38 protein-coding genes are annotated in these 43,123 nt (G+C 51.4%); 26 read left to right on the top strand and 12 right to left on the bottom strand.

Features of this window, described 5'->3' with window-relative positions; translation table 11 throughout:
- The first annotated feature begins 833 nt into the window (after window positions 1-833).
- Complete coding sequence (budA, locus tag JW984_01705) at window positions 834-1,631, top strand: acetolactate decarboxylase (GenBank protein MBN1571891.1); 798 nt, start codon at window positions 834-836, stop codon at window positions 1,629-1,631.
- A gap of 115 nt (window positions 1,632-1,746) precedes the next feature.
- On the opposite strand, the gene JW984_01700 is transcribed toward budA, so the two are convergent.
- Entirely contained in the window at window positions 1,747-2,646 is a 900-nt protein-coding gene (locus JW984_01700; protein MBN1571890.1) for an MBL fold metallo-hydrolase, read from the bottom strand.
- Between the two features lie 192 nt (window positions 2,647-2,838).
- Here JW984_01700 and JW984_01695 point away from each other — a divergent pair, with 192 nt between their 5' ends.
- Entirely contained in the window at window positions 2,839-3,240 is a 402-nt protein-coding gene (locus tag JW984_01695) for a hypothetical protein (protein ID MBN1571889.1), read from the top strand.
- Between the two features lie 85 nt (window positions 3,241-3,325).
- Here JW984_01695 and JW984_01690 read toward each other — a convergent pair whose 3' ends face one another.
- Together JW984_01690 and JW984_01685 are read right to left on the bottom strand one after the other, a co-directional pair.
- Window positions 3,326-3,823: a uracil-DNA glycosylase gene (locus JW984_01690; protein ID MBN1571888.1), complete on the bottom strand. Its 498-nt coding sequence runs from the start codon at window positions 3,821-3,823 to the stop codon at window positions 3,326-3,328.
- A 101-nt stretch (window positions 3,824-3,924) separates the two neighbouring features.
- Complete coding sequence (locus JW984_01685; protein MBN1571887.1) at window positions 3,925-4,749, bottom strand: SDR family oxidoreductase; 825 nt, start codon at window positions 4,747-4,749, stop codon at window positions 3,925-3,927.
- Between the two features lie 210 nt (window positions 4,750-4,959).
- Between JW984_01685 and JW984_01680 the strand changes: the two genes are divergently transcribed.
- The 7 genes from JW984_01680 (at window position 4,960) to JW984_01650 (ending at window position 13,784) form a co-directional block, all read left to right on the top strand.
- Window positions 4,960-5,424 carry a selenoprotein B glycine/betaine/sarcosine/D-proline reductase gene (locus tag JW984_01680; protein ID MBN1571886.1) on the top strand — a complete coding sequence of 155 codons (465 nt, stop codon included), beginning with the start codon at window positions 4,960-4,962 and terminating at the stop codon, window positions 5,422-5,424.
- A gap of 18 nt (window positions 5,425-5,442) precedes the next feature.
- The gene (locus JW984_01675; protein MBN1571885.1) at window positions 5,443-6,192 is read left to right on the top strand and encodes a hypothetical protein; all 750 of its coding nucleotides are present in this window, start codon (window positions 5,443-5,445) and stop codon (window positions 6,190-6,192) included.
- A 700-nt stretch (window positions 6,193-6,892) separates the two neighbouring features.
- Window positions 6,893-7,189 (top strand): antibiotic biosynthesis monooxygenase, encoded by a 297-nt coding sequence (locus JW984_01670; GenBank protein MBN1571884.1) that lies wholly within the window; start codon window positions 6,893-6,895, stop codon window positions 7,187-7,189.
- Between the two features lie 392 nt (window positions 7,190-7,581).
- Window positions 7,582-9,477 carry a thiamine pyrophosphate-binding protein gene (locus JW984_01665; protein ID MBN1571883.1) on the top strand — a complete coding sequence of 632 codons (1,896 nt, stop codon included), beginning with the start codon at window positions 7,582-7,584 and terminating at the stop codon, window positions 9,475-9,477.
- Between the two features lie 25 nt (window positions 9,478-9,502).
- Window positions 9,503-10,939 carry an NAD-dependent succinate-semialdehyde dehydrogenase gene (locus JW984_01660; GenBank protein ID MBN1571882.1) on the top strand — a complete coding sequence of 479 codons (1,437 nt, stop codon included), beginning with the start codon at window positions 9,503-9,505 and terminating at the stop codon, window positions 10,937-10,939.
- A 176-nt stretch (window positions 10,940-11,115) separates the two neighbouring features.
- The gene (locus tag JW984_01655) at window positions 11,116-12,819 is read left to right on the top strand and encodes a dihydroxy-acid dehydratase (GenBank protein ID MBN1571881.1); all 1,704 of its coding nucleotides are present in this window, start codon (window positions 11,116-11,118) and stop codon (window positions 12,817-12,819) included.
- 92 nt (window positions 12,820-12,911) lie between these two features.
- Window positions 12,912-13,784, top strand: a complete 873-nt coding sequence (locus JW984_01650) for an SGNH/GDSL hydrolase family protein (protein MBN1571880.1) — start codon at window positions 12,912-12,914, stop codon at window positions 13,782-13,784.
- 337 nt (window positions 13,785-14,121) lie between these two features.
- Here JW984_01650 and JW984_01645 read toward each other — a convergent pair whose 3' ends face one another.
- Window positions 14,122-15,300, bottom strand: a complete 1,179-nt coding sequence (locus JW984_01645) for a thiolase family protein (protein MBN1571879.1) — start codon at window positions 15,298-15,300, stop codon at window positions 14,122-14,124.
- A gap of 255 nt (window positions 15,301-15,555) precedes the next feature.
- Here JW984_01645 and JW984_01640 point away from each other — a divergent pair, with 255 nt between their 5' ends.
- The 11 genes from JW984_01640 to JW984_01590 all read left to right on the top strand — a co-directional run bounded on the left by JW984_01640 (window position 15,556) and on the right by JW984_01590 (window position 28,015).
- Window positions 15,556-16,923 (top strand): NAD(P)H-dependent oxidoreductase, encoded by a 1,368-nt coding sequence (locus tag JW984_01640; GenBank protein MBN1571878.1) that lies wholly within the window; start codon window positions 15,556-15,558, stop codon window positions 16,921-16,923.
- 517 nt (window positions 16,924-17,440) lie between these two features.
- Complete coding sequence (locus JW984_01635) at window positions 17,441-18,412, top strand: 3-keto-5-aminohexanoate cleavage protein (GenBank protein ID MBN1571877.1); 972 nt, start codon at window positions 17,441-17,443, stop codon at window positions 18,410-18,412.
- A gap of 77 nt (window positions 18,413-18,489) precedes the next feature.
- Window positions 18,490-18,948 (top strand): Zn-ribbon domain-containing OB-fold protein, encoded by a 459-nt coding sequence (locus tag JW984_01630; GenBank protein MBN1571876.1) that lies wholly within the window; start codon window positions 18,490-18,492, stop codon window positions 18,946-18,948.
- A gap of 42 nt (window positions 18,949-18,990) precedes the next feature.
- Window positions 18,991-20,127 (top strand): thiolase family protein, encoded by a 1,137-nt coding sequence (locus tag JW984_01625; protein MBN1571875.1) that lies wholly within the window; start codon window positions 18,991-18,993, stop codon window positions 20,125-20,127.
- A gap of 11 nt (window positions 20,128-20,138) precedes the next feature.
- On the top strand, window positions 20,139-21,335 hold the full coding sequence (locus JW984_01620; protein ID MBN1571874.1) for a thiolase family protein: 1,197 nt from the start codon (window positions 20,139-20,141) through the stop codon (window positions 21,333-21,335).
- A gap of 52 nt (window positions 21,336-21,387) precedes the next feature.
- Window positions 21,388-21,864 (top strand): Zn-ribbon domain-containing OB-fold protein, encoded by a 477-nt coding sequence (locus JW984_01615; GenBank protein MBN1571873.1) that lies wholly within the window; start codon window positions 21,388-21,390, stop codon window positions 21,862-21,864.
- 306 nt (window positions 21,865-22,170) lie between these two features.
- Window positions 22,171-23,859, top strand: a complete 1,689-nt coding sequence (locus JW984_01610; GenBank protein MBN1571872.1) for an AMP-binding protein — start codon at window positions 22,171-22,173, stop codon at window positions 23,857-23,859.
- Between the two features lie 469 nt (window positions 23,860-24,328).
- Window positions 24,329-24,781: a MaoC family dehydratase N-terminal domain-containing protein gene (locus tag JW984_01605; GenBank protein MBN1571871.1), complete on the top strand. Its 453-nt coding sequence runs from the start codon at window positions 24,329-24,331 to the stop codon at window positions 24,779-24,781.
- A gap of 37 nt (window positions 24,782-24,818) precedes the next feature.
- Window positions 24,819-25,973, top strand: a complete 1,155-nt coding sequence (locus JW984_01600) for an acyl-CoA dehydrogenase family protein (protein MBN1571870.1) — start codon at window positions 24,819-24,821, stop codon at window positions 25,971-25,973.
- 226 nt (window positions 25,974-26,199) lie between these two features.
- Window positions 26,200-27,129: an SIR2 family protein gene (locus JW984_01595; GenBank protein ID MBN1571869.1), complete on the top strand. Its 930-nt coding sequence runs from the start codon at window positions 26,200-26,202 to the stop codon at window positions 27,127-27,129.
- Between the two features lie 25 nt (window positions 27,130-27,154).
- Window positions 27,155-28,015, top strand: a complete 861-nt coding sequence (locus tag JW984_01590) for an amidohydrolase family protein (protein MBN1571868.1) — start codon at window positions 27,155-27,157, stop codon at window positions 28,013-28,015.
- Between the two features lie 20 nt (window positions 28,016-28,035).
- Here the strand turns inward: JW984_01590 and JW984_01585 are convergent, their stop codons facing one another.
- The 3 genes from JW984_01585 to JW984_01575 form a co-directional block, all read right to left on the bottom strand.
- Window positions 28,036-28,812 (bottom strand): UDP-2,3-diacylglucosamine diphosphatase, encoded by a 777-nt coding sequence (locus tag JW984_01585; protein ID MBN1571867.1) that lies wholly within the window; start codon window positions 28,810-28,812, stop codon window positions 28,036-28,038.
- A 40-nt stretch (window positions 28,813-28,852) separates the two neighbouring features.
- Complete coding sequence (gene tatC / locus JW984_01580) at window positions 28,853-29,611, bottom strand: twin-arginine translocase subunit TatC (protein ID MBN1571866.1); 759 nt, start codon at window positions 29,609-29,611, stop codon at window positions 28,853-28,855.
- 559 nt (window positions 29,612-30,170) lie between these two features.
- Entirely contained in the window at window positions 30,171-30,479 is a 309-nt protein-coding gene (locus JW984_01575) for a twin-arginine translocase TatA/TatE family subunit (protein ID MBN1571865.1), read from the bottom strand.
- Window positions 30,480-30,598: 119 nt separating this feature from the next.
- Here JW984_01575 and JW984_01570 point away from each other — a divergent pair, with 119 nt between their 5' ends.
- From JW984_01570 to JW984_01555, 4 genes are all read left to right on the top strand, one after another.
- Window positions 30,599-33,274 carry an insulinase family protein gene (locus JW984_01570; protein ID MBN1571864.1) on the top strand — a complete coding sequence of 892 codons (2,676 nt, stop codon included), beginning with the start codon at window positions 30,599-30,601 and terminating at the stop codon, window positions 33,272-33,274.
- A 105-nt stretch (window positions 33,275-33,379) separates the two neighbouring features.
- On the top strand, window positions 33,380-33,889 hold the full coding sequence (locus tag JW984_01565; protein ID MBN1571863.1) for a nitroreductase family protein: 510 nt from the start codon (window positions 33,380-33,382) through the stop codon (window positions 33,887-33,889).
- Between the two features lie 105 nt (window positions 33,890-33,994).
- A complete protein-coding gene (locus JW984_01560) occupies window positions 33,995-34,357 on the top strand; it encodes a zinc-ribbon domain-containing protein (protein ID MBN1571862.1) in 363 nt (120 codons plus the stop codon).
- 263 nt (window positions 34,358-34,620) lie between these two features.
- Window positions 34,621-34,851: a hypothetical protein gene (locus JW984_01555; protein ID MBN1571861.1), complete on the top strand. Its 231-nt coding sequence runs from the start codon at window positions 34,621-34,623 to the stop codon at window positions 34,849-34,851.
- 40 nt (window positions 34,852-34,891) lie between these two features.
- Here JW984_01555 and JW984_01550 read toward each other — a convergent pair whose 3' ends face one another.
- The 5 genes from JW984_01550 to JW984_01530 form a co-directional block, all read right to left on the bottom strand.
- Window positions 34,892-35,866: an MBL fold metallo-hydrolase gene (locus tag JW984_01550; GenBank protein ID MBN1571860.1), complete on the bottom strand. Its 975-nt coding sequence runs from the start codon at window positions 35,864-35,866 to the stop codon at window positions 34,892-34,894.
- Between the two features lie 282 nt (window positions 35,867-36,148).
- On the bottom strand, window positions 36,149-37,237 hold the full coding sequence (gene lptG, locus JW984_01545) for an LPS export ABC transporter permease LptG (protein ID MBN1571859.1): 1,089 nt from the start codon (window positions 37,235-37,237) through the stop codon (window positions 36,149-36,151).
- Window positions 37,234-38,481: an LptF/LptG family permease gene (locus JW984_01540; protein MBN1571858.1), complete on the bottom strand. Its 1,248-nt coding sequence runs from the start codon at window positions 38,479-38,481 to the stop codon at window positions 37,234-37,236. The genes lptG and JW984_01540 overlap by 4 nt, the downstream gene beginning before the upstream one ends.
- 543 nt (window positions 38,482-39,024) lie before the next feature.
- Complete coding sequence (locus tag JW984_01535) at window positions 39,025-40,386, bottom strand: tetratricopeptide repeat protein (protein MBN1571857.1); 1,362 nt, start codon at window positions 40,384-40,386, stop codon at window positions 39,025-39,027.
- 36 nt (window positions 40,387-40,422) lie between these two features.
- Complete coding sequence (locus tag JW984_01530; protein ID MBN1571856.1) at window positions 40,423-41,028, bottom strand: lytic transglycosylase domain-containing protein; 606 nt, start codon at window positions 41,026-41,028, stop codon at window positions 40,423-40,425.
- A gap of 322 nt (window positions 41,029-41,350) precedes the next feature.
- On the opposite strand from JW984_01530, the gene nadB reads away from it, so the two are divergent.
- Together nadB and JW984_01520 are read left to right on the top strand one after the other, a co-directional pair.
- Window positions 41,351-42,970, top strand: coding sequence for an L-aspartate oxidase (nadB, locus tag JW984_01525; GenBank protein ID MBN1571855.1), 1,620 nt, complete (start codon window positions 41,351-41,353; stop codon window positions 42,968-42,970).
- On the top strand, window positions 42,928-43,123 hold a 196-nt coding region (locus JW984_01520; protein MBN1571854.1), incomplete at its 3' end, for a PQQ-binding-like beta-propeller repeat protein. The genes nadB and JW984_01520, both read left to right, overlap by 43 nt.

The raw sequence follows: 43,123 nt of genomic DNA, 5'->3' as shown, positions 1-43,123 counted from the left end.
ATTAAAGTTCGGGGATGGCTCTTCTATGATAAAATATCTTCTCTTTAAACGACTAAACTGTAAGGTAAGATCGTAACTTTTTCACTTTAATCATATTGAAAACATTTTACGGAAATAGAAATTGTGTGTCAATAGTTATTGTTCTATTAATACCGTCATTGCGAGGGACTTAAGCGACGAAGCAATCGTGTCAATGCAGGAAACACGCGATCGTTTCGTTACCCAATATCAATCTGGATTCCCAATCAAGTTGGGAATGACAGAATATGGATTTTTTATGGTGTCGTGAATGACGTGGTGGTGGAGTGGGAGTGCTCTGTGCGTTGGGTGGCACTGACAAGCTCCGGCTTGTCAGTGGGAGATTCAATTATCCTTGATGTTAGGGGAACACCATGGGCTGGGAATGACAGAATAGTAAATGTCATTCCCGCGAAAGCGGGAATCTAGAGGGGTGGTCTGTGTGCCGGGCTTCGCTGATAAGTTTCCGCTTATGGATGAGTGATTGCACTATTCCCGCAATTTCCTCCTGCCGCCCATTTCTTAAAAAAAGTATATGTTATTCCCACGGAAGCGGGAATCCGTATTGATATTTTTCTGGATTCCCAATCAAGCTGGGAATGACAGAATAATAAATGTCATTCCCGCGAAAGCGGGAATCCAGAGGGGTGGTCTGTGTGCCGGGTTCCACTGACAAGCCCCCGCTTGTGGGTGGGACGTGAATATGACCTCTTTAAGGCATAAACTTTCAAAATATCCCGTTTTATATTTCAACAGCCTGCAAACTGGTTTATAATACTGATACTGTAAGACTTTTAGAATTGATTGGAGGGAAAATGAGAAAAGCCTTATCACAATTTGCGCTGCCCATATTTTGCGCCGTCATGCTGTCTGCACTTTTGCCTTCGGGGTGCCGTCTGGATTCGGAGGAGAGGGAGGTCATATATCAAATATCGACCATCGACGCCCTTATGGAGGGGGTCTACGACGGCGAGGTCACCTTCGACGAGCTTAAAAAGCACGGCGACTTCGCCATCGGGACGTTCAACGCCCTTGACGGCGAGATGATCGGGCTCTACGGGAAATTTTATCAGATCAAGGTGGACGGAAAGGCCTATCCCGCGGCCGGCACCATGAAGACCCCCTTTGCCGTGGTCACGTTCTTCGACGCCGACAAGACGGTAAAGACAGCCACTGGGGACGATTTCGAGCGGCTGAAGACGGCCGTCGATGACGCCATGCCAACAAAGAACATCTTCTACGCCGTGAAGGTCGAGGGGACGTTCAAATACATGAAGGTAAGGAGCGTGCCAAGGCAGGAGAGGCCCTACAGGAAGCTGGTCGAGGTGGTGAAGGATCAGGCGATCTACGAGTACGACGACATTGAGGGGACGGTCGTCGGGTTCTGGTGCCCTGACTACGCAAAGGGGGTTAACGTCCCCGGTTATCACTTTCATTTCATCTCGAAGGACGGGACGGTCGGCGGGCACGTCCTCGACTGCACGCTGGGAGAGACGATCGCCGGGATAGACTGCACGAGCGGGTTTTTCATGGCGCTTCCGGATGGGGGGGATTTTTTTGAGACGGATCTGAGTGGGGGGAAGAAGACCGATCTGGAAAAGGTTGAAAAGTAGGAAGACTATCTCGTCTTTCGCACGGGTCGTTTGACCCTGCACCGGGCCGTGATTAATAGGCTTATGTCGTGAAATTTTATGGAGGACGGGACGGCAGGAGGCAATATTACTCCCGCTACGACGCCGAGTAGAGGCCGTCGTTTCTTTTTGTGACACGGCCTCCCTCGATCAGCTGGTCGAGGTGCATCCCTATCATGTTTCCCTCCCAGTATCTGAGGAGCGGCTCGGCGTAGGGGAAAGAGCCGTATATGGGCGCCAGCTCGACCAGCTCCTCGACAGTCTTTGGCCCCTCGGCAAGGAGCGCCAGGATATTCTTTTCGTTGAGGTCGAATTTCTTAAGGAACTCTTCGAGGCGCCCTTTAATGTTGTCTCTAATAATTCCCTTGTGGCCAGAGACAAACACCTCGATATCGAGCTCCATGATTCTCTTGATCGAGTCCTTGAACTCAACGATGTCCGACTCTCTGTGGCCGTACCAGGGGCCGAAGCGGGTCAGGTCGTAGTCGAAGGCAAAGAGGATTTTGTTTTTCGGCTCGTAGAGGCAGTAGTGGTCTATTGTGTGTCCGGGGGTGTAGATCGGCTTTAGGACAATATTGCCGATCTCGATGGTCGATTCGGCGTTAAACCAACCGTCCGGACGCCTGTCCTTGAAGTTCATGGCGGCACTCACCCACTCCCGCCAGTACTTCGCCAGCTCCCCCGGCTCGGCCAGCCGCTCCGAGAGCTTAACGATATTCCCCGCCGTCTCAAATCCCTCTTTAGGCACGGTAATGGAGACACCGTCGCCGTCGAAGAGCCAGTTTCCCGCCGAGTGATCGGGGTGCGTGTGGGAGTTGATGACGCCGACTATCTTGAATTTCTTTTTCAGTTCCCGGAGTATTTCAATCCCGCTGCCGGTGTCTATCAGGGTAGCGTCCCCGACCCCCGGCGTAATCAGGATTGAGTTGGAGAAGGGGAAAAAGCCCTTGTTCTTCCCCTTTACCAAGTGGATATTTTCTGTGATTTTTTCGAGCATGGGCTTCTGCTTTCACGGTAATTCTTTTAAGATTTCAGTTCAAACTGAGTTCAAATAGAAACCCAAAGGACCCTGTTAATTTCACCCTTTGTGTGGCTCAATGTGTCCCCTTTTTAATGTATCAGGAAACCTGTTACAGACAAAGCATTTTCTGGTATAATATATCAAATTTCATGAAAAAGCCCTTATAAGATGACCGTGCTCGATTCTATTTATAATCCATTTGTTGATGCCATTGTCGGCGGAATTTTGGCACTAATTATTGGCGGCTTAATCTTACTGATCAACGGTAAATTCAATTTTTCAAATTGTCGTGAGCTGCTTGAAACCTTTGCAAAGCTATTGCTATTCGGTTTTATATGTTCAGGACTCGGCGGGTTAATATTTGGAGTTTTCAAGCCGGGCTTTTTTTCATTTAACATACAGGCCTTTGAAACATATATCCCAGGGTTAGACGAATTCATCCACCTACGTCTACTCGTTTTTTATGCCGTCGATATATTTGTCCGCACATGCCTGTTTTCTTTTTGTGCCGGCGGGATTTTCTTGGAAATGTTTTTCAATATCGGTTTTTATGATTTGATCAAGAGATAGAACCTTATATCTGTCTCCGGCATAAGTCTGACCCGACAACAACCATCTAGGTGTCTCATCTATTAAATCGTGATATTTAATTGATTCACTTCACAAGCTCCATCGCCGCGGCGATGTCCTCCGCGATCATCCTCCTCTTGCTCTTCTCTATGAAGAAGCTGGGCCCCGCCTGCAGGTATGACGGGAAGGCCCTGATACCCCTGAAGTAATATTCCCCGCCCCTGATCTTGTACGTGGAGCCGGCCGGAATCACCCTCTTCTCGCCCCGCCTCTTCGCGATGCAGTTTACCGCATTTATGGCGACATCCCCCATCAGCATCAAGACCTTTAAGTTCGGGAAGGTATCAAGCTCCCTCTCTAAAAGATGGGAGCACTCCTTGATAGTAGCCGCCTTTATCCCGTAGTCAGTCTTTGCGCATTTCACGGCGGTAGTGAGATATACCCCCAGCTTTAGTATATCCGCGATTGACGAGACGTTCACCCCCGCGTCGTTGAAGGCGGAGACCGTGGTTTTTTGAAAGAGGGGATCGCCGTCGGCGTAGTAGTAGTCGCCGCGGTCAGGCGGCGCCGCCTCGGAGATCATGGCGACCGAGACGTCTTCCGGATTAAGGTCAAGTTCGGGAGCGATGCAGCGGTCGTGTCTCATGTCGGCGCAGGGAAAACTCTCGCAGATCAATCCCACCCTCATTTCATCCTCTTCTGCACCTTCTTAATGGTGGAATTCATGACCATCTCCACGACCCCCGGGACGAGCCGCTTTGCCAGGTAGGTGAGGTTGCCGTCGAATCCGGGGATTATCATGAACCTTCCCTTTCTGATCCCCTTGATGAATCCCTTAGCAACGGCGTCCGACGTCATCACCTTGGCGTTTTCGGAGAGGACCTTTGTCTCCACAGGCTTGGTGAGGTTTTCCACGTTGAACCCGGGTGTCTGGGTGTCCGGCGGGCAGAGGATCGACACGGTTATGCCGAAGGGCTTCATCTCGCTCCTCAGCGCCTCGGAAAGCCCGGTAACCGCGAACTTGGACGCCGCGTAGTCGGTGTAGCCGAAGACGCCCAGAAAGCCCGCCATCGATGAGACGTTGGCGATGTATCCGCCCCCCCTCACCTTCATGTGGGGGACGAGGGCCGATATTGTGTTCCAGACGCCGTAGGCGTTCATCTTCATCGTCTCGTCGAACATATCAAAGGTGATATCGCCGAAGTAGTGGGGACGCGCCCGGCCGGCGGAGTTGATTAAAAGGTCGGGGGGACCGAACTCCTCAACGCACCCGTTCATGATGGTGTTGACCGCCTTGTTGTCGGAGACGTCCATGGAGAAGGAGGCGACCTTTTGCGTTTTGGAAAGCGTGCTTCCCTTGATCTCCGCCACGGCGTCGTCCAGCCTCTTCTTTCCCCTTGCGAAGATGATTACATGCGCCCCCAGGCTTGCCAGAAGCTTCGCCGTGGAGAGCCCGATCCCGCTCGAGCCGCCGACCACGTAGGCGGTTTTGCCGTTAAAGTCTTTCATCGCAATACCTCCCTTTCTGTTTCGGTTCTTGCCCCTTTTTTGTCAACTATTTTTGTCGACCATTCTCATACATATCGAATTATTAATCAATACTTTTTACAAAATATTTATGATTTGCATTATTTCTTGAATTATTGGCCAAGTTGCGTTATTGTGTGACATTGAAAATAAAAAATCTGACATTTTTCGGGTAGGTTCAAGGAGAAAAAAATGGCGAGGCTGGACAGGATGAACGAAAAGGAGCGGGAGTATATGTTGAGCGTCCCGTGCCCGACCTACGACACAAATCCTTGGGTAGAGGGGCCGCCCCTCTCGGAGAGGCGCGTGGCGATAATCACCACCGGGGGCATTCACAAGAGGGACGACCGCCCCTTCACCTTCGATCCGGGGGACATCTACAGGATAATCCCCGGCGATGTCGAGGCGAGAGACCTCGTCACGACCCACGCCTCCACCAACTTCGACCACTCGGGTTTTCAACAGGACGTAAACGTCATGTTTCCCATAGAGCGGCTCAAGGAGCTGGCGGCCGAGGGGCGGATAGGCTCCGTCGCCGATTACCACTACTCGTTCATGGGGGCGATGGACCCGTCCCAGATGGAGCCTTCCGCAAGGGAGCTCGCGGCGGTTTTAAAAAAGGATAACGTTGATGCGATATTCCTGCTTCCGGTCTGACCGCTCTGCACGCGCGCCGTGGGCGGGCTTGCACACTTTTTCGAGGAGGAGGGTATCCCCACGACCATGATAAGTCTTGTCAGGGAGCACACCGAGAAGATGAAGCCGCCCCGGGCGCTCTGGGTGCCGTTCGAGCTGGGCCGTCCCATCGGCGCCCCCAACAACAGGGAGTTTCAGATGAAGGTTTTAACCTCGGTCCTCAAGCTCCTCGAAGCGAAGGAGGGGCCGATCCTCGTGGACTTTGACGAGGAGGATCCCACGTCGGAGGAGACGATAACGAACCTCGTCTGCCCGGTGAACTTCGCCAAAGAGGAGGGGGAGCTTACCGATACAGAGAAGATGCTCAATTCCGTCAAAGCTGAGATGAATTCCCTGCGCCCCTGGTACGATATGGCCCTCGATAAAAGGGGGCGGACGACCGTCGGGATAAGCGGGATCGACCTCGACAGGATCGTCGACTTTATAGGCGCATTCTTCGACGGAGGGGCGCCCCAAAATCCGAGGGGCGATATGCCGCTCTCCCTTATCCTGAACTTTGCGACCGACGACCTCAAGGCGTTCTACTACGAGTCGATCACCGCCCAGCCCGGGCAGGAGTCGCCCTCGGGGAAGGTCCTCGAAGACTGGTTCTGGGGGGAGACGAAGGCGGGTAAAATGCTCCTTATGCTCAAGGAGTCGTGCAAGAAGAGCGACGACCCGATGATGCAGGCGGTGGCCAGGATAATGATCGTTCCTTCGTCCCAGGCCTACAGGAGAAAGGAGCTTTAGGGGGTCGGGGGATGTCGAAGCGGTTGGTGGTTGTCATTGATCGATGTTGGCGGTTATTTAGGGGGGTTGGGTAGTGGGGAGTGGGTAGGTATTGCGTGGCAACGGCAGGTGGCCCCCACAAATACCTGCTTTTGGGCTGGAGATTACGTTTAAGATGGGGTTGGTCTGTGTGTTGGGTGTCTGGGTATCTGGGTATTTCGTGTCACCTAAAAGTTTCTGATTGTGAGTGGGGCATTCAGGAATCCGGCAAGACTATTGAATGTCATTTAATTGAGAAGATGGATTCGGAGGGATAGGCAAAACATGTCATTCCCGCGAAAGCGGGAATCCAGAGGGATGGACACAATCTGTCATTCCTGCGGAAACTGTGGGCGGTCATGACAAAACCCTGCTTTTGGATTGGAGGTTGAGTTCAAGATAGGGTTGGTCTGTGTGTTGGGTGGTCCTGATAAGCTCCTGTTTGTGGGTGGAGCGTTCGCAAATCCAGAGGGTTAGCAATAATTGTCATTCCCGCGAAAGCGGGAATCCAGTAAAAAATATCTTTCTGGATTCCCAATCAAGTTGGGAATGACAAGGTTATGTTGGGAATGACAGAATAAAAGGTACAGGGAATAACATATATAGAAGGAAGGTAATGGGAAACATATAACTATTTTAAGAAAAGTGGAGTTCTCCCAAAAAGACCTAAAGGAGTAATAAGATGATCGTTGTGGCAAAGATGAGGGCGAAGGAGGGGAGCGAAGAGAAGTTGAAGGATGCGCTGGTCGATATGGTCTCAAAGGTGAATGAAGAGGAGGGGACTCTCCTTTACACCATAAGTCGATCACAAAGCGATCCAAAGGAGTTTCTGATCAGCGAGAAGTACGTGGACATGGACGCCTTCGTGCACCACACATCGACACCCCACTTCAAGGAGCTCTCCGCTTCTCTGGCATCGATCCTCGACGGCGCCCCGGAGGTCGGGATGTACGACGAGCTGGCGGCCCTTGATAAATAGGAGGGAGCTTTAGACTGCCGGGGAAGGTGATTTAAGTCCATGATTTTAAGGAGCGATGCTATGGAGAGGCCTTGGTGCTCGGCTTCGAAGACGTCGGTTTGGCCGCGTTCGCAGGTGTTGTCATTCCCTTTTAGCCGGATGAGCGCCCCCTCGAGATGAGCTGACGCTTTGTTTTAAGCGGACTTCCTTCAGGGGGCATAAGATGAGTTATAGCGGATCCTGTTCCCGAAATTCAATTGTTTTTGGAAAGCGCAATATTAGACATTTAAACAATTTTTTTAATCCTATTGTTCAGTAATATTGCCTTTGTATGGCAATGTTGATATTATATGGACGATATGATAATAGTTGAAAAGATATAAAGATCGATAACAGTATTGTGAAAGAAAGGTGTGAGAGTGAAACAAATTAAATTGACGGCAGAAAGGACCGGGAGGGCAAAGGCGATAGCCAAGGCGGGAGGTTTCGACGAGGCGTTGGGGTCGGGGACTCTACCCCAATACGCCGATGTAACCCTGTCGGAGGCGATTATATTGGGCCTCATCCGGCAGGGAGTGACGAAGTTCCTAGCTATTTTCGGCCACGGTTCCACGGAGATAGGGGAGGTCTTGAGGGTATACGAAGGGAAGGGGATCGTTAAGACCTACGCCGTCCGCCACGAGACGGAGGCCGCTCACGCCGCCTCCGCCCTAAGGTGGGTGACGGGGGAGAAGGCCGCCGTGATAACCTCCATCGGCCCGGGGGCGATGCACGCCCTCTCCGGCTCGCTGGTGCCCCTGAGCGACGGCCTGGGGGTCTGGTTTCTCCTGGGGGATATAACGACGGAGGATGAGGGTCCCAACATGCAGGAGATACCCGGGTACGACCAGGACAAGTTTTTGCGTCTCTTCTCGTCGATGGGAGATTCTTACATGCTCCACACTCCGGGGGCGGTTGCTTCGGCCTTAAGAAGGGGGCTCAACGCGGTGGAGCACCCCTATCGGGCGGGGCCGTTTTTTCTCCTCCTTCCAATGAACACACAGCCCTGTCTCCTTGAAGGTTACAACCTCGATGCGCTGCCGGTAAATGCGCCGCCGAGGCTGGGGCCGGCCGCCGACGACGGCAGCTACAAGACGGCGATGGAACTGATCGAAAGATCGGAGAGGATCGTGGTAAAGGTTGGGGGAGGCGCGAGAATGGCGGGTAAGGAGCTTATAGAATTTCTCGACCTTACCGACTCGGTCGCCGTAACCAGCCCTCTCGTTTCCGGCGTGATCCCCTTTGACCACGAGAGGAACATGACGGTGGGGGGATCGAAGGGGTCTATCTCCGGCAACTACGCCATGGAGGAGGCAGACCTGCTCCTGGCGCTGGGGACGAGGTTCGTCTGCCAGTCCGACTGCTCGAGGACCGGCTACCAGAACGTAAAAGGGGTCATCAACATCAACGGCGACGTTCAGGCCGCCATGCACCTCAGAAAGACCGTGGGGCTTATCGGGGATACCGCGGACACCTTGAGGAGGCTCAACGAAGAGCTTAAGAAATCTAAATCTTTAAAAAAGAACAGGAACTCGAGGTGGCTCGAGGAGTGCTCGATAAAGAGAAAGGAGTGGGACGACTTCAGGAATGAGCGCTATAAAACCCCCGTCCTCTACGATGAGACGTGGAAGGGGGAGGTCTTGACCCAGCCGGCGTCGATAAAGGCCGCCACCGACTGGGCGAGGGAAAACGATATCATAACCTTCTTTGACGCCGGGGATGTTCAGGCCAACGGCTTTCAAGTCGTCGAGGACGACAGGCTGGGAAGGACGTTTACGGAGACGGGAGCGAGCTACATGGGCTTTGCGGCCTCCGCACTTCTGTCAACCGCGCTGACATCAAAGCCGTTCTACGGCCTCGCCCTCTCAGGTGACGGCTCTTTCACCATGAACTCTCAGATATTGATCGACGGCGTGCATCACGGGGCGAAGGGGTGCATCCTCGTACTCGACAACAGGAGGATGTCGGCGATCACCGGTCTCCAGTACGACCAGTACGGCGTCGAATACGCCACCAGCGATCCGGTGGAGGTGGATTACGTAGCCTGGGCTAATGCGATAAAAGGGGTCAAGGGGATAGACGGCGGGAGGAGTGTCGAGTCGCTGATTAAGGCATTAAAGGAGGCGAGGTCATATGACGGGCTGTCGCTGATTCACCTCCCGGTCTACAGCGGAAGGGATCCCCTGGGGGGAATGGGTGTCTTCGGGCGTTGGAACGTGGGGAACTGGTGCGTGGACACCCAGGCGTTGAGACACAAGATTGGCCTGTAAATCTTAAGAAAGAGGATATTTATCGATGACCGTTCCAAACCTGATGTACATAGACGGCCAGTGGGTTCCGGCCTCCGACGGGGCGAAGATAGATATTATAAATCCTGCGGACGAGGAGAAGGTCGACACCGTTCCCGTTGCCACAAGGGACGACCTCGACCGCGCCCTTGAATCGACCGAGAGGGCTTGGCGGTCGTGGAGGGAGGTTGACGTCTGGACGAGGAGCGCCAAGATCAGAGCGGTCTCCGATATTATAAAAAGGAGGGTCGACGAGATAGCAGCAACCCTGACAGAGGAGCAGGGAAAGCCGACCGCCGAGGCTAAGGCCGAGATAGGGGCCGCCGCGGAGCAGTTCGACTGGTACGCCGACGAGGCGAGGCGGATCTACGGCCGAGTCATCGACGGCCATTCCAGGGAGCACAGGATCATTGTCATAAGAGAGCCGATCGGTCCCGTCGCGGCATTTTCGCCCTGGAATTTCCCGGCGTTGCTTTCGGCGAGGAAAATCGCCCCGGCGATAGCCTGCGGCTGCTCGATCATCGTAAAGCCCGCCGTCGAGGCGCCGAGGACGACCCTCTGTATAGCGGAGGCGGTTCACGAGGCGGGGATCCCGGCGGGCGTATTGAACATGGTCACCGGAAAGTCCTCTATGATAAGCGAGCACCTGATAAAGTCGGACGTGATCAGAAAGGTAACCCTCACAGGCTCCGTGCCAATCGGCCAGGAGATACTGAGGCTCAGCGCCGACGGGATCAAGGTGGTAACGATGGAGCTGGGGGGGCACTCCCCGGTACTCGTCTTCGAGGACGCCGATATAGACCAGGCGGCGGAGCTCTGCGCCAGGACGAAATACAGGAACAACGGCCAGGTCTGCATCGCCGCAAGCCGCTTTTTCGTCCAGGAGTCGGTCGCGGATAAATTTATAGATAAATTCGTCGAGGTGACGAAATCCCTCACGGTCGGGGACGGGCGCGACCCGAAAACCGAGGTGGGGCCGCTGGCCAACAAGAGGCGCCTTGATGCGACCGAAGGTATTGTCGCGGACGCAGTGGATAAGGGGGCGACGGTCAGATGCGGAGGTAAGAGGCCGGAGGGTTTTGTCAGGGGCTTCTACTACGAGCCGACGGTTATCACAGGCGTAGACGACTCGATGGCTATCATGACCGAGGAGCCGTTTTGCCCGGCGGCTCCGATCTCCACGTTCTCGGATATCGGGGATGCTCTGACAAAGGCGAACGCGACCGAGTTCGGCCTGGCGGCTTATATTTTCACGAAAAATACGAAGACGATGTTTCTCGCAGCAGAAGGAATCGAGTCCGGGATGGTGGGCGTAAACACGCTCCTTCTATCCGCTCCTGAGATACCCTTCGGCGGGATAAAGAAATCCGGGTTCGGAAGGGAGGGGGGATCGGAGGGAGTGGAGGCCTACACCGTGACGAAATATCTCAATATTAAGCTGTAAAAATCAAACTGCAAGAGGTCAAGCTGTAAAATATCAAACTGTAAGAGACCAAACTGTAAAGGCCGCAAAAAACCTTTTTTAGGATTGCCGCAACTTGGTGTGCCGATACGGGGTTTCAGATAAAAACAAACCCCGTTTTTTTGATTGAACCTTAAAAAATCTTACAAGCTCAAAAAATGTCAAAAGAGAAAAAAACAAAGGGGATAAATAGAAACCTCACCAGCTACGCCGACGAGGAGTTCAGCAAATATATGCGAAGGGCCTTTCTCTCCTCCGCCGGATACGACAAGGAGGATCTCTCCCGTCCGGTCGTCGGGATTGTCGACACCACCTCCGACTACAACACGTGCCACAGGCAGATGCCGGAGATGGTGAGCGCCGTGAAGCGGGGCGTTCTCGAAACGGGAGGCATCCCGTTTGCCTTTCCGACCATATCGCTGAACGAGATACTGACCCACCCCACCACGATGCTGTACAGGAATCTCCTGGCGATGGAGACCGAGGAGATGATCACGGCCCAGCCGATGGACGCCGTGGTCCTCATCGGAGGGTGCGACAAGACCGTCCCAGCCCAGATGATGGCCGCGATATCGGCGAATATGCCGGCGGTCGTGGTCGTTGCCGGGTCGATGATGACCGGCTACTGGAGGGGCGAGCGTCTCGGGGCCTGCACCGACTGCAGGAGGATGTGGGCGAGGTATCGCGCTGGGGAACTAGACAAAAAAGAGATCGAGGAGGTGGAGGGCTCCCTTGTCTTCACCGGCGGGACATGCATGGTGATGGGGACGGCTTCCACAATGGCCTGCATGGCGGAGACGCTGGGGCTGATGCTCCCCGGGGGTGCGGCTCCCCCCCACGCCTCTGGAGAGAGGCTGAAAAACTGCGTCGCCTCGGGACGCGCCGCGGTCGAGATGATCGGGAAAAAGGTAAGGCCCAAGGACATTTTGACCAAGGGGTCTTTTTTGAATTCGGTTACCGTGCTGATGGCCCTCTCCGGCTCGACCAACGCGGTCATCCACCTGACGGCCGTTGCGCGCAGGGCCGGGATAGACCTGGCGCTCTCGGACTTCGACGAAATATCAAGAAGGGTCCCCGTCCTCGTGGACTGCAAGCCGGCGGGTAAGGGCTACATGGAGGACTTCTACCACGCCGGGGGACTGCCTGCGCTCCTCAAGGCCCTTGAGCCTCACCTCGACCTTAATGCGAAGACGATAACGGGGAGGAGTCTCGGCGATATCTTGAAAAAGGTCGAGGGGCCGGGCCCCTGGCAGGATACGATCAGAAGGCTCGACAACCCGCTCTATATGAACAAGGATTTCGGGGCAATAAGCGTCCTTACCGGCTCCCTCGCCCCTGACGGCGCGGTGATAAAGGCGGCCGCGGCGGACCCGAAGCTATTACGGCACAGGGGGCCGGCCGTAGTCTTCGACTCGCCGGAGGACGCCCAGAAAAGGATCGACGACCCTGATCTCAAGATCACCCCGGATCACGTCATGGTCTTAAAAAACGCCGGCCCGGTAGGTTCGTTTGGGATGCCGGAGGCGGGCTCGCTCCCGATCCCGAAATACCTTTCCAAGAAGGGTGTAAAGGATATGGTCAGGGTTTCCGACGGGAGGATGAGCGGGACATCCTACGGGGCGGTTGTCCTCCACGTGTCGCCGGAGACTGCGGTCGGCGGGCCGATAGCCCTGGTCGAAGACGGAGACATGATCGAGCTTGACGTGGGGAAGAGGATAATAAACCTCGAGGTGAGCGAAGACGAGCTGAAGAGGAGGAGGGAGAGATTTACCCCCCCCAAGCCGCCGGAGAGGGGTTGGAAGAAGCTCTTCGTGGATCACGTCCAGCAGGCGCACCTCGGGTGCGACCTCGACTTCCTGTAGGATTGTCAAGGAGGTCACAAACACGACTTACCAGTTCCGTTTGTGACGACTTGTTGTGGTATATTTTCATAAAGAATGAAAGGTAAAGTGAGATGATCAAGAAGATACTCTTGGGCGTAGGCGCCCTGATCGTTGCGCTGGTATTGCTCTATACGGCCTTGTATCTGATAATCGAGCCGAAGGCGAACATGGAGCCGGACAACTCCCCGGCCCATTACCTTGCAGAGATCAAGGCAAATTCCGAGAACAAGGTCCTTGTCTGTGTTGGAGACAGCATCACCCACGGGAGGATTAGCCACAACTACGTGGACGATCTGGCATCCGGTCTCTCCGACAAGGGCTTTGACGTGGTTAACGCCGGGATAAACGGAGATCTCGCCTACAACGTCCTCGTGAGGAAAGACGAGATAGTCGCCTGCGATCCCGACTATATATCAATATTTGTAGGGACAAACGACGTTCTCGGCTCCCTGGGCGAAAAGCAGGCGGAGGATTGTATAAAAGAAAAGAATCTCCCCCAGAAGCCGACGGAGGAGTTTTTTCGGGAGAGCCTGACGGAGCTTGTGAAACGGCTTAAAGAAAATACCGACGCCAAGATAGCCATCCTCTCGATTCCCCCGGTCGGCGAAGACCTCGAAGCCGTCCCCTGTTTGAGGAGCGTGGAGTACAGCGGGATAATCAAGGAGATTGCCGCGGAGAATGGATTGACCTACCTCCCCTTGAACGAAAAGATGATCGAATATTTAAAGGAGAAAGGGAATGAGCCGGGCGTTTCCTACGAGAGCAAGGGTCAATTCACCTTCGTTATGTATGTGGCCATTTTGAAGAGCTATGTTCTGGGCAGGAGCTACAACGAGATCTCTGCTGCGAACGGCCTCCTCCTCTTAAGCGATCTCGTGCACCTGAACGGCGTGGGCGCCGAAATGGTCTCCGATATGATAGGGGATTTTGTGCTGAATAATTAGGCGGAGGGCATGAAGTGGTAAAACAGGTTGTTAAATGACCGATTTCCATGAAAAGGGACGATATAGCTGCTTGATTTTTTTTGGGACGAATTTTTGAATTTATCTTGGGCAGTTATTTGAAAGAGTCTTAAAAGCCTATTGATCTCCCCAGCGGAAATAAAAAGTGATGGTCGCATATTAAAAAAAGGCCGATCTCTTTATATCCCGTAACCATTAAAAAAGGGGCCGATTCTGATCTAATGCAGAACCGGCCCTGTTTCCTTTTAGCTCGAAGCTCTTCAGTATTTAGTTTCCAACTGACTTCTCACTTCTTGCTTTTTCCTTTCGCGAACCCCATTTAAGCCTTGACGTTCTCCCAGAGGGAGGCGTTTGCGTTTCCGAAGCCGCCGCAGAGGGTGGCCACGCCGTACTTGACGTGCTTCATGTCGGTCTTCATTATGTTGTTAAGGGTAACGATAATTCTTGCCCCTGACTCTCCGAGGGGGTGACCCAGCGCGATTGCGCCTCCCCAGATGTTGACGTTGTCAAAGGGGGCGTTTTCCGCGATCCCCAGATCCCTGAGACACGCCAGCGACTGGCTCGCAAACGCCTCGTTGATCTCCCAGACGCCGATGTCCTTTACAGTCATTCCCACACGGTCGAGGAGCTTTTTCACGGCAAAGATCGGCCCTATTCCCATTACGGTCGGATCGCAGCCCGCCATGGCCCCGGCTACGTACTTTAAGCTGTAGTTGAGTCCCAGCTTGTCCGCCTTTCCCCTCTCCATCAGAAGAAGGGCGCAGGCGCCTGCGGTAAGGGGGGAGGATGTGGCGGCGGTGACCACGCCGTTCTCCTTAAACGGGGACTGCATCGTGGCCATCTTCTCCATAGAGATCGTCTCTCTTATCCACTGATCCCTGTCGACCATGAACTTGGTTCCGTCCTCCTCTTCCCCCTCCATCGGCACGATCTCGTTCTTGAACTTGCCGGCCTCGGTGGCCTCGAAGGCCTTCTTGTGGCTCCAAAAGGCCATCGTCTCCATATCAACGCGATCGACCTTGTATTGTGCTGCCACCTTCTCCGCCGTGGCGCCCATTGGGAGGTCGTTGAAGTCGTACCTCTGGGCAATTCTCGGGGGGATCTCCATAGCGAACATCATCGGCACATGGGCCATGTCCTCGACGCCCGATGCAATGTAGGTGTCTCCCTCGCCCAGCATGATGGCGCGGGCGGCGTGCTCGGTGGCGGCCATGCCGGAAGGGCACTGCTGGCCGATGCCGTTTGTGGCGACCGATTCGGGATAACCCCCGGCAAGCCACGCTGCACGGGCGATGTCGTTTTGTTTGCCCGCCTGGTTGGCGGTGCCGCAAAAGACGGCCTCAATCTCTTCCGGCTTTACCTTCGGATTTCTCTTAAAGAGGGCGTCGTAGATGTTTGTCAACATAACGTCAGGCGTTATCTTTCTAAGCCACCCCTTTTCGAGGTGCGCACGGGCGTTTGGAGATCTAACTCCATCGATAATTACACATTCCTTCATAGAGCAACTCCTTATTCAGGTTGTAACAAGTTAAATACGTTTCCATTTCCTTAAAAAAATACTGAAATTTGTGCATAAAATAGCACATTTCAAAGTGAATGGCAATTCATTTTTTTCACTTTTTTGCAAGATTCTTTTTTTCCATATTGTTTGACAATAATATAAGCGAAATGTAAAATAGTCCCTTGGGAGCGAGCTCAAACCCCAACCAAGCTCGTATGGAATGAGATAATTGTAAATAATGTGAGGAAAATCATGAAGATTACGGTACTGGGTGGAAGCCCGAAGGGCCAAAAGAGCAACACGATGCAGTACATGAACTACATAATGAAGCACTTCCCCGAAAATGAGTACACCGTCTTCAATATCGGCTACGAATCGGATCAGCTGGACACGAAGCCGGAGTTTTTCAAGGAGGTAATCGATAGTATCAAGAAGACGGACGCCATATTCTGGGTTTATCCGATTCACTACTTCCTCGTCCCATCGAGGATGAAGAGGTTTATCGAGCTTTGCTTCGAGAAGAAGGCGACCGCCGCCTTCAAGGGGAAGTACGCCACCGCCATAACCACGTCGATGCACTTCTTTGACCACACCTCCCTAAACTACATCCACGCAATATCGGAAGACCTGGACATGAGCTTCATCACCCCTTTTTCGGTGATGTTCAACCAACTCGTGGAACCGAAGACGAGAAAGAACCTCCTCCTCTTCGCCGAGGATTTCTTCAACCACGTCAAGAATAAGATACCCACACCAAAGGGGTATCCACCCATGAAGCACAACGTCCCGAAATATTCGCCGTCCAAGGTCAAAGAAAGCCCCAAGGGAAAGGATTACAGGATACTGTTGATTACCGACCAAAAAAAAGGGGATGTCAATCTCGGCAGGATGACAGACACATTCATCAAGTCGACGGAAAGCGAGGTTGAGGTGGTAAACCTGAACGAGGTAAAGCTCCTCGGGGGGTGCACCAACTGCCTCAGGTGCACCTACGACGGGATATGCGCATACAACGACGATATGAACCGTATCTACAGAGATAAGATGCTCCCCGCCGACGCTATAATCTATGCCGGGACGATAGTGGACAAGTATCTGTCGAGCCGGTGGAAGCTTTTCTTCGATAGGTTTTTCGTCAACGCCCACAGGCCCACGCTGGTGGGCAAGCAGGGGGGATTTATCATATCCGGGCCGCTTTCACAGATACCGAACCTGAAACAGCTATTTCTATGCTTCGGCGAGACCTTCGGGCTCAATATCAACGCCTTCGTGACGGACGAGGATAAGGATTCTTCAAGGGTGACCGCCCTCCTCGGCGACCTTGCGGACAGGGTGATAACGAACCTCGAGACAGGCTATAGCAGACCGCCGACCTTCCTCGGGGTGGGGGGTCACAAGATATTGAGGGACCTCAACTTCGCCACGCGCTTCATCTTTCTCGAAAACCACAAGTATTACGTCGAACACAACCTCTTCGACTTTCCACACGGCCAGCGGAAGATGCGGATTATGGGAAGGATATTGCCGCCGCTTCTGAAGATCAAGGGATTCAGGAAGAAGTTTCAGGCCGGCATGAACGACAACATGATAGCGCCGCTTATCAAGGCGCTGGACGAGTAGGGGGTCACAATATATAATATGTTTAGGGGAAGATGGGACTGTTGGTGGAATCAAGCCCAGATGGTGTAAGGTGGTTTGTGCGTTGGGAGGTCGGTTGTGTAAACAAAGAGTGAGCGGTTTTTGCCCCTCGAAACGGCGGAAGAGTCTTATTCGTTTCGATCAGCTTGTGGTGATGCAAGGTTGTTTGTGCGTGGGGGGGGAAGGATGGGAGCAGGTCGTTTTTCGGCATTAGGGGGAAGATTTGCCCGTTGGAATAAACGAGATTGTTTTAAAGAAATACTAAAAATATTTTCATTTTATCTCTTTTATTTGATTTTTTGATTGAAATTTATTTTCAGATAAGATATAAAAATACAGCGACTTAAAGTATTAATTTAAGCTTCATGTTGTCAGGTCTGAGGCTGCGGTTTATATCTTCTTGGTTTATCTTTCTTATATATCTAAAATAGAAGAGCAATTCAATTTCTAAAGTAAAGTGAAATATCTATCAAAAGGATCTATTAAAAAGGAGGTCTAAATGAAACCCGAAGATTATATTTGGGACTATCGCAATCCTTACCTCTGGATGGACCGGGTAATTAGGAGCGCTTTTCCCCCGATGATCATTACGTGCGCGGTTACAGGTGGGGTTCAGGGTAAAGAATCTAACATTAACCTACCTGAGAGCGCCGAGGAGCAGGCCGACCAGGTCTACGAGGCCTACAAGGCTGGCGCAGTCTCGGTGCATCTCCATGCGAGGGATCCCGAGAATCTCGCCCTGACCACCAAGAATCCCGAACACTACTCCGTTGTCAATAAGCTTATCCGTGAGCGCTGTCCCGACATCATCATCAACAACACCACCGGCGGCGGTCCGTGGCTTTCGACGGAAGAGAGGATGTGCTGCCTGTTCGCCGATCCGGCCCCCGATATGGCGAGCCTTAACCTCGGGCCGTTCATGCTGAAGGTCCCCATCAAGGAGCGTAAGGCCCCGATTGCACATCCGAGGGGTGCGATGATGTTTGACGCGGTTATACCGGCAAGCTATTCAGACGTCAATCTCTATGCCAAGACCATGAAGGAGAAGGGCATTAGGCCGGAGATAGAACTCTATCATCCAGGGCAGTACTGGGTACTCCAGGACCTCATCCGTGAGGGGAACGTCGATCCTCCGTATATGGTTCAGTACGTCATGGGATTTCAGACTTCGAGCTACCCGACTCCCGCAAACGTGATTTCTTTGGTCAACGAGCTTCCGCCTCAGTCGATGTTCGCACTCATAGGCGTCGGGCCCTTCCAGATTCCGATGAACGTAATGGGCATCATCCTTGGCGGTCACGTCCGCGTGGGGATGGAGGACAACCTCTATTACAGGAAGGGCGAGAAGCTCGAAAACAACGCACAGTTAGTTACGAGAATAAAGAGGATTGCCGAGGAGATGAACAGGGAGGTTGCCACGGTAGCCCAGGCGAGGGAGATGCTGGGGCTTCCCGCAAAACCGAAAAGCTAATTAGATAATCGGATTTCAATAACGGGGATCGGCCTTGAAAAAGGCCGTCCCCGCCAAGAACCGATAGGGAGTCATTTATGGCAGATTGGAAAGAATCAGTTGAAAACATCGTCTATTCGGGACGAATAAAGGTGCCGTACAAGTGGTATGTGGGGGAGGTCGGGAGCAGGTTTCTCACCGGATTGAGGGACAATAAGGAGTTCTGGGGAACGAAATGCCCGAAATGCTCAAAGGTATATGTGCCACCCGTCAAGAACTGCGGTGAGTGTTTTGCCCTGACCAATGAGTGGGTAAAGGTCAAAGACACGGGAACCCTGGAGTCTTTTACGGTGGTTGACTACTCCCACGCGATGCAGCCGGTAAAGGCGCCCATTATCTACGGCCTGGTTAAGCTTGATGGCGCAAGCGGTTCCATATTGCATATGATCGGCAATGTGAAGAGGGAAGACCTTAAGGTCGGGATGAAGGTAAAGGCCGTATTCGCCGACAAGCGGGAGGGAACGATTTTAGACATCAAACACTTTGCTCCGGCATAGGTTGCCGTATGGATTACCTAAAAGGTTAAAAGGAATGTTGATATGGAAAAGATAGCAATCGTCGGGGTGGGCCAGACGACATACGAGAGAAGCAAGATAGAGACGTTTGACGAGTTGGTCTTCGAGGCGGCCACCAAGGCGTTGAAGGACGCCGGCGGAGAGATCGGGGATATTGACAACATCATCACCGTCTCCAACGATTTCTGGGACGGACGCACCATATCCTCCATGGCTATTCAAGACGCCGCTGGGAGCTGGGGAAAGGATATATCGACAGTGGAGGGTGACGGTACCTTCGGAGCCCTTTACGGGATGATGAGAATCCTTTCAGGCTCTTTCAACACGACCCTGGTTGTCTCCCACATGAAGGGCTCGGAGAGCATAATGAACCTCATAACGAACGCGATGTTCGATCCCATTTATCAGAGGTCTCTCGGAATCGACGCCACATCGTCCGCCGCCCTTCAGGCCCGTATGTACATGGAGATGAGCGGGGCGAAGGAAGAGGATTTGGCCCTTGTTTCCGTAAAGAATCATAAGAACGCAAAGAACAATCCCTTCGCACAGCTTCCTATGGACATAACCGTGGACGACGTGATGAAGTCAAAGAGGTTGGCCGATCCCCTTAAGGTCCTCGATTGTTCCCCGATAAGCGACGGCGCCGCCGCCGTAGTACTGGCGAACGAAAAGGGTCTTAAAAGATTCAAGAAAGACCCGGTGTGGATAAATGGGGTGGGACACACCTCAGATTCCTACACGCTGGGATACAGAGATCTGGCAAAACCGAGGGCGCTTAAGGATGCGAGTCAAAAGGCGTTTAAGATGGCGGGGATTAAAGATCCCTTGAAGGAGCTCGATGTTTGTGAGCTCTACGACGCATATTCCTATATGGAACTTATGTGGTATGAAGGGATAGGACTTGCCAAAGAAGGTAAGGGGGCCGAGCTGATAAAATCGGGGGAGACAGGGATTGACGGAAGTCTGCCGGTAAATCCCTCGGGCGGAGTAATCAGCGCACACCCGGTGCTCGTTGCGGGTCTCGCGAGGCTTATCGAGGCAACGCTTCAGGTAAGGGGTGAAGCTGACAAGAGGCAGATCAAGGGGGCAAAGACCGCTTTGGCCCAAGGGATAAACGGTCCCTGCGGACAAGCCCACTGTGTTTTTGTCGTGGGCACGTAAGGGAGGAAAACATGGGAAAACGAGTAGCCATAGTAGGCTTCGGCCAAACATATCAGAGAAGCTCAAGGAAGGACGTCAACGGACCGGAACTCATTAACGAGGCTGTCAGAACGGCCCTGGAAGACGCCGGGCTGACAATCAAGGATATTGACGCGATCGTCATTGGAAACATGGATCACTTCGAGGGGGTGAACTACGTCGACTCTTGGAGCGTCGAGGGATCGGGCGGAGTGATGAAGCCAATCTTCAAGCTGACAACGGGAGGCACCACGGGAAGCACGGTAGCCATGGCGGGGTACTACCACGTGGCATCCGGGATTTTCGACAGGGTCCTAGCTATAGGGTGGGAGAAGAATTCAGAGTCGGATACGACCGGCGCCATAGTCACGGCCTTCAATCCCGTCTGGGAGCGTCCGAGGTTCGGAGGGGCCATAGCTGGGCTCGCCGTCGAGGCCAGCAAGTATATGCATAACTACAACGTCACCGAAAGGGACGGCGCGAGGGTCGCCGTCAGGGAGAGACTTCACGCCCTGAACAATCCGTATTCTCACCTCCATCAGGAGTGGATGAAGAGTATGGAGATAGAGCAGATAGTCGATCTCCTGGTCTCCTCCGAGGAGAACCAGATGCTTGCCTATCCATTGAGGATGAGCGACATGTGCCCCAGGACGGACGGCGCCGCAGCCGTAATTTTCGCATCCGAAGATATAGCGGAAAAGATCGCCCCGAGGCCGGCCTGGGTGGTATCCACCCACAACCGTCATAACTACTCCCTGCTGGGTGACATCGACTGGGACAACAACGACACGCTCGAGGGCGCCTCAAAGGCGGTCTTTAAGGATGCCGGGATAAAAGAGCCCCTAAAGGAGATAGACGTCTGTGAGCTCTATCTTCCTTACTCCTATGCGGGCCTTAAGTGGATGGAGTCGATCGGCTTCTGCGGTCCCGGCGAGGGACCAAAGCTCGTTTGGGACGGCGTAACCGATATGGACGGCGAGCTTCCCGTAAATCCATCGGGAGGGGTTATGAGCTCAAATCCGATTGGAGCAACAGCACTGCTTAGGGTTGGGGAAGGGGCCCTTCAGGTCATGGGCAAGGCGAAAGACAGACAGGTCAAGGGCGGAGACGTGAACTATGCCTTCACCACCGGTTTCGGCGGATGTAACTGGGCGGATGTAATGCTTTTGGGGAAGAAGAAGCCGTCATAATCGGCGGTGAGATTTTCATTGCCTAAACGAGGATAGATTTTAGGGGATCAAAATGACACAGAATAGTGAACAACAGGAGCTTCTCACCGTTAATTCAGGGGAGGCCTTTCAGCCCTTTAACTGGAGCGTGGGAAAGTACGGCTCGAAGTTTCTGGCGGAGATAAGGGATAATCAAAGATTCATTGGAATAAAGTGCTCGAAGTGCGGGCGGGTTTACGTGCCGCCGAGGAAAATCTGCGGAAGATGCTATGTGGAAATGGACGAGTTCGTTCCCGTGTCCACCGAAGGGGAGATCGGTGTCTGCGCGATAATCCAGTTCGGATTTATTGACCCGAGCACCGGTCACCAGGAGCCGGTTCCATACGGATACGCCTTCATCAAGCTCGACGGCGCTGATACTTATTTGCCCTACTATATCGACAGCACCGATCCGGAGAAGGTGAAGGTCGGGGCCAGGGTCAAAGCGGTTTTCGAGGAGAAGCGCTCGGGAACGATGTTGGACATAAAACATTTCGTTCTTATTGACTGATAATGTTTGAACGTCAGGGGCGCGGGTCTCGAACTTTAAAAGGTTATCGCTTTTAAGTTGTAAAGCGGATTTGAAAGGTGTTTGGTGGTAACAGGAGGAGCCCTTTATCCATCAAACACCTTTTTATATTTTAATAGTATTATTCCAAGAAATATATAATATCATTGACAAAAAGGCCAAGTTAAGTAGAATATCAACTGGAAGTCCCGAAAATATTACATCTATACGTAATAGTTTTTTATGTCGGGACGGATGAATCATTGGCTGGCTGTCCATTATTAATTAATTAGAGGAGTTATTTTAGAAATGGCAAAAAAACAGTTTTGGAAAGATTCATGGGACAAGGGAATTAAAGACTTGGATCCGAAGTTATGGGAGAAAAGCTACGTCGATGCAATCAGGCCGACATTTGAAAAGTTCCCTGATAAGGCGGCCTTTGGCTTTATGGGCGTCGAGGTGACGTTTTCGGAGCTTGACCGCTATGCAAATCGCTTTGCGAATATGCTCATTGAAAACGGCCTCAAAAAGGGGGATGTGGTTGGCATAAACCTCCCAAACATCCCCGAGTATCTCATCGCTTGGCTGGGATCACTGAAAGCCGGCTGTACCATAACGGGCGTATCGCCGCTTCTAATGGCGGATGGGATGCAGTATCAGCTCAAGGACTCCAAGGCCAGGTGTCTTGTTACCCTCGACGCAATCTTTCAGCATAGGTTTTTGGAGATAGCCGACAAGCTCCCGGACCTCAAGGTCGTCGTTGCGGCGAGCGTCGGGGGATTTCTTCCCTCGATAAAGAGCTTTCTCGGCAAGCTCCTGAAAAAGATCCCTTCCGGCAAGGTTACTCCCGTTAAGGGCAAAAACGTTATGAAGATCGAGGATGTCGTCAAGACCAGCAAGTACTCGGACGGCGATCCAAAGGTAAAGGTAAAGCCGGACGACATCGCCTATATCCAGTACACAGGGGGGACAACGGGCCCGCCGAAGGGAGCGATGTTGACCCACAGAAATGTCGTTTCAAACCTCCTTGTTGTGCAGGCGTGGCTTGGCTGGGAGCCGGGAAAGGGATTGGCCCTCTCGGGATTCCCCTTCTTTCACATCGCCGGCCTCTTCTTCAACAAAAACTGTATATACCTCGGCTGGACCCAGGTACTTATCCCGAATCCGAGGGATACAGAGCATATTTGTAAAGAGATTGAGAAATACAAGCCGACCGCCCTCGTTAATGTGCCATCGCTCTATCAGCTGCTGATTACGACTCCGAAGTTCAAACAGCTTGACCACTCAAAACTCGAGGTGTGTATATCCGCGGCATCGCCGTTCCCGGAGGAGTCCCAAAAGGAGCTTGAGAAGATCGTTGGAAAGGGCAAACTGCTTGAGGTCTACGGGATGTCGGAGACGTCGCCCTTGACCACGATGAATCCATTTAGGGGAAAGAAGAAGCTGGGCTCTATAGGGCTCCCCCTTCCTAACACGGATATCAAGCTTCTGGACCCTGCAACGGGAAAGGAAGTGAAACTGGGAGAGGCGGGTGAGATATGCGCAAAGGGCCCGCAGGTCATGGTGGGCTATTACAACAAGCCGGAAGAGACTAAAAACTCCGTCGACAAGGACGGGTACATGCACACGGGAGATGTCGCCATCATGGACAATGAAGGCTATATGCGTATCGTCGACAGGACGAAGGATATGTTAATAGTCGGCGGCTACAAGGTATTCTCGGTCAAGGTGGAAGACGTCCTGTGCGAACATCCCGCAATAGACATGGTCGGCATAGTGGGAGTAGAAAACCCGGAGAGGCCCGGTTCCGAGCTCGTAAAGGCATTCGTCCAGCTTACGCCCGGATACAGTGGTGACAAAGAGGCGCTGAAGAAGGATATTCTCGATTTCGCCAAGAAGAAGCTCGCCCCCTACGAGGTCCCGAAGACCGTCGAGTTCATGGACCAGCTTCCCCTGACCCCTGTCGGAAAGCTCGACAAGAAGGTGCTGAGGAAGTAGGGAGAAGATATTAAATATCACCTGTTTTGATAAAGAGGGGAAGGGTATCGGATAATGTTGAAAGATTAGGTAGGCAGCAGGGCTTTGATTACGGGGAAATTGATGAAGATAATAGGTCCTGCCCGATTTCGGCACAGGCTGTCTTCAAAATTCATCCTGGAAGGCCTGTTCCTTCCGCTCGCTCGATTGTCAAGGCAGAAGTAATGTAACCGGTTGTCAAGATAGTTGTTGAAATAGCTTACAAGGCAGTGGCGGATTAAAAATCCGCCACTGCAACTTATCGGTATCGCTCCTCCCCATTTTTATCGGGGCCGAAAGGTGTTTAACTTGAACTTTTCCATTTTGCTTTCGGTTCGGGGTTTTGGTTTGAAAAAGTGGCGGCGGCGGTCCAAGATATTGTTAAAAAAGTTTTTGATTACAGTCGGTTGTTGTTTAAACAAATATTCAATTTCAGATGAAGAGAGGATTAATGGAAAAAGTTTTTTTTGAGGACTATCAGGTGGGAGAGACCTTCGTTACTCCAGGGAGGACCATGACGGAGGCCGATATCGTCAACTTCGCAGGTCTGACGGGGGATTGGCACCCTATTCACACAAACGTCGAGTACGCGGCGAAGACAATCTTCGGAGAGAGGATAGCCCACGGGATGCTCGGCCTCTCTATCGGATCGGCCCTCGTCTTTCGTCTCGGCCCCTACGTATTTACGCCGAAGAAGTTCATCGCATTCTACGGCATGGACAAGATTCGCTTCACCGGCCCAATCAAGATAGGCGACACCATAAGGTGCGAGGCCACCGTGGCGGAGATGAAGGAGAGGGACGAGAACACGGGAACCATCGCCTACGAGGCAAAGATAAAGAATCAGAGGGACGAGGACTGCATAATCTTTTCGCCGAAGATCTTGGTCGGCAGAAAAAAGTAGAGGGCATTAAAAGCTATTTGTTCCAAGGAGTTGTGTAATGGATTTTGAGTTTACATCCGAGCAGAAGATGCTGAAGGATACGGTCGCCAAGTTCGTGGACAAGGAGGTAATCCCCCGGGCGCCGGAGATCGACGAGGACGGGAAATTCCCCGAGGAGAACTTCAAATCAATGGCGGAGCTCGGCCTCTTCGGGATATCGATCCCGGAGGAGCACGGCGGAATCGGGGCAGATCTCATGTCGGCCGTTCTGGTGATGGAGGAGATAAGCAGGGGATGCGCCGCCACGGCGAATACCTTCGGCTCCCACGCCATACTCTGCACCGAAAACCTCTACAGGAACGGAAACGAGGAGCAGAGGAAGAAATACCTCCCCGACCTCATCGGCGGAAAGAAGGTGGGCGCAATCGCCATCACCGAGCCGGAGGCCGGGTCGGACGCCCTGTCGATGCGCACGAGGGCCGTCAAGAAGGGCGACAAATACATCCTCAACGGCACCAAGATGTTTATAACAAACGGACCGCTCTGCGACGTGGCGGTGGTCTACGCCAAGACCGACCCGAACGCCGGCCACAAGGGTATAACGACCTTCATCGTGGAGAAGGACTTCCCCGGCTTTTCCACAGGAAAAACGTTGAAGAAGATGGGGGTCAAGGGCTCGCCGACCGGTGAGCTTATCTTCGAGGATATGGAGGTCCCGGCCGAAAACGTCCTCGGAAACGAGAACGGGGGGATTAAGGTCCTCATGAACGGCCTCGACAGGGAGAGGATCATCTACTCGATTACTCCCATCGGCGTGGCCCAGGGGGCCTTCGACGTGGCGCTGAAGTACGCCTCGGAGCGCGTACAGTTCGGCACCGCGATAATCAACTTCCAGATGATCCAGGAGATGCTGGCCGACATGGCCACCGAGCTCCAGGCGGCGAGGCTGTTGTCATACTGGGCGGCGACGCTGGCCGACCAGGGGAAAAGGGTCCGCCTCGAAGCCTCCTACGCGAAGCTCTTCTGCTCCCAGGTGGGGATGAGGGTGGTCGACAGGGCGACCCAGATCCTGGGCGGCTACGGCTTCATCAGCGAGTTCCCGGTGGAGAGGATGTACCGCGACATGAAGGGGATCGAGTTCGGCGCCGGCACCACCCAGATCCAGAAGCTCATCATCGCAAGGGAGCTGATAAAGGGGATGGGGGGGGCATAAGAAAGGGTTGCTTAAGATTTAAAAAAGTAGTGTCATTTCGATCGTTAGCTTTTCTCAGAACAAAACAAAAAAGCATAGCAATCTGGTGTTGTGATTTAGTTTAATCTGATATCGATAAAACCATAATGGAAAATAGGGCAAAAAAATGTAATAGAAATGGTTTAGAGATAAAACAAATATCAAAAAACTAAAGGATTGTATAATTGCACAAAAACTGAGATAGCGGATGGCAATACTGATACTTGGTGCAGGTTTCTCCAAGTGGGCTGCGAACTTACCATTGGCGAATAGTCTATTTGATTTTGCGATCGAACCGGATGGAGTTCAGGAGGAGAATAGGCTCCACTTTGTGAGAGATATCAAGGCTTCATGGGATTATTTGAATCCTAACAAGCCAGTTGAAGCGTTCATTGACTTTGCAATGCACCAGAGCAAAAAAACTGCAAAATTGGTAGTCTGGTATATTGTCCGACGCTTGTCGGAACCATACATTTGGAAAGAAAGACATGCCGGGAGGTGGCGCCGGCATGTTTTCATGATTGATGAAAATCGCAGATTCGAGAGGCCAGGTGTAAAAAAAGCACAGAATTTGCTTACTAATACTTTCGGCATGTATCTCCAGGGCATCATCACGACTAATTACGATATGCTGGTAGAGTACGCATTGGGATCTCGTGGATTTAACTATGGAGTCCCCGGAGAAATACTTACTGGCCGTGGTGCCTATCCTGTATCTAATTCGGTGACTCTGACTGGTAAATTACCGTTAGCAAAAATCCATGGAAGTATCTCGTGGCAATCGGACATTCATTACACAGACGGTCGTCGTGGTTTAACGGGAAATGCGCTAGTTCTTGCCCCAGTTCAGAACAAGATAATGCCGCAGGAACTTAAGGGGCAATGGCAGTTGAGCGCGAGACTCCTCAATGGTGCATCACGATTAGTCGTCTTTGGATTTGCTTTTAATACATATGATACTGAGTTTTTGGAACACCTTAGAATCCACAGTAAAGCGGTTAAAAATGTATTAATAATAGATATAATGCCGAATATTGATACTGCTAATGAAGTGTTCACAGGTGCTTCTATTGAGACTATGCCACCTCCGCCAGAATCTGAAGTAGATATTCGTAAATGGCTTATACGATCGCCATGAATATATTGTCTAAAAGAGTGCCCCCATGACCCTCCCCGATAAAATCGTCGATTTTCACGTCCACCTCTTTCCCGACAGGATGTTCGACGCCGTCTGGCGCCACTTCTCGGAAGTCTACAAGTGGGACGTCATCTACCAGCTCTATTGTAAAGAATCCGTCTCCCACCTCCGGGAGAGAGGCGTCGGCCCCATCGTCTACTCCAACTACGCCCACAGGGCAGGCGTGGCGAAGGGCCTCAACGACTGGAACAAAAAGATACTGGACGAGATAGACGACCTCTACTGCTTCGGGGCGTTCTCGCCGCTGGACGATGAAGCGATGAAGATCGCAAAAGACGCCCTCAAACACCCAAAGATGCTCGGGTTCAAGCTCCAGCTTCTGGTACAGGAACACTATCCGGCGGACGAGCGGTTCTTCCCCCTCTACGACCTCGTGATGGAGAGAGGCAAGCGGATACTCTTCCACGTGGGGAACGGCCCGGCGGGAAACAGGTTCGTCGGCTACGACAATTTTGAAAAGCTTCTCGACCGCCGCCCCGACCTCCCCTGCAACGTGGCCCACATGGGCGGGATGGAGTACACGGAGTTTTTTGGACTACTGGATAATCACGAGAATATCTATCTGGACACCTCGTTCACGTTCATCCCGAAGATGGCGCCCCTCTTCGGCCTCGAGGATGTGTTCGCCGATCTTAAGGGCTTCTGGGGAGACCGCCTTGAAAAGTACAAGGATCGAATAGTCTACGGTTCGGATTTCCCGAACCTGATCTTTCCGAGGGAGGACGAGATAGAGTGCCTCAGGGGACTCAGCCTGTCGCGGGAGTTCTACGATAAGGTCTTTTACGAAAACGGGGTTAGATTGATAGGGAAGCACGCGGGGGATTGAAGTGGTGGACCTTGTCCTGCTTATTTTTTCCGGACGGGTCTGTAATCGAACTTCATCGGCTTGAACTTACCTCCCTCGAGGATGACGTAGTCGTAATCCCCGTCCATCCAGAGGCCGACGTTGACGTAGAGGCGCTCCCTGCCGCTTAAGTCGGTCCTTTTCAGCTTCCGCTCGTGAAAATGGCCGATGACGACGGCGTCGTACCCCTCCCTGAAGCGGACGTTGGCGAACTCCCATGCGATCTCCTCATGGTCGTCTTCCTTCCTTTCGGTGTAGGCCCGGCTCGCCCGGCTCATCTTCTTTGCGATCATCTCTATGACGAAGTTCGGAGTACACCTCCTGATAATGCGGAAAAGGGGGTTTCTCAAGAAACATCTCAAGAGCCTGTAGCCGTAGTCCTTTCTGTTCACCTGGTCTCCGTGGGCGATGTAGATCCTCAAGCCCTGCGTCTCCATGTCCCACGGCCTGGAGTAAACGGAGGCACCGATACGGTCGGTGAATATCGGTCCCATGAAGAAGTCGTGGTTCCCCTCTGTGTAGCGGATGTCTACGCCGTTTCGGGAGAGATCGAAGAGGCGGTCTATGACCTTCTCGTATCTTTTCGGGACGAGGCTTCTGTATCCGACCCAAAAATCGAACAGATCCCCGAGGATGACAAGGATTAGGGGGCCGGGTGTCGCCTCTCTCTCGGCTTTTAATACGTCGAGAAAGAAGAGGAGGGCGGAGTAATTCTCATCGTCAGGACTTGTGAGATGGCTGTCCGTAATGAAGTACGTTTTTCCGCTTTTCGAGGTCATAGGATTTCTAAATGATATTAAGGTTCTATCGGGCGGGCCTCTATTTCGGCTCTATCGCCTTGTCATCTTTCTCTTCCTCGTCGTCATCCAACACTTTCTTTTTCTTGCCGAAGAAGTAGGCCACCCAGATGCTTATCTCGTATAGGACTATCAGCGGCCCGGCCATCATCAGCTGGGTTATGACGTCGGGGGGAGTCAGTATTGCCCCTACTATGAATGCTCCAAGGATGGCGTATTTTCGATATTTTCTAAGAAACTTGTGGTCGACGATACCGATGCGTGCAAGGACGAAGATAACCAGGGGAAGCTCGAAGATCACCCCGAACGCTATGAGCATCTTCGTGGCGAGGGAGAGGTACTCCTTTATGGAGGGCATCGCCTGTATGACATCCGACGAGAATTTACCGATGAGAAACTGAAACCCGAAGGGAAAGACGACGAAATAACCGAAGAGGGCGCCGCCGACGAAAAAGACGGCGGAGATGATCGATATAGGGATTAGGATTTTTTTCTCTCTCTTGAAGAGGCCGGGCGCCACGAAGGCCCATATCTGGTATATGATGTAGGGGGCGGCGAGGAAGATGCCGGCTATTATCCCGACCTTGAGATAGGTGAAAAAACCCTCGGTCACGCCGGTGAAGATCAGCGTTTTTCCCGGAAGGGCGTCGAGGAGGGGCTTCATAAGGAGGGAAAAGAGCCACTCGGACATCCAGTAGCATACGGCAAATCCAAGGGCCGACGCGATCAGAATCTTTATCAGCCTCGTTCTGAGCTCTTCGAGGTGTTCGATAATGCTCATTGTTGAGCCTTCCATTTCATTCTCGTTCTGTCCTTTTTTTGCCTCTTCGCCGTTGTTTATGTTTTTATCTTTCTCTTCCAAGCCTATTTTCCTTAACAGTAAATATCGCTCTATAGTAAATATCGATATTGCGATATCGGCAAATATCTCAATATCGATACAGTGGTATGGTGTTGAAACCTTTTAGGACTTCCCTAAAAACATTTCTGTATTACTTTTCCTCTCAAGATAAACCGGACTCAAAAATAAGCCTTCTCCCTACCACCGCCGATTTTTTCGCTGCTTGTTATAAGTGTTAAGCTGTTAAAAAAATAGGGATTGAGTTACAGTCCCATCAAATTTGCTAATTTAACTAAATATGAGGCCCGGGGGCTTTACGCCTCTTAAGTTTTTAACAACCATCCCTTGTTGGCATCAAACCGTCCCTCCATTCAACCCCATCGGAATCAACGTGACGCTCTCCCCCCCGACCATCCTCCTCCGGTAATCCCCTCTCTATCTCCCTCTGGTTATCCCGATAGCCTCCCCACTTCATCCCCTCCCTCCACCGATGCCGTACCTATTTCTTGCCCTCGGCACAATCGTCTCCCCCGCTGTCCCCCTCGGAATCGCCGTAAGGATCTCCCTTATGTCCGTTCCCGCCGCCCCCCGGCTGACTCGAATTCGGGGGATTATTGTCATCCTCGCTCATGAAGTCGTGAAAGGCCCTGTTTACGTTTACGCTGTTCCTTATCCCGTCCGTGGCCTTTCTCAACTCTCCGAACCCCTTCCCTATGGCCCTTGCCACCTCGGGGAGTTTCTTCGGCCCAAGGATCAGGAGTGCGACCACGAGTATTAAAATAAGCTCTGGTGTACCAATTCCAAACATACTTTAATCATACGAGTTTTTTCGTTGTGTGTCAAGGTTTTATATAAGGAATATAGGAGGGAATTTTTTAATTGCTCCTTGGCCTAAAAGGGGATATTATGTATATAAGGAGGAAAGGTATGAAAATGAAAAGACACAATCTGGTTTTCGCTAAACGGCTTTTAGCTATTTTATTTATAACGCTGATTTTCATTGCGGTCTTAACTGGAAGCGCATCTTCCAAGGGGCTTGAACGCTACAGGCTTCCGAACGGGATGGTGGTGCTCCTTTATCCCGATGGCTCCACTCCGGCCGTTGCCATGAACGTCTGGATTTCCGTGGGGAGCTTCAACGAGCTGGAGGACGAGGGAGGGATATCCCACTTCCTTGAGCATCTAAGCTTCAAGGGAACCGAAAAGCTTAAACCTGGGGAAGGGGCGGCGATAATCGAGGCGTCCGGGGGATACGCAAATGCGTATACTTCTTTTGACTCCACGGTGTACACGGCCAACGTGGCAAGCCGTTTTGTGGAGGATATGATAAGGGTCGTGGGAGATTCCGTTCTAAATGCGACAATACCCGAGATCGAGGTGGAGAACGAGAGAAAGGTGATCTTGGAGGAGATAAGGATGAACATGGATTCCCCAAGCAGGAGGATAACGAAATTCATGTTTGAAAAGTCTTTTCCGGGGCACCCCTACGGAAAACCGATCATCGGGACCATGGAAAAGGTGAAACAATACACGAGGGATGAGATAAACGAATATTGCAAGACGTTTTACGTCCCCTCGAACATGATCCTCGTCTTGGTGGGTGATTTCGAGCCTGCGCTGGTAAAGCCGATGATCGAAAAGTACTTCGATTCCAAGCGAAAGAGAGAGATTGTCAGGCCCGCGCCGTCCGTGAGATACCCGATAAACAACGGCCTTTCGGTCGACGGGCTTTACGATAACGTCAACATGGGGTACCTCAAGATCAGCTTCAACATTCCCCCGATAGACCACGAAGACCTGTATGCCCTCGATGTATCCGCCCTTATACTGGGTGAGGGGAGGGGCTCTCGTCTTTACCACCGTCTTGTGGACAAGGAGAAGCTCGTCTATTCAATAGACGCCTTTTCCTACACGCCGAAGAGGGCAGGGCTGTATCTGATAAGCGCAAATCTCGACCAAAAAAATATGAGTAATGCCGTGTCGACGATATTAGGGGAGGTCATAGCTCTGAAGACGGGAAAGGTTACGGAGGAAGAGCTGAGAAACGCCAAGACCAGCATCAAGACGGACTTCATTTACGAGAAGGAGACGTTTAAGGGTCTCTGCGGGACACTCGGCTACTTCGAGACGGTTGTGGGAGATGTGAAATTTGAAGAAAGCTATCTCAAAAATATCGAGGGTGTTAATGACGCCGATATAAGGAGGGTTGCAAAAAAGTATTTCAACGAGAAGAATCTCACGGTTACGTATCTTCTCCCGGAGGATGTTGCCGAGAGCGTAACCGAAAAGGGTGTCAAAGAGGCCGTCCATCTGGGCTTTAATGAGGGAGGAAAGGAAGAGGCGGTTTCCTCCGGGGCGGAGTTGATACATGGGGAGGCCGGCTTTAAGGCAAAGCTAAATAACGGAATAACCCTCGTGATAAAAGAGGAGCCGGAGCTTCCTATAATCTCGACCGTTGCGATTTTCCCGGGCGGCGTGAGGTACGAGAGCGAAGAAAACAACGGGATAAATGAAATATTGTCATATATGCTGACCCGCGGCACTGAAGATCTTACGGCCAAAGCCCTGACCGACAAGATTGATTCGATAGCGGGAAGCATCAATGGTTTTTCCGGTAATAACAGCTTCGGAGTCAGGACCCAGTTCTTGAAGGAGCACGAAGATGAGGGATGGGAGATATTTTCGGACGTTATCTTAAATCCGACGTTCGACTCGGACGAGCTCGAGAAGGTAAGGGAGAAGGCATTGGCCGCAAAAGACGCCGAGGCGGACAATCTTGTCCTGACCGTCATAAGGCTCTTCAGGAAGAGACTCTATGGAGATCACCCCTACTCGATGCCGAGTACCGGAACGAAGGAAAATATAGAGAAGTTCACCAGAGACGATCTTGTTACGTATTACAGGGACCACGCCTTAGCGTCTGAGATGGTTATAGCGGTGGTGGGGGATGTGAATGCGGAGGATGTCCTGAAGAGGGTGGAGGGGCTGTTCGAGGATTTCCCCAAGACCGAGGCGACGCCCCTTGAAATCGAGCGTCCAGAAAAGCCAAGTTCACCGAAGAGGGCTGTTACGAGGGTAAGGGGAAAGGAGCAGGCCCATATCGTCATGGGATTTTTGGGAGCCGATCTCAAAAGCGATGACCAGTATACCCTCGAGGTTCTTACGGCGATACTCTCCGGGCACGGGGGGAGGCTATTTATCGAGCTTCGGGAGAAGAGGGGGCTTGCCTACTCTGTCACCGCAGTGAACCTGGGGGGGGTGGATACCGGATTTTTCGGGGTCTATATGGCTACCAAACTGGAAAATCTCAAGGAGGCGATCAAGGGGATCGAGGATGAGCTTATAAAGATAAGGGAGGGGGGAGTTACGGCCAAGGAGCTTGAGAGGGCCAAGAACTACGTTGCGGGTAACTACGAGATCGGCCTACAGGAGAACATGGATATGGCGATGACAATGGCGACCAACGAGCTTTACGGGCTGGGATACGATTTCTTTGCCGAGTATCCGAAGAAGATCCTCGCCGTGACGGAGGAGGACGTAAAGAGGGTTGCCGAAAAATATATCGATTTCAGCGGGAAGATCACGGCCATCGTCAGGCCTTAGAATTGATTAATCGGGTTAATTGATGACAGGTCGGTCATCAGGGGGAGAGGTTTGCGCGGGACGATTGGATAAAAAACATTGGAGGTTGAAATCACGATGGACGCAATGGATGCAATGGATGCGATATTGACAAGGAGGAGCATTCGGAAATATACCGGCAGACCGGTCTCCGAGGAGACTGTGAAGGAGCTACTGACCGCCGCAATGTCGGCCCCGACTGCGGCGGATCAAAGGACGTGGGAATTTGTGGTGATAGACAATCGGAAGATCCTTAACGAGATACCGGGCTTTCACCCTCATTCAAAGATGCTTTTAGGTGCGCCCCTCGCCGTCTGCGTATGCTCCGATCTAAGGAAGGAGACTAGGGCCGGTTACTGGCCCCAGGAGTGCGGCGCGGCGACCCAGAATATCCTCATTGCGGCAAACGCCTTGGGCCTGGGGGCGGTGTGGCTGGGGATCCACCCTGTCGAGGAGAGGGTCGAAGGCCTGAAGAAGCTCCTGGGTTTGCCGGAGGGCGTGATGCCCCTCTCCCTCATCGCACTGGGTTATCCCGCGGAGGAGAAGCCGCCCTTGAATCGCTACGAAGGGGGGAAGGTCCACAGGAACGGGTGGTAAGGATTATTTTTTAGGGGAGGGGAAATATTCTTTACAAGATTAATAATAGAATATAGTATGAGACACATATAAGAAATAGTATTGATTCATTTCGGGGGGTAGAATATGGAAGTTGTATATCCAAACTGCGGATTCAAGGGAAATATTAGAGACGAGCGAATTCCCGATAGCGGCAGGAAGGTGACATGTCTCCGTTGCAAGACGGAGTTTTTCGTAAAGAAGAATCGATCTGCAAAACCGGAGAGCGGGACGGGCGAAAACCTGATCTCAAATCCACCCGGGGGGAGCTACGGGACGAATATATCGAAGCCCAATGAAGGAGGCAGAAAAAGGAGTCCGATTCTGGTATGCTCCGTACTGCTGGTTACGGCGGCATTTTTTTACATCTTGGGATTAATATCCGGCGTTATTGTTTACGAGGCCGACTCCGAGTCCGATATAAAGGTGTCGGAATCTGTCGGTATTTAGGGTGATATTGCGGGTGATAAATCCAAATCGGGCCTTTCGGAGAAGAAGGAAAGCGAAGTTTCCGAAGCCCCATACTCCGATGAGGAAAAGAGAGTTCCGGCTGAAATTCCGTAGTCCACGAAGGGGGGAGTCTATGCAAATAGGCTGATGGAGTCTTTGTTGACCCTTTCCGAAATATAAACCGAAAAAAATATTGAGAATAATTGTAGTATCAAGGTATATGGAGAAGAGGCCGTTAATAATTTAAAAGAGATGGATTGAGTTTGGGGAATATTTTTAAAGACAATTATGGAGGCGATAAATATGGGGCGGAAATTCAACTGGACAAAATTGGGAAAGAGGTGATAATAGGACTGGCGATGGATGATGAAGAGATCATTAAGATCGGCAGGGGAGACAGCGTAGAATTCAGCGGAAAGTTAATAAACTTTAAAAATTTTGGATATGGTGTAGGGAAAATCTATCTTTATAACGGCAGGTTGAAGAAAAAATGATCTGAAGAAGTCGCAATAGAAAACCGTTAAAACCTTTTTATCAATCGGCCCTCTCCCAGGCGGACCTACCCGATTTAATTAATCGATTGACCATGCCTCCTTTTTCCATGTCTAAGAGCACGGTCAGGATCAGCATCAGGGTCATCGCCTCCATCGAAAAGGGCACGTCCGGAAAGATGGCCGCCATGATCTCCTTGAGCCTCAACGGCCCGCCGGCCAATGCATTCTTTATGATCTCCGGGTATTTGAGGCCGCCCGAAAGCGCCCTTTCGAGTACCTCTCTCGCCTTTTTTCTTCCCACCGTCGGCTCGCCGTGTCCGGGGATCAATATCTCCGGCTCAAGCGAAAGGGCACTCTTCAACGATTCCACGGCCGAGGCGTAGCTGGAGCGGGGATTGTTGAGGTCCATCCCCTGGGAGTTCTCGAAGTCAATCAGATCCCCGGCGACGAGGAGGCCGGCATCCGGGATGAAATATCCGGTGTGGCCGTCCGTGTGGCCCGGAAGGGAGACCGCCCTTACCTCCCTGCCGATTGTGTCGGCACAGATACAGTCGCCGCCGGAGACCACGCCGTCAACCTTTATCCTCGGCTGCTTCCCCCATGCGTACCGGGTGAGAATGCGAGCAAGCAAGATCGGATATGGGAAGACCTCTTTGGTCAACGGGCCGAAGTCGGGGAGAAAGCCATCGAAATTGTCTTTGGGATTCTCGATGTATCTCTTGGCGGCGGCGGAGGCGAAGATCTTGGCCCCGCTCTTCGATTTTAAAAGCCCGGCCGAGTTTATGTGATCCCAGTGGGAGTGGGTGTATGTTACTTGCCCCACATCGCTCAATTTCAGGCCGTCCCTCTCGATCGCCGCCTCGAGCTCTTCAAGGGCGCCGCCAGAGACGACACCGCTGTCTATCATGAGGAGGGCGTCACCGGAGACGATCGTCACCGAGGCGGAGCCCGCCCCGGGCCTTATCTTCTCGCCCGGCCTGTCTCTGTAGGTGTAGATACCGTCGGCTATTTCCACTGTTCTCGTCCTTTATATTTGAGCCCATTTAAATATCTAAGTGTGGAGTATAAGTGTAGAGTGCAAAAATTATTGTTTGAAATTAGATCACTCGGAGAGGTCCTAAAAACTTGCTGATTTTTGGAATAGTTTTTCTGTAGATGAGAATCCAATTGTCAGGGGCCGCCTGTCAACGCAAAAATAGAGAGGGGGTTGAATCGATGCAACTGCGGCGTCTTGATCTTCGATTTGTAAATCTTATAAGACCGGTCGTTTATGTGTCCAATCTATCGCTTCCTCCCGTCAAGTTCTCACTGTCAGGAACATGTAGACGCTGGCGAAGAGGAAGAGTATGTTTGCGGTCCAGGCGGCGATGAAGGGCGGAAGGGTTCCCCCATGCCCCAGGGATACGCAGATGCTGTGGACCACCCAGTAAAAGAATGAGAAGGTAAATGCGATTACCGTTGCGGAGGCGATTCCCCCGCGCCTCCCGATCATAAGGGCAAAGGGGGTGGCGATGAGGGCCATGATGAAGTTCACAAGGGGATAGGACACCTTAGAGTGAAGATCAACCCTGTATCGAGTGGTGTCGTATCCGTCGTCGTTAAGACGATCTATGTAGCGGGAAAGCTGGCGGAATGACATCTTTTCGGTCTGTTGTTCAAAGACTATCTTGAAGTCCTCGGGTCGCTCTTCAATTTCGTAATACTTCACATCATATTTCTTGACGTCCAACAATGTCGGGCCGGTGAAGTCCTTTTCGTCGACCGTGTGTAATTCCCAGCCTTTTTTTGTCCACTCTGCGTCTACAGCCATAATCGTCTTGGTCAGTGTGAAATTCTCATCGAAGTGATATATCGTTATACCCTCGATCTTTTTTTCCTTGGGCAGGAATCGGTCGATGTAGTAGATTACGTTCCCCTTTTTGACCCATATCTTGTCGAGCTTGTATTCCGGCTTGATCTCTTGTTCCTTCCTCTTTATCTTGACGATCTCCATATAATCGGTAAGTCGGTTTGCCTTTGGGACGATATACTCGTTTCCGAAAAAGGCTATTATGCTTATTATGAAGGCCACAACAAGAATCGGGGTAATGACGGCTATGTGGCTCACCCCGCATGTCCTCAGGGCGATAAGCTCGAGGTTTTTGCCCATAAGTCCCAGGGATATCAGGGTTGCCAGCATAACCGTTATGGGGAGGCTCATAAAGAGCATAAAGGGTATCTTGCTGGCAAAGTATAGCAGTATGGTTGAAAATGAGGATGGATGATCGAGGAGTAGCCCCGTATTTTCAAAGACATCTACGATAAGAAACAGAACGATTGACGCGGATATCGCGAAAAACATTATTACGAAGAACTGCTTTAAAATATACTTCTGTATAATTCTCATTTGTTGAATCTTTGAAATATCTTGTTTATAAAAGCCAGAATATTGTTGTAGAGCGTGATTATCAATACGGGGGATTCCCGTCCGGTCTTGATAAAAATATACAGCCCCGCCCCTCCCATGATTGCGTTACCTATCCACATCGAATATATGGGGGGGATCAAGCCGTTTTTGCCCAAAAGCTCTCCTATGAGCATAAAAATATAGTAGATAAAGATGACAATTATGGCGAGAAACATTCCCCCCGACTTCCCCCGGGGGTTTGTCTGTATACCCAGAGGGATGCCTATAAGCATAAAGACAATGCAGGCGAAGGGAAAGGCAAAACGCTTTGAAATCTCGACCTGTCTCTTCCTTATCGATGATATCGTGGAATCGTAATTAAACTTCGCTTCCGGATCACCGGGATTTTCAAGATACTCTTTTTCGTGCCCGACAAGGTCATTCCTCAGCCAATCGATGTCGGCGTACAGCTCGCTCAGGGTCATCTCGTAGTCCCTTTTTAGGATCTTCTCATTGTTGTTTTCGTCGCCGAATATGTTGATGTTTAGATCATATCTGCTGAAGACGGATGTCTGATCGGAGTCCATGTTCTTTCTCGAAAGTATGATAGTCCCGTTAATCAAGCTGATGGTGAGAAAGGAATTGGACTCATCGCCCCGAATGTAACCCTCCTGGGCAATAATGGTAACCGCCACATCCACATTGGTCTCGTCGTAAACGAGAATTCCGTATAATCTATCGGAATTGGACGGTATCCTGTCAACGTATATGATTATTCCCCTCATGTCGTTGAAGACCTTTTCATGGAGGGCCACGTTGACCTGGGAGCCTATTATTCTGACGACGAATTTATGGAGGTTGAAGTTGTTTCGCGGGGCCACGTAAATGGTGAGGTAAAATGTTACCGTAAGGGTCAGCATGGTAAAGAGAATCACGGGGCGGATAAGCTGGTAGACGCTGATTCCGGAAGCCTTAAACGCAATAATCTCATAGTCCCTCGAAGCCCTGCCGAAGGTGAGGATAATGGATAAGACCAGGGACATTGGGATTGTGAATACGAGGAAGTTGGGAAGCATAAGGGCGATGAGGATCACGACGTTGAGAAAGCTCATTCCCTGACTTACCATCATCTCGGTCAGCTGGAATATCCTTCCCATGACTATGATGAAGCTGAATATTACAAGGCCAATTGAGAAATTGGCGAGGATTTCAAGCATGAAATGTCTTGAGATAATTTTCTGCATAACGCCCTATTCTATACGATTAGGTTCTTAAAGTAAATAAAAAACTATCTAAAAACTATAGAAAAACTTACTGCATTAGGGAAGCTGTAGGAGCGAGAGGTTTGATGGTGCGGCGAATCGCCCCCATCTTGATTCATCAGTTACGACAAAAATGTGGGAGACAAAAAGGAATAAGGGCCGCACTAAAAAGTCTTTGCCCTAAGGCTCGCGGCGCCGGTCTCCCTCAGGACTATACAGGCGACAATCCACGCCGATACCCGGCCCTGCGGGACCGGCGTAAATAAGTAATGGGGGCCGTTAAGACGGGGAGCCTTTCGGCCGGGTGATCTACAGATTTGCCGAGATTTATAATAAGGTCGTACTTTTATGTGATACAGCCGTCCACGATGTCGATAAGTATTGAGATGAGGAAGAGGAGAGCGGTAAGGAATTTTATAAAGGGGGTCTTTTATGTGAGCATCGCCATAATGGCAGGGATTATCGATGGCCTGAATTTCGTCAGGATGTTTGGTATATTAAAGATTGGATTATTTGTTTAGCGGTCTATTCAATGATTACTTTTCCCTTTCCGGCAAATTCTATAAACGGTATATCGACCGCTTTGCTCTCGTCTTTTTTTTGGGAGATATTGACTACCTTCGGGATGATCTTACCCTGCCAGCCAATAAAGGTCCCTATCTTTACCTTGAAGGGTGACCCTTCCACAATCTCCTTTACGACCGGATTTGTCCTGGATAAAACGGCGAAGTCTCCCTTCCCCTTTATCTGTAAAATATCCAGGACATCGTCCTTTAAGAGCTTTATCGAGCCGTTTTCCCAGGAAATACCGGACTGGAAGGCGAGTATTGAAGATTCATTGACGTAGAAGACCTCTTCGGAGTCGATCGTAAAGATGGTAATTCGCCTGTCGCCCGGTGAGATAAGCACCTTGCCATTCCCTTTTATCTTCATGATCGGGTTTCCCTCTCCCCCCAGGTCATCTTTGGACTGCTTGCCCTTGTGGCTCTTCTTAGTGGTTTCAAAGTCAAGATTGCCCTCGGCCGCCACTATGCCTCCGCTTCTCGCAAAGGTGTGGCCTGAAAAGATAATCTCGAGGTTATTGTTGTCGGTGATTGCGAATTCGCTTCTTCCGGCGGCATCCTCTTTTTCAGCCTTCTTTTCTCTTTGGGTTTCGGTTTTCCCTTCTTTCGCGGGCCTCTTTTCGTCGGACGACTTTGCCTCAACCAGACCGTCTTTGTCCAGGTCAAGACGAATATGCTCCACCTTGCTCTTATCCTTTGACTCCGAGATCTTGTCGCCCTTTTCAAAATCACTGAGCATTTCCTTGAGCTCGGGATCAAGGGTCAGGTCGCCTATTTGAATCTCGTGATTGGATTGATCTTGATTCTCCTTCTCTTTCTGTTGCTTCTTTTTGTAGAAATCCGGCTGTACGACGCCCGCGATGATGCTCTCCATCTTTCTCGCCATGCTTCTCGACCCCGCCCTTAAAAACTCCTCCCGGGCGGTTTTATATTTACCCAGCTCTGCGTATACGAGGCCGAGGTAATTATGGGCCTTGTCGTAGTTGGGCTTGATATTTAACGCCTCGTTCAGCTCACGTATGGCGTTGAAATATTTTTCAGTCTTGAAATATATCAATCCCAGATTGACCCTGAGAGTCAGGTTGTTTGGATTTCTCTTCAGGAGCTTTTTATAGATGGTCTCGGCCTTAGGGAAGTCTCCAATACTGAAGTAGATCATCCCCAGCAGGTTTTCAACCCCTTCGCTGCTTGGTGAAAGCCTGTAGGCGTCTTCAAGGGTCCGCTTCGCTTCTTCGACCTTCCCGTCGTCAAAGAGCTCGCGTCCCTCCTTGAACAACTTCAGAAATTCTTCCTCGGTTGAAATCCTTCTATTGTCTGGAGACAAAAAGACCCTCTCGAAAAAAATGTAATAATGAGTATGCTACAGGTCCAGCGGCCTGTCGCTGTAATAATCCAAGAACTTCAAAACTTTCTTGATGTAATTTTTTGTCTCTTTATAGGGGGGAATCTGATTGTTGTATTTAACCACGGCGTTTTCACCGGCGTTGTAGGCGGCCAGAACCAAAGTCAGGTCTCCCTTGAAAAAATCCATAAGGTAATTAAGGTATTTGGTTCCGCCGTAAATATTCGATCTCGGATCGAAGATGTCGTAAACTCCGAAACGCTTGGCTGTGGAAGGTATCAACTGCATAAGGCCGCACGCTCCTTTCTTGGATACGGCCTTCGGATCGAAGTTGGACTCGGTCTTTATAACCGCCTTGATAAGGGAAGGATCAATCCCGTAGAGCACCGACGCATCCTTTATTATGCCGTCGTAGGTACTGGTGCTGTAGTAATATTCTTCGTAGGTTACATATTCCTCTTCGTACTCGTCGAATATCATTGTGTAGCCGCTGGTGGTGGGGATGTTCGTGAAGACTATTGTCCCATCGGGCTCGACCTTTTTGTAGTAATCGGCGTGGGTTTCCGGAATTGCTAAGATGAAAATAAAAATTAGGAGTGTCAGCAATGAAAGTGGAATTTGCACAGGGATTGAGGCTCCTGATTTACTTGAATCTTCCATTTTCTCGCTTTTATATAAAATTATATATCAAATAAGTAAATACCCTTAAAATTATGCATAGTTTAATATAAGAAGTGGTAAATTACAAGGAAAATTTAGAATTATTTAATCGGAAAAACGACATTTTAACCTTTTATTCAATTTTCTTAGTAAAAGTTTTTGACTCTTAGGTTCAATATATAGTAAAAATGTCTAAATGTCAAATCTACCCTTGACTCCGGAGATAATATGTCTTAAAAAGTTGATATGTAATTAATATGAGATCAATTCAACGGAAAGTGGATTTATGGAAGAAACTTACTTTTACGATTACCTTGTAGTCGGAAGCGGGATAGCGGGCCTCAGCTTTGCGCTTAAGGCCTCGGAGTCGGGGAGAGTTGCAGTCATCACCAAGAAGGAAGACAAGGAGTCAAACACGAACTACGCTCAGGGGGGAATCGCGTCGGTGATGAACAAGCTCGACTCTTTTGAATATCACATAAAAGATACCTTGAAGTGCGGCGCGGGGATATGTCACGCGGATGTTGTGGAGATGGTGGTGAAGGGCGGCCCCGACATGATAAGGGAGCTGGTCGAGCTGGGGGCCAACTTCTCTATGACAGATGGTGACGGCGCTCCCGCATTCGACCTGGGGATGGAGGGGGGGCACTCCCAGCGGAGGATAGTCCACGCGAAAGACCTGACGGGGGCCGAGATAGAGCGGGCCCTGATTGAGAGGGTCAGGGAAAATGAAAATATCGATATTTTTGAAAATCACATTGCGGTGAACCTGATCACCGACCGCACGATGTCGAAAGCCCCCGTGATACCGAAAAGGGTCTGGGGAGCCTACGTCCTCGATACGGATGAGGGGAATGTATCGACGTTTTTGGGCAGGATAACTTATCTCGCGTCGGGAGGGGCGGGAAAGGTCTACCTCTACACGTCAAATCCGGACATCGCCTCGGGAGACGGGATCGCCATGGCCTACCGGGCGGGCGCCGAGGTGGGAAACCTGGAGTTCGTCCAGTTTCACCCCACCTGTCTTTATCATCCCGATGCGAAGTCGTTTCTTATCTCGGAAGCGGTGAGAGGCGAGGGGGCGATCCTACGCCTTGCCAATGGCGAGCCGTTCATGAAAAAGTACAGCGAAATGAAGGATCTCGCCCCGAGGGATATCGTGGCCCGCTCCATAGACAGCGAGCTGAAGAGGTCGGGGGATGACTGCGTATTCCTGGATATCACCCACAGGGAAGCGTCCTTCATCAGGGAGCGCTTTCCGAACATATACGGGAAGTGCCTTCAGTTCGGAATAGACATTACGACAAGTCCTATACCGGTGGTTCCGGCGGCCCACTACATGTGCGGGGGGGTGGTCGTGGACAAAAACGGAAAGAGCAGCGTTGAGGGCCTCTACTGCGGGGGCGAGGTCACGATGACCGGCCTTCACGGCGCCAACAGGCTGGCGTCGAACTCGCTTCTCGAGGCGGTCGTTTATGCGGACAGGGGAGCAAGGAGGGCCGCAGAAGAGATAAAGGCCCTGAAGATAAAGCCGCCCGAGGCGCCCCCCTGGGACCCGAAGGACGCCGTGGACAGCGACGAGGAGGTGGTCATCACCCAGAACTGGGAAGAGGTGAGGAGGTTCATGTGGAATTACGTCGGGATCGTCCGCTCCGACAAAAGGCTCGAGAGGGCCATGAGGAGATCCAATGCCCTCCACAGGGAGATCACCGATTATTATTGGAACTTTACGATCACCTCCGACCTCATCGAGCTGAGAAACATCGCGCTTTTGGCCTATCTGATAATAAGGTCGGCGATGTCAAGAAAGGAGAGCAGGGGACTCCATTACAATATTGATCATCCGAAGACGGATGATAAAAAATTCAAGAAGGATACTATCCTCGTGCGGAAGGACTGGGATTGACGTTGGGGTCGGCGGTTATATCCCAAGAAAGTCAAGAAAAAGAACAAGAGATAAGATGCGGTTTTCGGCGATTTGAGACAGGAGAAAAAATACTTTCTTCTCCCTCAGTAGTTGAAGGTTTAGTGTATATAGGATCTGCAGATAATTTTTTGT

Source organism: Candidatus Zymogenus saltonus, assembly GCA_016929395.1.
Lineage (GTDB): Bacteria > Desulfobacterota > Zymogenia > Zymogenales > Zymogenaceae > Zymogenus > Zymogenus saltonus.
Note: the sequence above shows the minus strand (reverse complement) of the source record. Positions and strands in the feature narration are given on the sequence as shown.

Coding starts and splice junctions, on each gene's coding strand:
- JW984_01690 (MBN1571888.1), bottom strand. CDS start 3,823: ATGATCTCCGAGGCGGCGCCGCCTGACCGCGGCGACTACTACTACGCC.
- JW984_01660 (MBN1571882.1), top strand. CDS start 9,503: ATGACCGTTCCAAACCTGATGTACATAGACGGCCAGTGGGTTCCGGCC.
- JW984_01645 (MBN1571879.1), bottom strand. CDS start 15,300: ATGAAGGAATGTGTAATTATCGATGGAGTTAGATCTCCAAACGCCCGT.
- JW984_01635 (MBN1571877.1), top strand. CDS start 17,441: ATGAAACCCGAAGATTATATTTGGGACTATCGCAATCCTTACCTCTGG.
- JW984_01590 (MBN1571868.1), top strand. CDS start 27,155: ATGACCCTCCCCGATAAAATCGTCGATTTTCACGTCCACCTCTTTCCC.
- JW984_01670 (MBN1571884.1), top strand. CDS start 6,893: ATGATCGTTGTGGCAAAGATGAGGGCGAAGGAGGGGAGCGAAGAGAAG.
- JW984_01625 (MBN1571875.1), top strand. CDS start 18,991: ATGGAAAAGATAGCAATCGTCGGGGTGGGCCAGACGACATACGAGAGA.
- JW984_01640 (MBN1571878.1), top strand. CDS start 15,556: ATGAAGATTACGGTACTGGGTGGAAGCCCGAAGGGCCAAAAGAGCAAC.
- JW984_01575 (MBN1571865.1), bottom strand. CDS start 30,479: ATGTTTGGAATTGGTACACCAGAGCTTATTTTAATACTCGTGGTCGCA.
- JW984_01680 (MBN1571886.1), top strand. CDS start 4,960: ATGGCGAGGCTGGACAGGATGAACGAAAAGGAGCGGGAGTATATGTTG.
- JW984_01595 (MBN1571869.1), top strand. CDS start 26,200: ATGGCAATACTGATACTTGGTGCAGGTTTCTCCAAGTGGGCTGCGAAC.
- JW984_01615 (MBN1571873.1), top strand. CDS start 21,388: ATGACACAGAATAGTGAACAACAGGAGCTTCTCACCGTTAATTCAGGG.
- JW984_01540 (MBN1571858.1), bottom strand. CDS start 38,481: ATGCAGAAAATTATCTCAAGACATTTCATGCTTGAAATCCTCGCCAAT.
- JW984_01695 (MBN1571889.1), top strand. CDS start 2,839: ATGACCGTGCTCGATTCTATTTATAATCCATTTGTTGATGCCATTGTC.
- JW984_01700 (MBN1571890.1), bottom strand. CDS start 2,646: ATGCTCGAAAAAATCACAGAAAATATCCACTTGGTAAAGGGGAAGAAC.
- JW984_01655 (MBN1571881.1), top strand. CDS start 11,116: ATGTCAAAAGAGAAAAAAACAAAGGGGATAAATAGAAACCTCACCAGC.
- JW984_01570 (MBN1571864.1), top strand. CDS start 30,599: ATGAAAATGAAAAGACACAATCTGGTTTTCGCTAAACGGCTTTTAGCT.
- JW984_01585 (MBN1571867.1), bottom strand. CDS start 28,812: ATGACCTCGAAAAGCGGAAAAACGTACTTCATTACGGACAGCCATCTC.
- lptG (MBN1571859.1), bottom strand. CDS start 37,237: ATGAGAATTATACAGAAGTATATTTTAAAGCAGTTCTTCGTAATAATG.
- JW984_01620 (MBN1571874.1), top strand. CDS start 20,139: ATGGGAAAACGAGTAGCCATAGTAGGCTTCGGCCAAACATATCAGAGA.
- JW984_01600 (MBN1571870.1), top strand. CDS start 24,819: ATGGATTTTGAGTTTACATCCGAGCAGAAGATGCTGAAGGATACGGTC.
- nadB (MBN1571855.1), top strand. CDS start 41,351: ATGGAAGAAACTTACTTTTACGATTACCTTGTAGTCGGAAGCGGGATA.
- JW984_01685 (MBN1571887.1), bottom strand. CDS start 4,749: ATGAAAGACTTTAACGGCAAAACCGCCTACGTGGTCGGCGGCTCGAGC.
- JW984_01650 (MBN1571880.1), top strand. CDS start 12,912: ATGATCAAGAAGATACTCTTGGGCGTAGGCGCCCTGATCGTTGCGCTG.
- tatC (MBN1571866.1), bottom strand. CDS start 29,611: ATGAGCATTATCGAACACCTCGAAGAGCTCAGAACGAGGCTGATAAAG.
- JW984_01605 (MBN1571871.1), top strand. CDS start 24,329: ATGGAAAAAGTTTTTTTTGAGGACTATCAGGTGGGAGAGACCTTCGTT.
- JW984_01630 (MBN1571876.1), top strand. CDS start 18,490: ATGGCAGATTGGAAAGAATCAGTTGAAAACATCGTCTATTCGGGACGA.
- JW984_01610 (MBN1571872.1), top strand. CDS start 22,171: ATGGCAAAAAAACAGTTTTGGAAAGATTCATGGGACAAGGGAATTAAA.
- budA (MBN1571891.1), top strand. CDS start 834: ATGAGAAAAGCCTTATCACAATTTGCGCTGCCCATATTTTGCGCCGTC.
- JW984_01565 (MBN1571863.1), top strand. CDS start 33,380: ATGGATGCAATGGATGCGATATTGACAAGGAGGAGCATTCGGAAATAT.
- JW984_01560 (MBN1571862.1), top strand. CDS start 33,995: ATGGAAGTTGTATATCCAAACTGCGGATTCAAGGGAAATATTAGAGAC.